Here is a 57,671-nt window from a genome sequence, read left to right as displayed (position 1 = left end):
GCGGCGGCCGGGATCGAGGGTTCCACCCGGGTGGCGTTGGAGCGGTGCGTGCGGGACTACCGCGGGCTGGTCCGGGGCGACTTCGACTACCACGCCCGCGCGGAGCGCTACACCCGTCCGGATCTGGTGGAGATCGACGACCGGGAGACGCTGTCCCGGTTCTTCGCCGCCTGACCGGCCGGGCGGGGCAGGCCGGGTGGGCCGGGCCCGGCGATTCAAGCCGGGCTGGTCGGCCCGGGCGGTCAAGCCGGGCGGTCAGGCCGGAACGGGGCCGCCCGGTCCTCCCGGGGCGGCCTCCGCCGAGCCCGGTTCGTCCTCCGTACCGCTCAGCGGCAGCGCTCTCAGGGCCAGCGCCCAGCCCAGCCGGGCCTCGCCGGACTCCGCCGAACGGCCGGTGAGTTCGGCGATCCGGCCGATCCGGTTGAGGACCGTGTTGCGGTGGCAGTAGAGCTGTTCGGCGGCGCGCGCCGCCGAACAGCCGTTGTCGAGCCAGACCCGGAGCGTGTCGAGCAGCGTGTCCCGTTCGGCCGCGGTGTCCAGTACGGAGCCCAGATAGGCGGTGACGAGGCGCTCGGCGATCTCGGGCCGCCCGACGAGCAGGACCTCCGGCAGCCGGTCGTCGAACGCCGCCGCCTCTCCGCTGCCGGCCGGCAGGGTGCGCAGGGCCTGCTCGGCCAGTCGCAGGGCCCGGCCCGACTGGGAGAGCCGGTCGAACTCCGGTGACACCCCGGCGGTCGCCGTGGTGCGGCGGCGCAGCAGGTCGAGCAGTACGCCGGACTCCCCGGCGGCGAGCCGCACGATTCCCGCGTACCGACCGGACCTCGGCCGCCAGAAGGACCAGATGCCGTGGTCGTCGAGGACGGGCGCCGGGTTGGGCGGCGCGGCCGGGTCCTGGGTGGCGACCACGATGACGTACCGGTCGTGGACGGGCACCCCGAGCGCGGCGGCCGCGGCCGAGGCGACGGCCGGGTCGTCCCCGCGCCCGTCGAGCAGGGCTTCGAAGAGGGCGACACGGCGGGTGTCCCGACGGCCCTGCATCTCCAGCTGGGTCAGCCGGTACGACTCCGCCATCACGAGCGAGTAGCGGTCGATGGTCTCCCACACGGCACCCGCGATGTCGAGCTCGGTGTCCGGGTCCGCCCCGTACGCCCGGCCGCCGTCACCGGTCCGGCCCGCCCCGTACGTCCCGTCGGCCCGGTCCGCCGTGTCGCGCCGGCCGGCCCGACCGGTCCTGGACGCCCGCAGATGCTCCGCCATCACCTGCCACATCACCCGGCCGCCGCGCCGGTACGCCTGGAGCACGGTGTCCAGCGGCACGTTCTGTTCCGCTCGTCGCCGCCCCGTCTCCCGGGCCGCGTGCTCGAAGTCGCCCGCGCTGGGCGGCAGTCCGCCGAAGTCCTCCAGCGCCCGCAGCAGATTGTCGCGGCAGATCTCCCACAGGTCGTCGTGGCTGACGGTGGTGCCGGAGGCGTAGGCGTCGCTGTGCGCGTGGATGTCCGCGACGACCCGCCGGGTCAGCTCGTCGATCTCCGGGACCATCGCGACCGCCAGCGCGTGCCGCAGCCCGCCGTCCTCCCCGCCGCGCTCTCCGCCGCTCCTCCGGTCGCCGCCGCGCTCGCCGGGGGGCTCGTTCCGGTTCCGCTGGTTCTCCGCCATGCCAGCAGGTTAGGCCCTTCCTTCGGACGGGCTTTGGACGGAACTTTAGGCGCATGCCTTGCGGCGTACGCACCCGAGGGGCCAATGCCCAGGCAGTCGGTGTGCATGGTGGGCATCTGCACATTGTGCCGGGGTGGGTCGACCGCCGATTCTGAGCTGCACCAGCCCTGTAAACACCATGTTTCCCGGAGCGTGTCATGTTTCTGAGCGTCGCCTCTGTCCTCGGTGAGTCGGCTCGCAGCCACCCCGACCGTGTCGCCGTCGTCGACGCGGACACGCGGCTCACCTACCGGGAACTGTGGGCGCGGGCGCTGCGCTGCGCGGGCGCGCTGCGGGCTTCCGGGGTGCGGCCGGGCGACCGGGTGGCGGTGCTGCTGCCGAACACGGCGGAGTTCCTGTACGCGTACTACGGGGCGCTGGCCGCCGGGGCGACGGTCGTTCCGGTGCACGGGCTGCTGGTGGCCGACGAGGTGGCGTACGTGCTGCGGCACAGCGGTTCGTCGGTGCTGGTCAGCGGTGGTCCGCTGTGGCCGGTCGCGAAGGAGGCGGCGGGTGTTGCGGGAGTGCGGGCCGTGTGCGGCGTGCCGGAGGACGGCGAGCCGCTGCCCGCTCCGGAGCCCGCGGCCCCGGACGGCACCGCGGTGATCCTCTACACCAGCGGGACCACCGGGCGGCCGAAGGGAGCTCTGCTCACCCATCTCAACATCGTGATGAACGCGTCCGTGGTCGCCCACGACCTGCTGGAGCTGGGCTTCGACGACGTCGTGCTGGGCTGTCTGCCGCTGTTCCACAGCTACGGGCAGACCTGTGCCATGAACGCGACGCTGAGGGCGGGTGCGACGCTCGTCCTGATGCCCCGATTCAGCGGGCCGGGCGCCCTGGAGCTGCTGGCCGCCGAGAACGTGAGCGTGTTCATGGGCGTGCCGACGATGTATCACGCGCTCGTCGAGGCGGCGGCGCAGGACTCGGCGGCGCTGGTCGGCGCGACGCGGGGGCTCACCCTGCGCGCGGCCGTCTCGGGCGGCGCCGCGCTCCCCGTCGCCGTGCTCGAACGCTTCGAGGCGACCTTCGCGACGCAGGTTCTGGAGGGGTACGGGCTGACCGAGACCTCCCCCGTCGCCACGTTCAACCAGCCCCGGACCGGCCGCCGCCCCGGCACGGTCGGTCACCCGGTGTGGGGCGTGGAGACGGGTGTCGCGGACGCGGCGGTGGAGGACGCCGTGGTGCTGCTGCCGGACGGCGAGGTCGGCGAGGTCGTGGTGCGCGGGCACAACGTCTTCGCGGGGTATCTCGACGATCCGGAGGCGACGGCCGCCGCCGTGGTCGACGGCTGGTTCCGCACCGGTGATCTCGGGGCGCGGGACGAGGACGGCTTCCTGCGGATCGTCGACCGGAAGAAGGACCTGGTCATCCGGGGCGGCTTCAACATCTACCCGCGTGAGGTCGAGGAGGTGCTCGTGCGCCACCCGGCGGTCGGCGAGGTCGCCGTGATCGGTGTGCCGGACGAGGAGCGCGGCGAGGAGATCTGCGCGGTCGTCGTGACGCGCGCGGAGGCCGGGGCGGTGACGGAGGAGGAGCTGATCGCCTGGGCCCGGGAGCGGCTCGGTCGGCACAAGTACCCCCGGATCGTGCGGTTCACCGACGCCCTGCCCCTGGGCCCGACGGGCAAGGTCCTCAAGCGGGCCCTGACCTCGCCCACTCCCTGAGCGCGCCCACACCCTGACCTCCCCGCCCCCTGACCGGGCCGGCCGGACACCGCCCCCGGGCCGGCCGGCCCCTGCCCCCGCCCCGAGGACCAGCCGGCCCCGGGGCGGGGGAACACTCCCTCGCCCCGCTCGCGGACATGTACGGCGTTGCTGAGCACCGGCGGCTCCGCGTTCCGGGAGTGCTGGGACGGCGGTTCGTACTGCCACGGATGGTCGGCCACGCCGAGCCGTGATCTGCTGGTGCACACGCTCGGCGTCACCCCGGCCGAACCCGGTTACGGCCGGGTGCGGGTGGCCCCGCGGCTCGGCACGCTGTCCGGCGCGCGGGGCAAGGTGCCGACCCCGCACGGCCCGGTACGGGTAGACGCGACCCCGGACCGGGTGCGCGTCACCTCACCGGTCCCGGTGGAGGTGCTGCACCCGGACGGCTCCCTCACCCACCACCCGTCCGGTTCGTCGGCCGTCGCGCTCGCCGGACCCGCACCACGGAAGGACTGAAGCCATGTCTGCCCTGCCCCCGTCCGTATCCGAGACGTCCCCGTCCGAGACGTCCCCGCTGGTCGGCACCGCCCACGGCACGGTGCGCGGCACGCGGCAAGGGGGCGTCGCCGTCTTCCGGGGCATCCCCTACGCGGCGCCGCCGGTCGGCGCCCGGCGTTTCGCGGCGCCCGAGCCGCCGGAGCCCTGGGAGGGGGTGCGCGACGCGATGGCGTTCGGGCCGACCGCGCCCAAGCGGCCGTACGCCCCGCCGCTGGACCGGCTGCTGCCCGACCCCGACGTGCCCGGGGACGACTGCCTCAACCTCAATGTGTGGACGCCGTCGCCGGACGCGGCCGGGCTGCCCGTGCTCGTCTGGATCCACGGCGGTTCGCTGCTGCACGGCTCCTCGACCGTGCCGCTGTACGACGGGGCGGCGTTCGCCCGTGACGGGGTGGTGTTCGTCTCCCTCAACTACCGGCTCGGCATCGAGGGGTTCGGGGTGTTCCCGGACGCGCCCGCCAACCGGGGGCTGCTCGACCAGATCGCGGCGCTGGCCTGGGTGCGGGACAACATCGCGGCGTTCGGCGGCGACCCGGACCTGGTCACGGTGTGCGGGGAGTCCGCGGGGGCCATCGGCATCGCCGCGCTGCTGGCCGCGCCGCGCGCGAAGGGGCTGTTCCGGCGTGCGGTGCTGCAGAGCGGGGCACCGAACGCGCTGCCGCTGGACGACGCCGCCCGGCGCACCACGGAGCTGATCGCCCGTCGGCTGGGCGTGGCGGCGGCGGCCGGGGCGCTGGCGGAGGCGGACCGGGAACGGCTGCTGGACGCACAGACCGAAGTGACCTCCGGCGGTTCGCCGCTGACCGGCGGGAACTCCTTCCAGATCGTGGTGGACGGCGATCTGCTGCCGCGCGACCCGCTGGAGGCACTGCTGGACGGCGCCTCGGCCGATGTCGATCTGCTGATGGGCGCGAACACCGAGGAGTACCGGCTCTGGTTCGTGCCGAGCGGGCTCACGGAGAAGCTGTCGAGGGTCGGGCTCCGGCTGGCCCTGCTGAAGTTCCGCGTGCCGAGGGAGACGGAGCGCGCGTACCGCGCCAACCGCCCGGACGCCGCTCCGGGTGAACTGCTCGGGGCGCTCGCCACGGACCTGCTGCTGCGCGTCCCGTTGAACCGGGTGGCGGACGCCCGTGCGGGCGCACCGGGGAGCACCCGTCTCTACGAGTTCGGCTGGCCGTCCCCCGTGCTGGGGCTCGGCGCCTGTCACGCGCTGGAGATCGGCTTCGTCTTCGACAACCTGGACAAGCCGGACGCGGTGGCCCTGACCGGCCCGGACGCGCCTCAGGAGCTGGCCGACGCGATGCATGCGGCGTGGGTGCGGTTCGCCGCCACCGGCGATCCGGGCTGGCCGGTGTGGGACGAGTCCCGACCGGTGATGGGCTTCGGCCCGGGGACTCCCGCGGTGGTGCGCGCCCCGCGCGACGACGAACTGCGCGGCTGGGCGCCGTACCGGCGCGGGAAGGGGTGACCGCGGCCGCCCCCGCGCCGGTGGCCGTGACCCTTCATCGGGGACCGGAGCCCCTCATCGGGGCATTCGCACGGAAAGGCCCCGGCCCGTGAGCGTCGTCACGGGCCGGGGCCCCCGGCGGATCAGCCCTTGTTCCGCGACGCCCAGAACTCGTCGAAGGTGAGCAGACCGTCGCCGTTGGCGTCGTGGTCGTTGATGATGGCCTGGGCCACCGTCTCGGTGACGTGGGGGTCGCCGAGCTGAGCCATCACGCTCTTGTACTCGGCGGCCGATATCAGCCCGTCGCCGTTCAGATCGAACCGCTCGAACGCCTTGCGCGCCGACTCGATGTCCGCCACAGTTCCGTCCTCCGTAATGCCTGACCAGTGCCTGACCAATGCCTGGTCAGTGCGTTCATGACGGGGGTCAGATTAACGGGCGCCACGACGGACCCTCGCGGCGGCCGGTCGCCACGCGCGGGCCGCCCGCCGCGGGACGTCCGCCCACCGCACGGGTCCCGACGGCTCGGACTCGACCTCGACGGCTCAGCTGCGCCACGGTCGGTAGTGCGGGTTGTCCACGCACTCGCTCATGATCTCGGTCTTGTTCTTCGGGTCGATCGGGCACGCCCCCACGATGAACGTCCGGTCGACGCCGCCCGGGAAGGCGACCTCCACCTGGTCCGCGTACTTGTGGGTGTCGCCGATCGTCTTGTTCACGTCGACGCCTCCGGGGGCGTCGATGTAGTAGTTGAACGCGGCCTTCCACCGCTTGTACAGGTCGTGGTCGTACGAGGTGGAGACGTACGGCGAGGGCTGGTTGACCAGGACGTACTTCTCCACGTCGTACTGGCCGTACGTGATGTCCCGGGCGTGGAAGCCCTCGGCGAAGATCGTCTCCGGGCCCCGCCCGTCCGCCCGGTAGAGCTGGCGGCAGTCGCCGCGCCAGGCGGGCCGCGGGGTGATCCGGCCGACGTCGACGGGGTCCGCGGCGGCGAAGAGGTGGTCGGTGACGACCGGGCAGTCACCGGGCTTGAGCGCGGCTGCCGCGGGGGCCGCCGAGGCGGAGGCGGCGACGGGAGCGGCCTCGGTGGCCGCGGCCGGGACGAGCGCGGCGGCGAGGGAGAGGGCGAGAACGGCGGCCCGGCGCCGCAGAAGAGAAGTGATCATCATGCGGATCACTGTCCCGGCAGAGCGGATACTGGCCGCGCACCATCATCCGATGGTGAGCGCGTCCGGCCGGGAGTTGACGCCTAACACCCCGACAAACCGGGATGTTCTGCACATTCAGAACATCCGTCCCATCCGAACCGCCCCACACGAACCGCCCCACACGAACCGCCCCACCCGCACCGTCCCCGCCTCACGACCTCGCCGCGCCACGACCTCACCGCCCCCACCGCCTCGCGACCTCGCGGTCCGTCAGCGGAAGACGCCGGTGTGGCCGAGCGAGTAACGTCCCGGCTGCGGGTAGACGGCGAGGCCGTGCGGGCCGCTGCCGACCGGGATCCGGGCGAGCTGTTTGCCGCTGTCGGTGTCGATGGCGTAGACCTCGGAGTTGTAACGGCCGCTCAGCCAGAGGACCTTGCCGTCGGCCGAGACCCCGCCCATGTCCGGGCTGCCGCCGTTGGGCAGCAGCCACTTCTTGGTCACCTTGCGCTGTGCGAAGTCGAAGACGGAGATGGTGCCCTCACCCCGGTTGGAGACATACATCTCCTTGGAGTCGCGGCTGACGTAGAGGCCGTGGGCGCCCTTGCCGGTGGACAGCAGCTTCGGGGTGGTGAACTTCCCGGCGTCCAGGACCCACACCCCGTTCGCGATCATGTCCGCGATGTAGAACGTGCCGCCGTCGGGCGACAGTTTCACGTCCTGCGGCATGGCTCCGTGCAGCGGGAGTTTCTGCTGCCCGACGACCTCCATCCGCGCCGTGTCGACCTTGAGGAGTTCGCCGGAGAACTCGCAGGAGACGATGAAGTACCGCCCGTCGGCGGAGTAGTCGGCGTGGTTGACCCCGGCGCAGCTGACCGGGACGGTCTTGACGGTCTTCATGGTGTGGGCGTCGCGGAAGACCAGCTCACGGTCCATGGAGGCCATGACCACGGCGTACTTGCCGTCGGGGGTGAAGTAGAGGTTGTACGGGTCGGAGACGGGCACCGTGGGGCCGACCTTGCCGGTGGCGGGGTCGATGGCGGTCAGGCTGTCGCCGAGGTCGTTGTTGACCCAGAGGGTCTTCATGTCCCAGGAGGGCACGACGTGCTGCGGCTGGCGGCCGACCTTGATGGTCCTGATGACCTTGTACGTGGCGGGGTCGATCACGGACACCGTGTCGGAGTTGGTGTTGGGGACGTACACCCGGGAGGGGAAGTTCCTGACGACCGGGGAGAGTTTCCCCGGCCGGTCGGCGGCGTAGACGTCCTGGGGATCGAGGACCGGCGGCATGCCGGGCAGTCCGGGCGGTGCGACGCGTGCGGCGTCGGTGCGCCGGGCCGCCTCGCTGCCGACGGCTTCGATGTTCCCCTTCTCGGCGGAGGATCCGCAGCCCGTGAGCACGGCGAGAAGGACGCCCCCGAGCAGGGCGGCGATGTGCTTGGTGTGGGGAAACATCAGGTCAGCAGCTCCGTGGTCGTCACCGCACGCAGTCCGCGGCGGTCGATTTCGGTGAGGAGGAGGGGCAGGGCGGCGACCGTGTCCGCGTAGCCGAGGTGCAGGCTCACCACCGAGCCGTTGCGGATCTCCCCGGCCACCTTGCGGGAGACGGCCGCGGCGCCGGGTGAGGTGAAGTCGAGGGAGTCCACGTCGTAGGAGAGGACGTGCGGATAGCCCGCCCGGGCGGCGAGCCGCTGGACGAGCGGGGTGGCGTACCGGGCGCGCGAGGGCCGGAACCAGGAGCCGATGGATCCGGTGAGCCGCCGCAGCCGCTCCGCACAGCCGGTGATCTCCGCGTACGCCTCGGTCTCGCCGAGCGCGCAGACGTCGACGTGGCGCCAGGTGTGATTGCCGAGGTCGTGGCCGCCGTCGAGGATGCGGCGGGCCATGTCGGGATGTTCGTCGAGCCAGCTGCCGACGGCGAGGACGGTGATCCGGGCGCGGGCCCGTTCGGCCTCGGCGAGGACGGTCCGGGCGAGGGCGGGATCGCCCTCGCCGTGGAAGGTGAGGGCGACGCGGGGGCGGTCGCGCGGACCGTGGTCGATCTGGGCCGGCCGCCCGGGAAAACGGTGCGGGGCGGGCGCCGGACGCGGGGACGGAGGACGGCCGCCCGGGGTGGCGGATTTCCCGGCGCCCGCCCCGGCGGTGGCGGGCCCGGTCGGCGTACCGGGGGCGTCACGACGGTCCGCGCAGCCGACCGCGAGGCCGACGAGTACGGCCCCCGCTCCCGCGCGCAGAGCGCTGCGGCGGTGCACCGGTCCGTCGGAAGCGTTCATGCGCAGACACGATAGGGGCGGAAGAGGCGGATGGTAGCGATACGGACATATGGGCGGCACGGATGAATCATTCGCCGAATCCCATAAATATTCACGCTTTTCCAGGCAAGTGACCCATCACACCTACGAATCATTAAAGAAATGACAAGGTATGCATGAAAATGCCCTGTTTGCACCTTTGGCGGCGAGGTCGCCCGTCTGCCATAGTCGGTGACACGACCCGCGCCGACCCGAGCTCGGTCGTCACGAGCGGCCGTGAACACACCCCCCATGTCACGGCCCCCACCACAGCGGCCCCCGAAGCGCCCCACGACGGCAGCCCGGGGGCTGCTGTGTTTCCGGCGCCGGAAAGCGGGAGCCCGGGGAGCGGATCACCCCCGGCTGCGACGCGACGGTCGGGCGGTGGTCAGCGGTCGGAGGTCCGCATCTCGAACCAGGTGGTCTTGCCCCGGGGCAGCAGATCCACCCCCCATCGGTCGGAGAGCTTGTCGACGAGGAAGAGCCCCCGCCCGCTGACGTCCGTCTCGCGCACGGGCATCAGGCACGGCAGCCCGCGCGAGGGGTCGCGCACCTCGATCCTGATCCAGCCGCGGCGGCGCAGCATCCGCAGGCCGAAGACCCGGGCGCCGGTGTGCCGCACCGCGTTGCCCACGAGCTCCGAGACGAGCAGTACGGCGTACTCGGCAATCTGCGGCGACAGTGCCCACTGCCGGAGCACCACGTGCGAGGTGAGCCGCCGCGCATGGGCCGCGGATTCCGGTCGTGAGGGCAGTCGCACCTCCCCCTCGGCCGGATCACCGAACAACTCCAGTGCCTTGTACGCCTGTTCTTCCTCGCCGGTCGTCGTCCAGCGTGCCGCCGTCGCACCTGTGCGCGGTCGCGGCTGTTCCACACCCTCCAGGCCCGCCATGCACACCATCATGGCCGCACGACGCGCGCCCGGGGGCCGTTCCGGAGGAATCACCACCTCGGAACGCAATAATCCGCGACATTCGTTCGGCATATGCCATTGGCAGAATGCTGTTCGGAACCATGGCTCTGACCTGCGAGGACAGCACCTCCGGGCGCATGTGCCCGCTCACGCCGATGGCCGGATCCCAAGAGCCCCTCAAGATCCGGCCGATCCGCCCGCACGGATGAACCGGCGTCCGCCCGTGCGTAACTGACGTTCTTTCAGAGAAAAACGGCCTTGCCCGGCCCCTCCTCCACGAAGCTGCGCATACCGCGTTCCCGGTCCTCGGTGGCGAACAGCCCGGCGAACCAGTTCCGTTCGATCGTGAGCCCGGTGTCGATGTCCGTCTCCAGCCCCGCGTCGATGGATTCCTTGGCGGCGCGCAGCGCGAGGGCCGGTCCCTTCGCGAGGGCGGCGGCCCAGGCGCGGGCCTGCTCGTACACCTCGGCGGCGGGCACCACACGGTCCACCAGGCCGATCGCCAGGGCCTCCTCCGCCTTCACGTGACGGCCGGTGAAGATCAGGTCCTTGGCCCGGGAGGGCCCGACCAGCCGGGCGAGCCGCTGGGTGCCGCCCGCGCCGGGGATCAGCCCGAGCAGGATCTCGGGCTGACCCAGCTTCGCGTTGTCGGCGGCGATCCTGAAGTCGGCGCACAGCGCCAGTTCGCAGCCGCCGCCGAGCGCGTAGCCGGTGACCGCCGCGACGACCGGCTTGGGGATCCGGGCCACCGCGGTGAACGCGTCCTGGAGCGCCTTGGACCGCACGACCATCGCCGTGTGGTCCATCGCCTGCATCTCCTTGATGTCCGCGCCCGCCGCGAACACCTTCTCGCCGCCGTAGATGACCACGGCGCGCACGTCGTCGCGCCGGGTCGCCTCCTCGGCGAGTTCGCGCAACCGGTCCTGGGTGGCCACGTCGAGGGCGTTCATGGGCGGTCGGTCCAGCCGGATGGTGCCGACGCCGTCGCTTGCTTCGAGGGTTACGGTCATGGGAGGAGGTTAACCGCCGCTAACGACGGCGGGCCCGGTGCCGTTGGTCACAGCACCGGGCCCGCCCGTGTTCCGTACTCCCCCGCCCCCGTCTTCCGCGCGACGGGAGTTACGAGGTCCACTCCGACCAGGACATGTTCCAGCCGTTGAGGCCGTTGTCCGGCTGGATCGTCCTGTCCTGGGAGTTCTTCACGATCACCACGTCGCCGATGAGCGAGTTGTCGAAGAACCAGGCCCCGGAGGTCTTCTTGCTCCAACCGCCGCGCACGTCCTGGAGGCCGACGCAGCCGTGGCTGGTGTTGGCGGAGCCGAAGACGCCGGAACCGCCCCAGTAATTGCCGTGGATGAAGGTGCCGGAGGTGGACAGCCGCATGGCGTGCGGGACGTCCTTGATGTCGTACTCGCCGCCGAAGCCGACGGTGTCACCGTTCATCCGGGTCACCTTGAGCTTCTCGCTGATGACCATCTGACCGTTGTACGTGGTGGTCGCCGGGGCGCCCGCCGAGATCGGGATGTCCTTGATCTGCCGGCCGTCGCGGACGACCTTCATCCGGTGCGACTTCGCGTCGACGGTGCTGATCTGGCTGCGGCCGACGGTGAAGGAGATCGTCCTGGTCTGCTTGCCGTAGACCCCCGGACGGCCCTCGACGCCGTCAAGACCGAGCTTCACGGTCACCTTGGTGCCGGCCGCCCAGTACTTCTCCGGGCGGAAGTCGAGGCGGTCGTTGCCGAACCAGTGGCCCTCGATCGGCACGGACGGCTCGGCCTTCACCTCGATGGCCTTCTCGACCGCCTCCGGGTCGGTGATGCCCCGGGTGAAGTGGATCGAGACGGGCATCCCGACACCGACCGTGGAGCCGTCCTCCGGGGTGTACTGCCCGATGAAGGTGTTCTGCGGGACCAGCGTGGTGAAGCTGGTGTCCTTCGCCGACTCACGACCCTTCGTGTCCTCGGCGACGGCATGCACCTTGTACTTGGTCGCGGCGGCCAGATGCCGGTCGGGCGTCCAGCTGGTGCCGTCGGCCGCGATCTTCCCCTCGACCTCGGCGCCCTTGGGGTCGGAGACCTTCACCGTGGTCAGCTTCCCCTGCGAGGCGGAGATCTTCAGCGCCCCGCTCGTGGCGACGGACTCGGCCCCGTCCTTCGGCGCGACGGTCACCACCGCCTGCGACGCGGTGGTGTCCTCGACCTTCGCCCCGTCCTTGCCGTCCCGGCCGGCGCCTCCGGTGTCGTCCCCGCCGCACGCCGTCACCAGCATCAGCAGCGCCCCCAGGGCCAGAGCCAGTGGTCCGGTGGCCCCGCGTCCTCGCCGTTCGCCGCCCGTCCCGGCCGATCTCCCCGATACCGGCTGCCCGTTCAATGTGTTCGTCTCCCCTCGCACGGCCCGGCCCCGCCAAGGCCCCGGGGGCCCATGGCCCCCTCCCCCGCGCGCTGCACATGCGCGCTCAGCGAAAGATAATCACACTGATTGCGACGAGAAGACCCCTCGGATGTCACCGTTCAGTCCCAACTCGTCCATCCGGACGTCTCCGAGGGACGGCACCGAACGAAACCGGACGTCTCCGAGGGACAGGACGGGGCCGGACGGGCACACGCCGGGGGCGGCGGGCGCACCCCGGGGGACGTGGGTGGGCCTCCGGGCTCGTGGACGTGCTTCCGGAGGCGACGGACGCACTGGCGGGGTCAGGGTCGGCGAAGAGCGGAGCCCGCCTTCCACTTCTTCCAGCTCAGGTTCCAGCCGCCGAGCCCGTCGTCCGGCGCGACCGGCCTGCCCCGGGAGTTGACGACCTCGATCACGTCACCGACGAGGGTCCGGTCGAAGAACCAGCCGGCCGGGGTGTCGCTCCCGCCGCCCGGCACGTCGCGGAGTCCGACGCAGCCCCGGCCGACGTTCGCCGAGCCGAAGGCCCCCTCGTCCGACCAGTGGTCGCCGTGCAGCAGGACGCCGGAGCCGGTGAGCCGCAGGGCGTGCGGGATCTCCCCGCCGTCGCCCCCGCCGCCGCAGTCGGCCGAGCGGCCGTCCGCGCGGATCGCGTCGAACATCTCGCCGACCACCATCCGGCCGCTGTACGTGTCCGCGCCCGGGCGTCCCGCCGTGATCGGGACAGTGGCGACGAGCTGGCCGTCGCGGCGGACCTCCATCGTGTGCGCGGCCACGTCGACCAGGGACGTCTGGGAGCGGCCCACCCGGAAGGCGACCGTCCTGTCCTGGCTCCCGTACACGCCGGGCGCGCCCGCCACGTCCCGCAGCCGCGCCGTGACGGTGACCTCGGTGCCCGGTGCCCAGTACGCGGCCGGACGGAGGTCGAGCCGGCCGGCGCCGAACCAGTGCCCCACCACCTCGACCTTCGGCACCGTGGTCACCTGGACGGCCCGTTCCACGGCGGCCCGGTCGACGACCGGCCGTCCGAAGGCGACGGAGACGATCGTTCCGGTGCCCACCGTGGCACGGTTCTCCGGGGTGACCCGGCCGGTGAAGCGGCGCTCGGGGACGGCCGTGGTGAAAGTGGTGCGCCGGACGACCTCGTGTCCGTCACCGTCCACGGCGACCGCGTCGACGCGGTAGGTGGCGGCGAGGCCGAGCCGTCCCTTCTCCCCCTCCACCGACGACATCCAGGAACGGCCGTCGCGCGCGATCCGGCCCGGCACGCGCTGCGGCTGCGCGTCCTCGATCCGGGTGACCCCGACCCTCTTCAGCCGCCCCTCCGGAACCCTCACCTCCACCCGGTCGTCCGGAGCGATGTCCCGTGCCCCGTCGCCGGGGGGTGACCAGGATCGCCTGCTCCGGGGAGCGGCGCCCGTCCCCGAAGGCGGCCGGGCCGCCGGTGCAGCCGCTCAGTACGGCGGCCAGTGCGGCCAGTGCGGTCAGCGCTCCCAGTGCTCCCAGTGCCCCCGGTACGGCGACATGTCCTGTCCGTGCCGGCACGGTGGCCGCGCGAGCCACCGACCTCTTCGCTGCGTGGTCCACGTCCCCCCAACGACACGTGCCGGTCAGGGGCAACGCGGGGGCGGGTGAACGGAACGGGCGGGCGTCAGCCGAGGATGCCCCGGTCGTAGCCGATCGCGACGGCGGCGGCCCGGTCCTTCGCCCCGAGCTTGGCGAAGACGTGGGTGAGGTGGGTCTTCACGGTGGCCTCGCTGATGAACAGTTCGGCGGCGATCGCGCGGTTCGAGGTGCCCTTGGCGACGAGTACGAGCACCTCGCGCTCGCGGGCCGACAACGGTTCGTTGCCCGCCGCGGACGGGGTGCGCACCCGTGAGACCAGACGGGAGGCGACGGCGGGCGAGAGGACCGTGCGGCCGTCGGCCGCGGCGCGGACGGCGTTGAACAGCTCCTCGCGGGGCGCGTCCTTGAGCAGGTAGCCGGTGGCGCCCGCTTCGATCGCGGGCAGAGTGTCGGAGTCGGTGTCGTACGTGGTGAGCACGAGCACCCGGGCCCGGGCGCCGCGCCGGGTGAGTTCGGCGATGGCGGCGACCCCGCCGCCGCCCGGCATCCGCAGGTCCATCAGCACGACGTCCGGATCGAGCCGGGCCACGAGGTCGACGCCCGCCACCCCGTCCGGGGCCTCCCCGAGGACCCGGAACCCGGGCGACGAGTCGAACATGCCGCGCAGACCGTCCCGTACGACGGGGTGGTCGTCGACGACGACGAGCGTGATGACGCGTGCGGGTTCCTCAGCCATGGCAGGGCAACCGTACTGGTCATCAGCCGTGCCGGACCAGGGGCACCCGGGCGCAGACGGCCGTGCCGCAGCCCGGTTCCGTCTCCACCTCGACGGTGCCCGCGATGCGTTCGGCGCGGGCCCGCATGCCGCTGAGCCCGAATCCGCCCGCGCCGCGGCGGCGCGGCGGCAGGGCGGCGGGGTCGAAGCCGCGGCCGTCGTCCCGTACGTCCAGGGCCAGTTCGTCACCCATGAAGGACAGGGTGATGCCGACGCGTGAGGCCTCGGCATGGCGGCCGGCGTTGGCGAGGGCCTCCTCGGCGATACGGAGCAGGGTGGCGGCTATCTCGTCGTGGACCGGCTCGGCGGTACCGGTGACGGTGAACTCGGCCCGCACCCCGTGACGGTCGCCCCAGCCGGTGACGGTCTTCTTCAACGCGCCCACGAGGTCGTCGTGCTCCAGCGCGGCGGGGACCAGATCATGGACCGAACGGCGCGCCTCGCCCAGGCTGTGCCGGGCGAGGGCGGCGGCGCGGTCGAGGTGCTGCCGGGCCAGGGCCGGATCGGTACCGGCGATCGAGGTGACCACCTGGAGCTGGGCGATGATACCGGTCAGGCCCTGCGCGAGCGTGTCGTGGATCTCGGCGGCGAGCCGGCGACGCTCGTCGGCGACCCCCGCCTCCCGGGCCTGGAGCAGGAGTTGGGCATGAAGCCCGGCGTTCTCCGCGAGGGCCTGTTCGAGGCGGGCGTTGGCGGACTCCAGTTCGGCGATGGTGTCGACCTGGGCGCGGGTCTGCTCGGCCTCCCGGTCGCCGATCTGGGCGAAGACCAGGGTGATGGCCGCGTGGAGGGCGAAGACGATGCCGAAGGCGATCCAGCCCATGAGGCCGGTCGGCGGGAGGCCGCTGCCGGACTGCGAGCCCGCCATGATGACGGCGGTGACCAGCAGCCCGGCGCGCATGGCCCGTCGCGGGAGCAGCCGGGCGGCGTCGAAGTAGCCGAGAACCGCGAAGATGGAGAAGAACGGGTTGCAGCAGGTCAGTGCGAAGGCGAGTGTCGTGCGGGCGACGAAGTAGAACTGCGCCACCCGCGACCGCGGGACGACCGTCGGCCCGTACCGTCCCCACCAGAGTTCCAGGACGAGCGCCACCGGGACCAGCGCCGCAGCGGCGTACACGTCCGAGCGGGACATGATGAGCTCGGCGGACACGACGGAGGCCGCCGTGGCCAGGCCGAGCAGACCGTACGGCCCGTACCGGAAGAACCGTTCCCACCACTGCGCGGCCGTCGTCACTCCGGTTGTGCCCGTCTCTGTCATGTCCCCCGTGTTCATGGGTGAAGTCTCCCCCGGAACCGGTCACTCCCACCGGAACAGGCGGGTCGCCAGCAGGGCCGCGAGCGCCGTCCACAGGGCGACCACGCCCAGATGGATCCAGCCGGGCCAGCCGCCGGACGCCGCCTGGTCCAGTGCCTGGGAGGCCGCGCCGAGCGGGGTGACCTGGACGATGTGGCGAAGGGTGTCGGGCATGGACTGCACCGGGATCCACACTCCGGCGCTGAACATCATCACCAGCGAGACGGCCGATCCGACGGCGGTGGACGCCTTGGCGGTGCGGGAGAGCGCGCAGACCAGCGCGCCGATGGCGAGCACGCCCGCGACCGCCAGGAGCAGGGCCAGCGCGTAGCCGAACGGTTGTTGCGGCAGCCGTACGTCGAAGGCCGTCCGGCCGACGGCCAGGACCAGGGCCCCGGAGCCCAGAGCGGCGGTTCCGTGCAACGCGAACTGCACGACGAGCAGGGCGGACGGCCGTACCGGGGTGGTCGACATGCGGCGCAGGATGCCGCGTTCGCGGTAACCGGTGAGGACCTGTGGCATGGTCTGCCCGGCCATGGTCATGGCGAGCAGCATGGCCACGGGGACGTAGAGGTCGATGACGCGACGGCCGCCGAGCGCGGCGTCGGGTTCGCGGAAGGACGGGATCAGGCCGAGGATCGTCATCAGTGCGGCGGGGAAGACGAGGATCCAGAACAGGCTGCCGGGTTCGCGGAGGAACAGCCGTGCCTCGGTCCGCAGGACGGCCGCCCACGGGGTCGGGATGCTCGGCTTCCCGGTGGGTTCGGCGGGGGCGTCGGCGTGCGTCGTGGTCATTTCAGGCCACCCGTTCTGTGAGGTCGAGGTAGGCGTCGTCCAGGGTCGCCTCGGAGACGCGGAGCTGATGTGCGGTGACACGGAGCCGGGCCAGCAGCGAGATCACCGCGTTGACGGTCTCGTCGGTGCCGTGGATGACGATCCGTCCGTCCTTCCGCTCCACGCCGGACGCTCCGGGCAGCGCGTCGAGTTCGATGTCGTCCAGGGGCCGGGACGGCGTGAAGGAGATGACCGTTCCGCCGTCGGCCCTGCGGATCAGCCCCGAGGGCGTGTCCAGGGCGACGACCTCGCCCTTGTCGATGACGGCGACGCGGTCGCAGAGCCGTCGGGCCTCCTCCATGAAGTGGGTGACGAGAAGGACCGTCACGCCGCTGTCGCGCACGTCCTCGATGAGCTTCCAGGTGTCCCGGCGGGCCCGCGGGTCCAGGCCGGTGGTCAGCTCGTCGAGCACCACGACCTGCGGGTTGCCGACCAGGGCGAGCGCGATGGACAGCCGCTGCTTCTGACCGCCGGACAGCTTGGTGTAGCGGGTGCCGTACGAGGTGTGCAGGCCGAGCCGTTCGGCCAGCGCCCGCCAGTCGGCGGGGGCCGGGTACAGGGCGCTGTACAGCTCCAGCGCCTCGGCGACGGTGATCTTCGGCTGGAGCTCGCTCTCCTGGAGCTGGGCACCGAGCAGCCGGGTCACCCGGTCGTGGTCGGCCACGGGGTCGAGACCGGCGACGCGGACCGTACCGGCGTCGGGGATCCGCAGCCCCTCGACGCATTCGACGGTGGTGGTCTTGCCCGCCCCGTTGGGCCCGAGGATGCCGAAGATCTCTCCCGCCTCGACGGAGAAGCTCACCCCGTCCACCGCGGGCCGCCCGCCGTACGCCTTGCGCAGGCCGTTGACTTCGATGATTGCCATGCCACGAGGATCGTGGCGGGCGCGGCACCGCACCATCGTCCATCGCGCTCGAAGGCGCATCGTCCGATCGGTTGACCGGGACGTACGACCCGTGGCCCGCGTCCGGCCCGGGTCACGGGCCCGGGGCCGGGTCACTGGCCGCCTCCCGGCCCCGGCCCCGGACGGCGCGTCACCGCCGGTCGGCCGAAAACCACATGAACGAGGACCGCGGCGAACCGTAGGCTCGGCTGTGATGCCCGAAAAACATGTAGGCCCCAAGGACCGGTCGACGGTGCGCTCCCTGCTGCGGCTGTGGCCCTACGTGAAACCGGTGCGGGGGCGCCTGTTCAGCGCCGCGGTGGTCGCCGTCGTGGCGTCCTGCGTGGGTCTGGTGATCCCTCTCGTACTGAAGTGGATGGTCGACGGGCCGGTGGCGGACCGGGACCCGGGCGGGGTCTGGCTCGGTGCGCTGTACCTGCTGTTGCTGGGCCTCGCCGAGGCCGTACTCTTCGGGCTGCGACGCTGGCTGGTGGCCCGTCCGATGGCCGGGGTCGAGGCGGCGATGCGGGCCGATCTGTACCGGCACCTCCAGCGGCTGCCGGTGGCGTTCCACGACCGTTGGCCGTCGGGGCAGTTGCTCTCGCGCGCGACCACGGACCTGATGCTGCTGCGCATGTTCCTGGCCTTCCCGCTGATCTTCCTGCTGGTCAACGGCACGACGATCCTGGTCGGTTTCGTCATTCTGCTGATGCAGCAGTGGACGCTGGGGCTGGTGCTGCTCACTCCGGTGGTACCGCTGGTCATCGTCTGCGCGCTCTTCGAGACGAAGTACTCGGCCGTGGCGCGCAGGGCCCAGGACCAGGTCGGCGATCTGACCACGGTGGTCGAGGAGAGCGTCCTGGGCATCCGCATCATCAAGGGCTTCGGCCGGCACCGCAGCCAGGCCCGCGCGTTCCGTGCGCTCTCCGAGCGGCTGCGGGAGACGGAACTGGGCAAGGCGCGGCTGCTCGCGGGCATCTGGGCCGTCATCACCACGGTTCCCGAGCTGGCCATCGGGGCGGCCCTGGTCCTCGGCACGATCCAGGTCGCCGACGGCGGTCTCTCGGCGGGCACCCTCGTCGCCTTCCTCTCCACGGCCCTCGCGCTGCGGTGGCCCATCGAGTCGATCGGCTTCCTGCTCGCGATGAGCCAGGAGTCGGCGACGGCGACGGAGCGGTACTTCGAGGTGATGGATGTGGCGGAGGAACGCGACGACCTGTCCGAACCGACCGGACCCGCCGAAGCGACCGGACCCACCGAACCGACCAGAACGGCCGGAGCGGCCGGAGCGACCAGAACGGCCGGAGCGGCCGACGAAGCCCGTACGACAGGCGCGGCGGACGGGGTTCCGGCGGACGGACCGACGGACGGACGGGAAGGCATGGTGTTCGAGGGAGTGGAGTTCCGCTACCCCGACGCCGATCCCCGCTCCGCGCCCGTGCTGTCCCGGATCGACCTCAGCATCCGTCCCGGCGAGACGATGGCCCTGGTCGGGGCCACCGGCTCCGGGAAGACGACGCTCACCGCCCTCGTGCCCCGCCTGTACGAGGCCACCGCGGGACGGATCACGCTCGACGGCCGGGACATCGCGGCCATGTCCCGGCAGGAACTGCGCGGGCTGGTGTCGGTGGCGTTCGAGGAGCCGACGCTGTTCTCCGCGACCGTCGGGGAGAACGTCCTGATGGGCGCCGACGGCGCCGGACAGGACGAGCTGCGCCGGGCGCTCGCGATCGCGCAGGCCGACTTCGTGCACGACCTGCCCGACGGCATCGGCACGCAGGTCGGCGAGCAGGGCCTCAGTCTCTCCGGCGGGCAGCGGCAGCGCCTCGCGCTGGCCCGCGCCGTGGTCGGCCGGCCGCGCTTCCTGGTGCTCGACGATCCGCTCTCCGCCCTGGATGTGCACACGGAGGCGCTGGTGGAGGCCGCGCTGCGGCAGGTGCTGGAGGAGACGACGGCGATCGTGGTCGCGCACCGCCCGTCCACGGTGATGCTCGCGGACCGGGTGGCGCTGCTCTCCGAGGGCCGGATCGTCGCGGTCGGCACCCACCAGGAGCTGCTGCGCGGCAACGCGGAGTATGCCCGGCTGATGTCGGGCGACGGCGACGACGCGGAGCAGGACTCCTTCCCCGACCCGTCCATCGACGGCCGCCTCGTGCCGGACGTCGCCGCCGAGAAGGGCCGCACCCGATGACCAGTACGACGACGACCGGCCCTGGCGGCCGGCCCGACACGCACGAGGAGCCCGGCGCCCCGTCCGACGACGTAGGCCCCGGCAGCGGCACCGGGGACCGGTTCGACCGGGACGATCTGCCCACTGCCCCGGGCGCCACCCGCGCGCTGCTGTTCTCGCTGCTCCGGGCGCACCGGGCCCGGGTACTGGTGGCGGCGCTGTTGCTGCTGGTCCAGCAGGCGGCGGTGCAGGCGGGCCCGCTGCTCGTCGCGTACGCCATCGACCGGGGCGTGCCCGCGTTCCGTGACGCGGACCACGGGCCGCTGATCGCGGTGGCCGTCGGGTACGCGCTGTGCTCGGCAGCGGCGGGAGGCATGCAGTACGCCTTCATCGCGGTCTCCGCGCGGATCAACCAGGACGTACTGCTCGATCTGCGCGGCCGGATCTTCCGTCACGCGCAGGCGCTGAGCGTGGACTTCCACGAGCGCTACACCTCGGGCCGGCTGATCTCCCGTTCCACCACGGACGTGGAGTCGCTGCGGGAGTTGCTCAGCGAGGGGCTGCAGGAACTCATCACCGTGATCCTGTCGTTCCTCTCCATCTCGCTGATGCTGCTCTGGCTGGACCCCGGCCTCGGCGCGGCGGCCGTGCTGTCCTTCGTCCCCCTGTATCTGCTGGTGCGCCTCTACCAGCGGCGGGCCGGGGTGCTCTACGCGGCGCGGTCGACGGCGATCGCCGCGGTCATCGTGAAGTTCGCCGAGTCGATGAACGGCATCCGCCCCGTCCAGGCGTTCCGCCGGGAGCGCGTCAACGACGCGCACTTCGAGAAGCTCAACCACGCGCACCGGTGGGCGAACGGCAGCGCCACGCTGGAGATGGCGCGCTACGTCGTCGGCTCCCGGCTGGTCGCCAACACGGCGGTCGCGGGCATCGTGCTGTGGGGCGCGTACCGGGTGGCGTCGGGCACCCTGGCGCTCGGGGTGCTGGCCGCGGCCGTGCTGTACCTGCGCCGGCTGTACGACCCGATCGACCGGCTGGGCATGTTCCTCAACTCCTACCAGTCGGCGGCGGCTTCGCTGGGCAAGATCGCGGGTCTGCTGGCCCAGACCCCCTCCGTTCCCGAGACCGCGGACCCGAAGGAGCTGCCCGCCCTCCCGGGTGAGCACCCCGGCCGTGAGGTCGTCTTCGACTCCGTGCGTTTCGCCTACCGCACGGGCGGCGAGGTACTGCCCCGCTTCGACCTGACGATCCCGGCCGGTCGGACCGTCGCCGTGGTCGGTTCGACGGGCGCGGGCAAATCGACGCTCGCCAAGCTGCTGGCCCGCTTCTACGACCCGTCGGAGGGCCGGGTGCTGCTCGACGGCACGGACCTGCGGGACCTGGCCGTGCCCGAGCTGCGGCGGGGCGTGGTGATGGTGACGCAGGAGGCGTTCCTGTTCTCCGGGACGGTCGCCGAGAACATCGCGATCGGCCGGCCGGACGCGACGCGCGAGGAGATCGAACAGGCGGCCCGTGCGATCGGCGCGCACGAGTTCATCGCCGGCCTGCCGGAGGGCTACGACACGGACGTACGCAAGCGGGGCGGCCGGATCTCGGCCGGCCAGCGCCAACTGGTCGCGTTCGCACGCGCGTTGCTGGCGAACCCGTCGGTACTGATCCTGGACGAGGCGACGAGTTCGCTGGACATCCCCGGTGAACGGGCGGTGCAGCGGGCCATGGACACGGTCCTGCACGGCCGTACGGCGGTGGTGATCGCCCACCGCCTGTCGACCGTGGAGATCGCGGACCGGGTACTGGTGATGGAGCACGGCCGCATCGTCGAGGACGGCACCCCGTCCGAACTCATCGGCGGCACGGGCAGGTTCGCGGGCCTGCACCGCGCGTGGCGGGAGAGCCTGACGTGAGGCCGATGCCCCGGACCCGGCCGACCGGCGGCTCGGGTCCGGGACGGCCGACGGCCCGGACCCGAGCGGAACACGGCGCCGGGACGGTGTGCGCCGCGGGTCAGCGCTCGCGGAATTCCCCGAGCTCGCCGACGAGCCGCCGACGGGCCGCATCCAGCTGTTCGGAGTACGAGGAATCGAAGACCGCCGGCAACTGCGTCTCCAGCGCCCCGCTGATCCTGAACAGAGCCGACCAGACCGCACGGTCGTCGACGAGCGCCGAGAAATCCTCCCGGTGCATGACGCGGCTCATCCAGTCGGACAGGACAAGTGCCTGGTCGTCCGTCAATTCGATGTTCACAGGGACCCTTCTTCGTTTCGTTGCCCTCACGTCGGCTGCCCGGTACTACAGCTTCCCGTCCCGCAGCAGATAGGTGAGCTGATCGCCCGAGGACCGCCATCCTCCGAGGTACTCTCCGACATTCGGGCCGTTCGCGGCGAACGATGCGTGCAGTCCGGTGTCGTCCACGTAGTGGACGGCGTCCCGCCCCCGGTACGTACCCTGGATGCGCCGCGTTCCCGGATTCTTCACGAACTGTCCGATGGCCCGGACGAAGGCCTCCCCGTTGGCCTTGTTGTACGGACCCTTCACGCCGAAGTCCTCCGCGTGCCTGATGCCCTGGTCGCTCGTCCGCATGTAGTGATGCGGAAGCTTGTCGGGCGACATCCAGTTCGAACCGCAGCCGGGCCCACTGTTGTGCACCAGTACGGGAGTGGCCCCCGCCAGCACGTAGTACGTGTGGAGATCGCCGACGGTGAGGTCGTGCGTGCGCCGCGGGCCCTTCTCGTCGGCCACGCCGGCGACCCGGAGGGGCACGCCCGTCGGGCTGCGCAGCTCGTCGCCTGGGCGGATGTCCTCCGCGTCGGCCCAGCGCCTGGCGCCGGTCAGCCAGAACGGGTGGTTGTCGGTGGCGGTGAGGGTGGCGCGACCCCGGTCGGTGACGACGGTGAGGCGTGTGAAGTCCTTGTCGTCCTCGGTGGTGATGGTGTCGGTGACCGGCCGTGCGGCGGTGAGTCCGGTCTCCGGATCGGTGGCGGTCACCCGATCGCCGACGCGGACCGCCTCGATGGAACGGGTGGTCCCGTCGGCGAGGAGGACCTGCGTGCCGGGCGGGAAGCTGTGGAGCTTGACGCAGTTCCCGCCGTCCCGTTCGCTCCGGACGCGGTCGAGGAGTTGCTTGACCTCGACGGTGGCGAGGGCGCGGGCGTCGACCAGGGTGCTGGCACGCAGCGGGATGCTGTAGCGGACCGTACGGCCGCCACTGGCGCGGGACTCGGCCAGGGCATCGGCCCGGTACTTCGCGGCGACCGAGGTGTAGACGGGGCCTGCGCCCGGGTTGGTGCAGGTGAGGGTGCCGGAGACGGAGTTGCCGCTGAGCGGGAACGTGCCGCGGCTGCTGGTACAGCGTCCCGCGGACCGGCCGCCGATGGTGAAGGTCGCGCTCATGACGGCGGTGACCTTGCCGTCGGTGACACGGCTCCTCGCCCCGGTGGTGACCTTTCCGGTGAACTTCTGGTGAGCGGTGCATCCCCCTGAACCGCAGTTCAGGTCCCCGGAGCCGTCGAGCGTGAAGTCGATGCCCTGGTCGCTCGCGTCCTTGAGCTGCTCGGCGTAGGCGACCAGGGTGTCGTACATCGCCTTGACGGCGTCACCGACGACCGGGGTCAGGTCCATCCCCTCGGAGCCGCCGTCCGCCAACGGTCCGGTGGTCACCCGGGGGACCTCGGTCGGCCGCTCCCCGTCCCGCCACTTGCCGATCGTCTCGGACAGGTCGTAGGGCTCCAGCCGCAGAACCCGGTACGGCTTGTTCCGGGTGACGAGGAGACGGCCGGCGGAGGTGTCGACCCCGAGGGCCGGTGTCCCGTCCACCGTGGTCGTCCGCCTCGGCGTCGAGGCGTCCGACCGCGGGGCGTCGGCCAGGACCTGGAGCGCATCCGACAGCTGGGCCGCCAGCTTCGACGGGGAGGGCCGCTGGTCGAGTATCTCGTCGAGGATGTCGGAGTTGCCGTAGAACCCGACCGTCCACGCACCCGGCGCCTTCGTTCCCGATGCGGAGTCCGCGTCGGGGACCGGATCCACCTTCCAGCGGGTGAAGTCCTTCCGGCCGATCCGCAGGACATCGCGGTCGTGCCGCTTGATGCCGGAGCTCGTGCTGCCGAACTGGTTCCCGGAGGCGGTGACGGTGATGTCCCGCTCGGTGATGCCGGCGATCGCCGTGTCCCGATAGCGCAGCCCGTCGGCGCCACCCAGGTCGTCGACCGCCTCCTCGAACGGCCGCAGGTCACGTCTCGCCACGGCCGGGGCGGATCCGGAGGAAGAGTCCACCCAGGTCAGCAGCCCGCCCACCAGCGCCAGGACCAGAGCCCCGACCCCGGCGAGGAGCAGCACGCGCCGCCTTCCGGACAGCGCACTGAAGCGCTCTCTCCAGGAGCGGCGCACCGGCGCCGGTGGGTGATCGGGCGGTGGTGGTACGAACGGGGCACCCGACGGCGGCTGTCCCGCGGCCCGCCACTGTCCTTCGGCGGGACCTGGCTCGGTCATGACTTCCCCTCATCCGTGTCGACGTCGCGCCACCGCTTCGGCGGAGCCATGGCGGCCGCGGTCCGGAGCGCCGGCCCGGCGGGAACGTGTCCCGTCCCGGGCCGACTCACCCCCCGCTTCCGCGCACCACCGACTCAACGCCCCTTCGAATCACCCGAGTTGGCGGAGTCCGGCGCGCACCACTCAGTGTGAGGGCCCAACTCCCGCAACTGGAAGCCTTTCTAGAAAAAAATCCAGAAGGAGTGTTCTACGCTGTCCGTGTCGAGACCCCAGGGCATCCGTCCCACGAGATCGAGGACGTCCGTTCGATGAGACCGAAGCAGCAACGCGGGGAGGCCACGGTCGAGCAGGTACTGGAGGCAGCGCTGCGGATATACGCCTCCGAGGGTGAGGCCGGTCTCACCGTCGGCGCGATCACCAAGGCCAGCGGGGTGAGTTCCGGCAGCGTCTACCACCACTTCGGCAACCTGCACGGCGTGATCGCCACGCTCGCGCTGCGGTCGGTGGGCCGCCTCCTGGACGCGCTGACCACCGCGCTGGAGCAGGCGGCCGACGCCCGCTCCGGCGTCCGGGCCGTCGTCCGGACCTACCTCGACTTCGCGCAGGCCCATCCGGAAGCGGCCCGGCTCATGCACTCCGTCACCGCGGACCACGAGCTCGTGACCCGCACCGGGCAGATCCGTGAGTCCCAGGAGGCCCGGCTGACGCCGATCGCCCTCTGGATCCACGCCCACACGAAGTCCGGCGAACTCGCCGATCTCCCCACCCCCGTGATCGAGGCCCTCGTCCTCGGCCCGGTCGTCGCCGTCGTCCGCCGCTGGCTCACCGTCGGCGACCTCGATCTGGCGGAGGCCGACCGCACCCTTCCCGACCAGATCTGGCGCGCCGTCAGCAGCGCCCGTACCGGCTCGCCCGACACGGGTCCTTCCTGACCGGCCGGAACAGGGCCGGGCGGAAGAGGAGCCGGGCGGAAGAGGACCCGGGCGGAGCGGAACCGGGCGGCCGTCCCGCCGGGCCGATCACCGCGATCCGGACGCCGCCCGCATGACGGCTACCGGCATCGGGCCACACGTTCCGCGGCCAGACACGTGCGGACCATCGTCACCCGTACCGTCGGGCCGCCTATACCGCACTTGATGACGTAGAAGAGGAAGAGATTGGTCGAGGTCACGGCCAGCGCGTACACGTAGACGTCGTGCAGTATCCCCAGGTACAGGAAGGTGCCGATGGTGAGCACGGCGGTGGCGTAGAACAGCGAGGTCGGCACCCACTGGGTGAGCGCGGCGAACCCGGTGATCTTGCCGTCGTCGCCCGGGACCGTACTGAGGCCGAGCCGGCGTGAGCGGGTGATGACGGCACGGATGTAGGCGAGGACCAGGAAGTTCGCCAGCCAGGTCAGACACTGTCCGATGGCCGAATTGAGGGGCCACCAGCGGGGTTCGACCAGGGTGACCGCCAGGACGAGCATGCAGGGCACGACGGCCATCACCCGCATGACCGCCTCGGTCGCCAGGGCCAGCCGGGTCAGCCCGCCCGCCCGCCATCCGATGGTGAGCGGGGTGAGGCCGGAGAACAGCGTCTGGTAGTACTTCGGTGCCGCGATGGCGTAGGAGAGCCCGACCATCCGGGCCGGGAGGTTGGCCCGCCAGTCCGGCAGCCGGTAGTCGTCGTGCCGCCACGAATCCACGATCGGGAGCCCGTCCGTGCCGCCGCCGACGTGCTGCACCAGTTCCACCAGCTTGTTGCCCCAGTCGAGGCCGAGATCGCGCAGCAGCCAGGTGATGACGGTGGCGTTCGTCACCGCCCAGATCAGCGCGGACACCATCGCCCAGAGGAGCAGCCAGTGGGCGAAGGGGCGGCGGTGCGCGTCGGGCCGGGCGCTCTGCCGCCGGTGCATCCGCCACAACCGCCATTCCCGGCCCGGGTCCCCGGACAGGGGGCGCAGCAGGCCGGGCAGCGCCCGCCAGCCGGTCTCGGTCCGCAGCTCGGACTCGCCGTTCTCGGCGGCCCGCACCGTCTCCAGTTCGGTGAGGAACGCGGTCTTCAACTCCTCGTAGGAGAAGGAGGGTTCCGTCCCCGTGCCGAAGACGATCAGTCGGCGTGCCGGGTCGGCGTCGATGAGGTCCTCGATGAAGCGGGCCAGTTGCACGGCGCGCATGTAGAAGATGTCCGGCACCACGTCGTCGGTGTCGGCGCGTCCGGTGCCGAACGTGATCAGCAGCCGGCCGAGCGAGTAGAGGTCGGCACGGGCGATCTCGCTGTCGCCCGCCCTGACCTCGGGGGCGATGTAGGAGGACTCGGCGCCGGGTGTGCCGGTGATGGTGTGGGTGTAGAGGTAGTTGCGCCCGAGGTCGACGAGCTGGAACGCGCCATCGGTGTCGGACACGATGATGTTGGAGGGCGAGAGGTCGGCGTGCACACCCTTGAGGCGGCCGTGCGCGGTGGCCTCCTGGGCGACGCGTTGCAGGTCCGCCAGCGCGTCGAGGAGCAGCACCCCGTTCTCCCGGAGCCGGTCGAGCCGGAGGCGGAGCGCCTGGCCCGCCGCCCCGGACGCATCCGGGTCGTCGCCCTCCCGGAGTAGTTCGGCGAGCGTCCTGCCCTCGATGAAGTCCATCAGGATCCAGCTGTCGAAGCTGGCCCAGACCCGCACCAGGTGCCGTGAGCCGGTGTCGGCGGTGCCGTACGTCTCGGCGTACTCGCGGGTGGCACGGGTCAGGGTCGGGATCCTGGTGAACGGGTACAGGATGAGCTTCAGGGCGAACTCCGGGCGGGTCCCGTGCACGGCCCCCGCCGCGGTGCCGCGCAGGATCAGCGAGGTGCTGCCGTGCCGGTGGAAGGCGAGCCGCCCGCGTATCGCGTCCCATTCGCGCTCGGCGGGCCCGGTGGCGGCGTCCGCGCGACGGCGTCCGGGGCGCGGCCTCGGGTGGTGGACCTCGGCGATGGTGTCGGCGACCGCCGCCTCGGTGACGAGTACGCCGCAGACGGCACCGCAGTCGTGGGTCAGCGCCCGTCCGCCACCGGGACCGCGGCCGGGAGGCGGCTGCGGGAGCGAGCGCTGGGCCTCGGACTCGGCCAGGCCGAGCAGGGTCAGCAGGTACAGACCGACGAACCCGAACAGTCCGGCGTGGCTCGCCCGGTGCCGTTCGCTCCGCTCACGGTGTCCGAGGCACCAGGCCGTCAGGACGGTGATGGTGTCCTGCCGTCCGCCGGGCCCGAACCGGTCGTCGAAGGAACGCTCGTCCAGCGGGATGTCCTGGAGCAGCAGCCGCCACGAGGCGAGGCGGCGGGTCCGCGCGCGGGCGGTCTCCGGTGTCCCGTCGGCGGGCAGTTGCAACAGGTCCCGCAACCGGGCCAGGTCCCGGTCACTATGACCCCTCAGCTCGCGCAGCGCCGCGACCAGCAGGTCCGGGGTCGGGCCTCGGTTCTCCATTCTCGGTGTCCACCACCATCAGTCTCGGCATGGTGCGGATGCCTCCGCGGCGGATCAGCTCGACGGACCGGCGCTCGGTGGCGCAGAAGGCGATCCCGTACGCCGCGCGGGCGCCGTCGAGGAGTCGGCGTTGGTTCAGCTCGTGGCGCTTGATCTCGGGCATCCAGGGCAGCGGCGCCAGATCGAGGACGTATGGCGCATCGGCCTCCGGGGCCGTACGCAGTCGGCGCAGCCGCTCCTGGTCCCGGCGCTTCTGCCGGATCGCCGCCAGGTAGCCGCGGCCGAGCCCGGTGCGCATGCGCTCCAGGTGCAGGCCGGTGAGGCGGTGCGCGAGGGTGAGTCCGCCGCCCGCCGCCCGCATGGGGCGGGTGCTGAGGGAGAGGACGTGTGTACAGCCGTCGTCGACCGCGAGCCGGAAGGGCAGGGCGGTGAGCACCCCACCGTCGACGGCGCGCCTCCCGTCCGGCATGGGGACCGTGCCGGGCAGAGCGACGGGCAGCCAGGCGGAGGCCCGCAACGTGTCCTTGAGGTCCCGACGGCCGACGAAGTCCCGCAGCACGACGGTCCGCAGGGCGTCGACGTCGGTGACCGGCACGGCCAGCGGGATCGGCGAGGCGATGACCGCCTCGTAGTCGAGGGGCTTGACCTGTTCCATGACGCGGTCGAAGGAGTACGACAGGTCGAGGATGGGCCTGCGCCGCAACATCCTTGAGAAGTCGACGAACTGTTTCGTCGTCAGGTCGTCGTAGTAGATCGAGAGCGGGTACCAGGTCTCCCCGGCCAGGAAGTAGGCCGCGTTGATGCCTCCGGAGGAGCAGCCGTAGACGACATCGAAGGCGTTCTTGTAGCCGTAGTCCTCAAGTTGGGACAGCATCGCCGCCGAGACGACTCCCCGCATGCCGCCGCCCTCCACGGCGAGCGCCACGCGCGCCCCGTCCTCGCGCCGCCCCGGCAGGCTCCCCGAAGCGCGCCGGGCGCGCAGGATCTCCAGGACGGGATGGTCCGGGTCCCAGTACCCGGCCCCGCTTCCGGCATCAGGCACCCGCATGGCACCACCCCCGCTGGAACATGCCCGGGTTCTCCCGCCGCGACACATCACGGGCGGGGCCGCACCCACCCTGCCGGACGACGATGCGAAAGACCGTGCGCACGGGCACCAGATCGCCGACCCGTACGCCGCGTCAGCGTACGGGTGCACGGAGTGGACTCGCGCGCTGACTTTCCGTAACGATTCCGGAATCGGGTGCGAGCGCCGGGACGACGTGAAGTCCCCTTTGCTCGAACGGAGTTACGGGCCAAGGGAAGGCAGGTACCAGTCGTGACGGACAGTGCGGAGGCGGGCAGTGCGGAGGCGAGTGGCACGGCCACAGACAGTACGACCGCAGGCATCACGAAGGCCGACAGTACGGCCACGGGCAGTAAGGCGGCAGGCAGTGCGGTCGCGGTCAGCGGGACCGGCGGCAGCGGCTTCACCAACGGCCAACTCGCTTGCGATGGCGAGCCGGAGGCATCGGACAGCCTCAAGGCGTTCGGCGCGGTCGTCAAGGCGTTCCGCAGGCGGGCGCGGCTGACGCAGGAGGAGTTCGCCCCGCAGGTCCGGTACTCGGTTCCCACGGTCGCCTCCATCGAGCAGGGCCGCCGGTTCCCCTCGCTCGAATTCGTGGAGCGGGCGGAGGAGGTCCTGGACGCGTTCGGGGCACTGCGGGGAGCAGCGCGGCATCTGTCCCGACGGCCGGGCATCGCGAATTGGTTCCGGCAATGGGCGGGCATCGAGGCGGACGCGGTGAGTCTGTACACGTACGAGTGCCGTGTGGTGCCGGGCCTGTTGCAGACGGAGGCGTACACGCGGGCGGTGTCGCTCAGTGTGCCGCCGCGACCGGACGAGGAGGAATTGAACGCGCGTGTCGCGGCACGACTGGACCGCCAAGAACTGCTGTCCACGCGCCGGAAGCCGCCGACGACGTTCAGTTTCATCGTGGAACAGGCGGTGCTGGAACGGCACACGGGCGGGGAGGACGTGACGCGCGAGCAGTACGACCACCTGCTGGACGTGATCGAGCGGCACTGGAACGTCGAGTTCCAACTGATGCCGCTGCGGCAGCCGGTGCACGCGGGGTTGGACGGGCCGATGCGACTGGCGGAGACCCCGGAACACCGGTGGTTCGGGTACTCGGAGGGGCAGGAGAACGGACGCTTCATCACTGACGTGAAGGAGATCAGCCGCCTCCACCGGCGATATGCTTCACTGCGCTCACAGGCCCTGACCCCCGAGGATTCCCTCAGCCTGTTGAAGCGAATGCGAGGAGCGCTATGAGCACGTCCGAACTGACCTGGTTCAAGAGCAGTTACAGCGGCTCGCAGGGCGACGACTGCGTCGAGGTGGCGATGTCCCGGGCCGCCTCGGAGCCGGCCACGGCCGTCCACGTACGGGACTCCAAGCTGGACCGGAGCCCCCGACTCACCGTCACCCCCGAGGCATGGTGCGACTTCCTGCCGTACGCGACGCACGGCTGAGCATTCCCTCCGTACGAACACGAGAAGCGCCACGCGCTCGTACCCCGGCTCCGCCACCGCACACCGCAGCGGTGGCGGAGCCGGCCGGGACGCCGACACCCTGCCGCTCCTCCCACCCTGGTCCCAGGCCCAGACCCGGCTCCGGCTCCGGCTCCGACCGAAGCCTTCGAAATCCGTTTCCGGGAGCGGTGATCGATCCGTAGGGTGCGCGCCGTGGACACCACCTACCAACGCCTCGTCGCCTCCGACTCCGACGCTCTGGCCGACTTCCTGATCAATGAGCCGTGGCCGTTCCACGGACCGACGGTGCTCGACCGCGCCACCATCCGCCAACGGGTCCGCGACGGCTTCTACGACGGTGACGACAGCCGCACCTTCTGGATCGGCGAAGGCGGTGAAAGAGTCGGTCTGATCCGGCTGTTCGACCTCGCCGATGTGCTCCACGGAGGCGCGCCGCTGTTCGACCTCAGGATCGGCGGAGCCCACCGGGGTCGGGGCCTGGGCGGACAGGCCCTGACCTGGCTGACGCACTACCTGTTCACCGAGTTCCCCGGCCTTCGGAGGATCGAGGGCACCACACGCCAGGACAACCGCGCGATGCGCCGCACGTTTCTGTCCAGCGGGTACGTGAAGGAAGCGCATCACCGCGAGGCCTGGCCCGGCGAGCAGGGGCGCGTCCACGATGCGGTCGGATACGCGATCCTGCGCCGCGACTGGCTCTCCGGCGTGACGACGCCGCCGGACTGGAACGACGAGTAGCCTGCGAGGGACCCGCCGAAGCGAATGCGAGGAGTGCTGTCTCCTGGCGGAGCTTCCTCTCCTACGCCACCCGGGACCGAGAACTCCACAACACGCACGCACGCCCCGCCCCGCCCCGCCCCGACGCGCATCGGGGCGGGGCGTCGCGTTTCGCCTCCCCCGCGCCCCCGCCCCCCGTACCGCGTCGGGGCTTGAAGTCGTCGCCACGCGGCTCCGGTCGGTGTACGGGCCCGGGGCCGCACCACCCACTCCCGCCAAGGCGATGAGTTTCAGCCACACCCCACACCATCTCAGCCACCACCAACGCCCGCCGCCTGAGCCGATGTTCGAATACGGCCGCCACAGAGCCGACACCATCCCGCACCGTGGATTCAGCCGGTGCGGGCCCCTCTACGCCACCCCGGTGTTGATCGGCGAAACGTCCGCTTAACGAACATGGTCTTTCCGGCAACGAACGAGATCCGGCCAAGTTGTTGACGCGCTCCTGACAGGAACACCCTCCGGCTGACACTCTTCACCCCGTTCTGCGCACTTCTCATTCGCCGGCCGGCTGACACCCACCGGCCGGTACCCCCCTTGCAGAAGGAGTTCGCGTGAGATCCACGCCCAGCCGTCGCGCCACCGCGACCGGTGCTCTGATAGCCGCAGCGGCGCTTCTCGCCGTCGGCGTCCAGGCCGGCACGGCCACCGCCACCCCCGGCAACACGACCGCGGCAGCGGCGACCGCCGGCGCCAAGTTCGGTGCACTGGCAAAGCAGCTCACTCCCTCCCAGCGTGCCGAGCTGATCCGCGAGGCCGACGCGACCAAGGCGGCCACGGCCAAGGAGCTCGGACTCGGCTCCCAGGAGAAGCTCGTCGTCAGGGACGTCATCCAGGACAACGACGGCACCACGCACACGCGTTACGAGCGCACCTTCGCGGGCCTCCCGGTGCTCGGCGGCGACCTGGTCGTCAAGGAGTCCAAGTCCGGCGCGACCCAGGGCGTCACCAAGGCGTCCAAGGTCACCAGCGGCCAGCTGAAGGCCGTGGACACGAAGGCCGACGTCGCGCCCGCCGTCGCCGAGAAGCAGGCGCTCGGGCTCGCCAAGGCCGACGGCTCCAAGAAGACCGAGGCCGACCGGGCACCCCGCAAGGTGGTCTGGATGGCGCAGGGCACGCCGCAGCTCGCCTACGAGACCGTCGTCGGCGGCCTCCAGGAGGACGGCACGCCGAACGAGCTGCACGTCATCACGGACGCCACCACCGGCGCGAAGCTGTACGAGTGGCAGGGTGTCGTCAACGGCGTCGGCAACACGCAGTTCAGCGGCCAGGTCACCCTGGGCACCTCGGGTTCGTACACGCTGACGGACGCGGGCCGCGGCAACCACAAGACGTACAACCTGAACCACGGCAGCTCCGGCACCGGGACGCTGTTCTCGAACACCACGGACGTCTGGGGCAACGGCACCCCGCAGAACGCCGAGACGGCCGGCGCCGACGCGCACTACGGCGCGGCGGAGACCTGGGACTACTACAAGAACGTCCACGGCCGCACCGGCATCCGGGGCGACGGCGTCGGCGCGTACTCCCGCGTGCACTACGGCAACAACTACGTCAACGCGTTCTGGCAGGACAGCTGCTTCTGCATGACGTACGGCGACGGCAGCGGCAACGCGAACCCGCTGACCGCCCTCGACGTGGCCGCGCACGAGATGTCGCACGGCGTCACCGCCAACACCGCGGGCCTGATCTACAGCGGCGAGTCCGGTGGCCTCAACGAGGCGACCAGCGACATCTTCGCCACCGCGGTCGAGTTCTACGCCAACAACGCGTCCGACAAGGGCGACTACCTCATCGGCGAGAAGATCGACATCAACGGCGACGGCACCCCGCTGCGCTACATGGACAAGCCGAGCAAGGACGGCGCGTCCAAGGACGCGTGGTACTCGGGCATCGGCAACATCGACGTCCACTACTCCTCGGGTCCGGCGAACCACTTCTTCTACCTGCTCTCCGAGGGCAGCGGAAAGAAGACCATCAACGGCGTCGACTACGACTCGCCGACCTCCGACGGTCTGCCGGTGACCGGCATCGGCATCAACAAGGCCGAGAAGATCTGGTTCAAGGCGCTCACCACCAAGTTCACCTCCACCACGAACTACGCGGCGGCCCGCACCGGCACCCTCGCCGCGGCCGGTGAGCTGTACGGCACGACCAGCGCCGAGTACAAGGCCGTCGCCGACGCCTGGGCCGCCATCAACGTCGGCTCGCGTCCCGGCGGCGGCGACCCCGAACCCGGCGGCAAGGTCTTCGAGAGCACCGCCAAGGTCGCCATCCCGGACCGCGGCGCGGCCATCACCACCTCGGTCAACGTCACCGGTGTCACGGGCAACGCCCCCAGCACCCTCAAGGTCGGCGTGGACATCACCCACACCTACCGCGGTGACCTGGTCATCGACCTCGTCGCCCCGGACGGCGGCACCTTCCGGCTGAAGAACGCCCAGCTCGGCGACTCCGCGGACAACGTCGTGGAGACCTACACGGTCAACGCCTCGTCCAAGGTCGCCAACGGCACCTGGAAGCTCAAGGTCCAGGACATGTACTCGGGCGACAAGGGCACCATCAACGGCTTCAAGCTGACCTTCTGAGACGGCTTCGGGCCGACTCTCCGAGACCCGGGCGACACCCTGTGACGCCCGGACAGCACCCGAACCACGTTCCGGACCTCGGTACGGAACGCCCGCCCGGGAGGAGCACCGCGCTTCTCCCGGGCGGTTCGGCGTCCGCGGGGGTACGAGACGGCCCCGGGCTCTCAGCGCATGAGCAGGCCCGCGCCGTCCGCCGCGGTCTCCGTCGGCAGCGCCACCAGCCCGAGCTCGGCGCCGGTCGCCAGCCGCGGATGCGCGGGCAGCACCCGCACCGTGTAGCCGTACGGACCGGTGCGGTCGAGCACCAGCGGCCCCTCGTAGAGCCAGCGGCCCTCCAGGTCCTGGCCGCCCGCGGGCTTCAGCGGGAGGACCTGGGCGTCCGAGATGCCGTCGGCGGCGTCCACCCGGCCGGCCACCGCCTGCACCTCCACGTCCTCCGGCTCCAGCTCCCCGAGGGTGACCCTGGCCCGCAGCGTCAGCGTCGAGCCCAGCTCGGCCGAGCCCTCCACCGTGTCCGGCACCTCGGCCGCCACATGGTCGACGGCGACCCGCGGCCAGGCGGTGCGGACCGCCGCCTTCCAGCCGGCGAGACGGCGGGCCGCGCCCCGGTCCATCGCCCCTTGCGCCAGCGCCGCGGGCGCGTACAGCCGCTCCACGTACTCCGCGACCATGCGCCCGGCGAGGACCTTGGGGCCGAGGTCGCGCAGCGTGCGCCGGACCATCTCGATCCAGCGGCCCGGTAGCCCCTCGTCGTCCCGGTCGTAGAAACGCGGCGCGATGCGGTCCTCGATCAGCTCGTAGAGCGCGCCCGCCTCCAGGTCGTCGCGGCGGTCCTCGTCCACGGCCAGACCGTCGGCGGTGGGGATCGCCCAGCCGAAGTCCGGCTCGTACCACTCGTCCCACCAGCCGTCGAGGACCGAGAGGTTGAGACAGCCGTTGAGCGCGGCCTTCATTCCGCTGGTGCCGCACGCCTCCAGAGGACGCAGCGGGTTGTTGAGCCAGATATCGCACCCCGGGTAGAGCTTCTGCGCCAGGGCCATGCCGTAGTCGGGTAGGAAGACGATGCGGTGGCGGACCCGGGGGTCGTCGGAGAACCGCACCAACTCCCGCACCAGCCGCTTGCCGCCGTCGTCGGCGGGATGTGCCTTGCCCGCGACGACGATCTGGACCGGGCGCTCCGGATGGGTCAGCAGTTCCCTGAGCCGGTCGCGGTCGCGCAGCATCAGGGTCAGCCGCTTGTACGAGGGCACGCGCCGGGCGAAGCCGATCGTGAGCACGTCCGGGTCCAGCACGCCGTCGATCCAGCCGAGTTCGGCCGGTTCCGCGCCCCGGTCGTGCCAGGAGACGCGGAGCCGTTCGCGTACCTCGGTGACCAGCTGGGCACGCAACTCACGTCGCAGCTCCCAGAGTTCGCCGTCGGGGATGTCGGTGGCACCGTCCCAGGGTCCGGCGGCGCCGTCCCATCGCCCGGGGGACCCGCCGCAGCGGCCGCACAGTCGCAGGATCTCGGGGGCGACCCAGGTGGGTGCGTGGACTCCGTTGGTCACCGAGGCGATCGGCACCTCCTCCGCGTCGAAGCCCGGCCACAGCCCGGCGAACATCTCTCGGCTGACCCGCCCGTGGAGGGTGGAGACGCCGTTGGCGCGCTGGGCGAGGCGCAGCCCCATCACCGCCATGTTGAAGACGCGCGGCTCGCCGCCGGGATAGGTCTCCGTGCCCAGGTCCAGGACGTGTTCGACGTCCACGCCCGGGAGTTCGCCCTCGTCGCCGAAGTGCCGGGCGACGAGTTCGCGGTCGAAGCGGTCGATCCCGGCCGGTACGGGCGTGTGGGTGGTGAAGACCGTTCCGGCCCGTACGAACTCCACCGCTGCGTCGAAGTCCAGCCCGGTGTCGGCGAGTTCACGGATGCGTTCGAGGCCGAGGAATCCGGCGTGCCCCTCGTTGGTGTGGAACACCTCGGGCGCCGGATGGCCGGTGAGGCGGCAGTACGTGCGCACCGCCCGTACCCCGCCGATGCCGAGCAGCATCTCCTGGAGCAGCCGGTGCTCGCTGCCGCCCCCGTACAGCCGGTCGGTCACCTCGCGTTCGCCGGGCGCGTTCTCCTCCACCTCGGAGTCCAGCATCAGCAGCGGTACGCGTCCGACCCGGGCCTGCCAGATGTGGGCGTGCAGCGAGCGGCCGCCGGGCAGCGCGAGCACCACCCGGCTGGGGGTTCCGTCGGCCTCGCGGAGCTGGGTGAGCGGCAGCTCGTCCGGGTCGAGCACGGGGTAGTGCTCCTGTTGCCAGCCGTCGCGGGACAGGCTCTGGCGGAAGTAGCCGTGCCGGTAGAGCAGACCGACGGCGACGAGCGGGACGCCCAGGTCGCTGGCGGCCTTGAGGTGGTCCCCGGCGAGGATGCCGAGCCCGCCGGAGTACTGGGGCAGGGCGGCGGTGACGCCGAACTCGGGCGAGAAGTAGGCGACGGCGGCCGGGAGTTCCACGCCCCGGCCGAGCTGTTCCTGGTACCACCTGGGCCCGTCCAGATAGTTCCGCAGATCCGCGGACACCTCGGCCAGCCGCTGCAGGAACTGTTCGTCCGCCGCCAGCTCGGCGAGCCGTGCGGCCGACACGGCGCCGAGCAGCCGCACGGGGTCGCACTCCGCCGTCCGCCGGATCTCCGGGTCGACGGCCTGGAAGAGTTCACGGGTCTCGGTGTGCCAGGACCAGCGCAGATTGTGGGCGAGGTCGCCGAGCGGTCGAAGGGGGTCGGGGAGGACGGGGCGCACGGTGAATCGACGAATGGCCTTCACACGTTCCACCTTTACAGGGGACATGCCGTTCCCGGCGGACGCACCACGGCGTGCGCGGCTCGGTCACCCTGCGGGATTCCCGGCCGCCCACGGAAATCCTCGGCGATGCGCCGACATGTCCTTCGGGCCCGAATGGACGAATACGGCCCCGACACCTTCCGCACCCCGTGAATTCCGCCCGAATGCACTACGAAACCGGTGCGTCGCAGGCCGTTTCGCGCGCGCTCGGCACTTCCACACCCGGCCGTTCGAGTGCCATTTGAGTGAATGCGAAAGAAGCGGCCACGCCCACACACCGTCAGCCGCCGACCGAGCGGCCGGAAGCGGCTAGAAAGGACGGACCCCCGTCGGTCGCGGTGGGCGCATTCGGCCCACCGCGACACCGGCGCGCCCTGCTCGGCCCGAGCCCTGTCCCCAGAGGTTTCCATGATCGGTCGCATTCCCGTTCTCGACGTCGGCCCCCTCGTCGACTGCGGCAGAAGGCCAGCCAAGGCGGTCACCGGCGAGACCTTCCAGGTCACCGCGACCGTCTTCGGGGAGGGCCACGGTGCCGTCGCCGCCAATGTGGTCCTGCTGGACCCGAACGGGCGGACCGGGCCCTGGACGCCGATGCGTGAACTCGCCCCCGGCACCGACCGATGGGGCGCCGACGTCACCCCGGACGCCGAGGGGCGCTGGACGTACGCGGTCGAGGCGTGGAGCGATCCGGTCACCACCTGGCGGCACGAGGCCGGCATCAAGATCCCGGCGGGGATCGACACCGCGCTCGTCCTGGCGGAGGGCGCCGAGCTGCACGAGCGGGCCGCCATGGGCGTGCCCAAGCGGGACGGGCGCGAGGCCGTGCTGGCCGCGGCCGACGCGCTGCGCGACGCGTCCCGCCCGGCCGCCGCCCGGCTGGCCGCGGCGCTGGCCCCCGAGGTACGGGCCGCGCTCGACCGCCATCCGCTGCGCGAACTGGTCACCGGGTCGGCCCCGCTGCCGCTGCTGGTCGAGCGCCGAAGGGCCTTGTTCGGCTCGTGGTACGAACTGTTCCCCCGCTCGGAGGGCGCCACCGTCGAGCCGGCCGGACGGTCCGGGCGGTCGGGACGGGCCGGACCGCCCCGGGACACGACGGCCGCGCCGCAGCGGATCGTCAGCGGCACCTTCCGTACCGCCGCCGAGCGGCTGCCCGCGGTCGCCGCCATGGGATTCGACGTGGTCTACCTTCCGCCCGTCCACCCCATCGGCACCACTCATCGCAAGGGCCCCAACAACTCCCTCTCCGCCGCACCGCACGACGTCGGCGTGCCGTGGGCGATCGGATCGGCCGAGGGCGGTCACGACGCCGTCCACCCGGATCTCGGCACCCTCGACGACTTCGACCATTTCGTCGGGACGGCGCGCAAGCTGCGCATGGAGATCGCGCTGGACTTCGCGCTCCAGTGCTCCCCCGACCACCCCTGGGTCCAGGAGCACCCCGACTGGTTCCGGCATCGCGCCGACGGTTCGATCGCCTACGCCGAGAATCCGCCGAAGAAATACCAGGACATCTATCCGATCGCCTTCGACAAGGACATGCGCGGCCTGGTCGAGGAAACGGTTCGCATTCTCCGTTTCTGGATGGACCGCGGAGTGCGGATCTTCCGGGTCGACAATCCTCACACCAAACCGGTGGTCTTCTGGGAGACGGTGATCGCCGAAATCAACGGGACCGATCCGGATGTGATCTTCCTGGCCGAGGCATTCACCCGTCCCGCGATGATGCGGACGCTGGCCGCCGTCGGTTTCCAGCAGTCCTACACGTATTTCACCTGGCGCGACAGCAAGAAGGAGATCACCGAGTACATCACGGAACTGGCGGGCGAGACCGCCCCGTTCATGCGGCCCAATTTCTTCGTGAACACCCCGGACATCCTGCCGGGCCATCTCCAGGGCGGGGGCCGCCCGGCCTTCGAGGCACGGGCCGTGCTCGCCGCGACGCTGGCGCCTTCCTGGGGCGTGTACGCGGGCTACGAGCTGTGCGAGAACACGCCGGTACGTCCGGGCAGCGAGGAATACCTCGACTCGGAGAAGTACCAGATCCGGATCAGGGACTGGGAGGGGGCGGCGCGCGAGGGCCGCACGCTGGCCCCGCTCATCACCCGTCTCAACCGCATCAGGCGGTGTCACCCGGCTCTCCAGCAATTGCGCGATGTGCACTTCCACGCCGTCGACAACGACGCGTTGATCGCGTACAGCAAGCGCTCGGGGCGGGACACCGTACTGGTGGTCGTCAACCTCGACCCGCACCACACCCAGGAGGCCACGGTCTCGTTGGACATGTCGCGACTCGGCCTCGACCGGCACGAGAGCGTGCCGGTGTGCGACGAGCTCACCGGCGACACCTATCACTGGGGCAGGACCTTCTATGTGCGCCTGGAGCCGGGCGTCACGCCCGCGCACATCGTGGTCCTGCGACCGTCCCCGTCTACCGGAGGGTCACCCACACCATGATCGTCAATGAGCCCGTCCCCGACACGTTCGAGGACACCCCCGCCAAGGACCGCGATCCCGACTGGTTCAAGCGTGCCGTCTTCTACGAGGTACTGGTCCGTTCCTTCCAGGACTCCAACGGCGACGGCATCGGCGACCTCAAGGGCATCACCGCCAAGCTGGACTACCTCCAGTGGCTGGGCGTCGACTGCCTCTGGCTGCCACCGTTCTTCAAGTCACCGCTGCGCGACGGCGGTTATGACGTCTCCGACTACACCGCCGTGCTGCCGGAGTTCGGCGACCTGGCCGACTTCGTCGAGTTCGTCGACGCCGCGCACCAGCGCGGCATGCGCGTGATCATCGACTTCGTCGTGAACCACACGAGCGATCAGCACGAGTGGTTCCAGCAGTCCCGCAGCGACCCGAAGGGGCCGTACGGCGACTACTACATCTGGGCCGACGACGACAAGCAGTTCCCGGACGCCCGGATCATCTTCGTCGACACGGAGACGTCCAACTGGACGTTCGACCCGGTGCGCAAGCAGTACTACTGGCACCGGTTCTTCTCCCACCAGCCCGACCTCAACTACGAGAACCCGGCGGTGCAGGAGGAGATCCTGGCCGCGCTGCGCTTCTGGCTGGACCTCGGCATCGACGGGTTCCGGCTGGACGCCGTGCCGTACCTCTTCCAGCGCGAGGGCACCAACTGCGAGAACCTTCCGGAGACGCACGACTTCCTCAAGCGGGTGCGCGAGGAGATCGACACGCACTACCCGGACACCGTGCTGCTCGCCGAGGCCAATCAGTGGCCGGAGGACGTCGTCGACTACTTCGGCGACTACCAGCGCGGCGGGGACGAGTGCCACATGGCGTTCCACTTCCCCGTGATGCCGAGGATCTTCATGGCGGTCCGGCGGGAGAGCCGCTATCCGGTCTCCGAAGTCCTGGCGAAGACCCCAGCAATCCCGAGCAACTGCCAGTGGGGCATCTTCCTGCGCAACCACGACGAGCTCACCCTCGAAATGGTCACGGACGAGGAACGTGACTACATGTACGCGGAGTACGCCAAGGATCCGCGGATGCGCGCCAACATCGGCATCCGGCGGCGCCTGGCGCCCCTGCTCGACAACGACCGCAACCAGATCGAACTGTTCACCGCGCTGCTGCTGTCCCTGCCGGGCTCCCCGATCCTCTACTACGGGGACGAGATCGGGATGGGCGACAACATCTGGCTGGGCGACCGCGACGCGGTGCGCACCCCGATGCAGTGGACGCCCGACCGCAACGCGGGCTTCTCCTCCAGCGATCCCGGGCGGCTCTACCTCCCCACGATCATGGACCCGGTCTACGGCTACCAGGTCACCAACGTCGAGGCGTCGATGGCCTCCCCGTCGTCGCTGCTGCATTGGACCCGGCGGATGATCGAGATCCGCAAGCAGAACCCCGCCTTCGGGCTCGGCTCGTTCAACGAACTGCCGTCGTCGAACCCGGCGGTGCTCGCCTTCACCCGCGAGCGCGGGGACGACCTGGTGCTGTGCGTGAACAACTTCTCGCGGTTCGCGCAGCCCACGGAGCTCGATCTGCGCTCGTACGACGGGCGCCATCCGGTCGAGCTGATCGGCGGGGTGCGCTTCCCTGCCATCGGCTCGCTGCCCTATCTGCTGACGCTGGCGGGGCACGGGTTCTACTGGTTCCGGCTGCGGAAGGACGTGCCCTCCAGCTGACGGCTCGTCATTTCGCAGCAACCGAACGCGGGGCGGTGACCGCCGCCCCGCACGGGGAACGCCCTTCTCCCCCTCTCACTCCTCTCGCCCATTCGCCGCGTCGAACGCTTCCGGGCCCTTCTTCGAGCCGAGTCCGTACGGACCATCCTGACCCGAAACGTCCCGCACAGTCGGACAGCCAATGCCGCAATCCGGAACACTCTTCGCATCCTGTGGTGTACCCGGGGAAAGGACGCGTTGCCATGTCGGAGGCTGCATCCATCCGGGTCGCCCAGGCCGACAGCACAGCTCTGCTTCCGTCTCTCGTCCCCCTGTTGCACGAATGGCTGCCCCGGCAGCGGTGGTTCGCGGGCAAGGGACAGCCGATCACCGGTTTCTCGCTGGTGTCGGCGACCGAGATGCTGCCGGTGGACGCCCCTTCCGTGACCGCAGGATCCGGGGCCGGGCTGCTCCATCTGCTGGTGCGGGCCCATCAGCCGGCGGCGCCCGCGCGATGGCCCGCCGACTGCTACCAACTGCTGCTCGGAGTACGGGCCGCGCTGCCTCCCCCGCTGGCGCCCGCGCTCATCGGCCGTCCGGCGAACGGACCGCTCGCGGGCCGCGCGGTCTACGAGGGGCTGCACGATCCCCGCCTCGCCGCGCTCCTGCTGGAGCGGCTGCGCACCCCCGGCGCGCTGGGTGCCCTGCGCTTCGGCCGGGGCGGCGCCCCCGTCGCCGCCGGACCGGCGCCCCGCGTGCTGGACACCGAGCAGTCCAACACCTCGCTCGTCTACGGCGACGCCTACATCCTCAAGATCTTCCGCCGGGTGTTCCCGGGCACCAACCCCGACCTGGAACTGCCGCTGGCGCTCGCCCGCGAGGGGTGCGGCCGGGTGCCCGCCCCCGTCGCCTGGTTCGAGTCCATCGCGCCGGAACCGCTCACCCTCGGTGTTCTCCAGCCGTACCTGCGCGACGCGGAGGACGGCTGGCAGCTCGCCCTGCGCGCCCTCGCCCGGGGCCACGACTTCACCGAAGAGGCGCACGCTCTCGGCCGGGCCACCGCGGAGGTGCACACCGCGCTGGCCGCCGCGCTGCCCACGCCCGTCCTGCGCCCCGCCCAGACCGCGCACCTGGCGGCCGGGATGGTGCGCAGGCTGGATGCCGCGGCGCGGGCGGTGCCCGCGCTCGTGCCGTATGTGCCCGGTCTGCGCGCGGCGTTCGACGCGGTGGCCTTGCTCGGCGACCGGGGCCACGACCGGGCGGCCCAGCGGATCCACGGCGATCTCCATCTCGGCCAGACCCTGCGCGCGGCCGACGGTTTCTGGTCGCTGATCGACTTCGAGGGCGAGCCGGCCAGGCCGCTGGCCGAGCGCCGCCGCCCGCAGCCACCGGTGCGCGACGTCGCCGGCATGCTCCGCTCCTTCGACTACGCGGCCCGTTCGCACCGCCCGTGGAACGCCGAGTGGGCGGCGCGCTGCCGGACCGCGTACTGCGAGGGCTACGCCGAGGCCGCGGGCGTCGACCCGCGCAGCGAACCGGAGCTGCTGCGCGCCCACGAGACCGACAAGGCGGTGTACGAGGTGCTGTACGAGGCACGGCACCGGCCCGACTGGCTGCCGGTCCCGATGGCGGCGATCCACCGTCTGGCCGCCGTCTCCGACTGACGGGCCGTCTGCCCGGCGGCTGCCCGGCATCCGGCCGACACCTGTCCTCCCTGTTCGCTCTCCCCCACCACCCCGCGAAGGAGGCCGTCCCCGTGACCGCCCATAAGCCGTCCCGCAGCACGCCCGTCGACGAAGCGCCCGCCACCCTCCCGGCCGCCACCGCCGCCGCCACCGCACCGATCGCCGCTCCGGTCGCCGACGCACCGTCCGCCGCGGCGGAACCGATGACCACGGCCCCCCTGACCGCGGCGCCGGCCACGACCGCCCCCGTCTCATCCGTCGCGCCCGTCACATCCTCCTCGGCCGCCGCCCCGGCCCGGCCGAGGAGGCCCGCCGCCGCCCAGCGGGACGGGGCGGGACGGGCCGTCGGGCGGGCCGCACCCGCGCGTGCGCGCGTGGAGGGCTCCGGCGGCCAGGGGGTCCGCGAGGCGAGCCCCCTCGACGACGGCGACCGGGCCCGGCTGCTCGCCGGGGAGCACCACGACCCGCACGCCCTGCTCGGCGCCCATCCGGTGCGCGGCGGGGTGGTCTTCCGGGCGCTGCGCCCGTTCGCGCAGTCCGTGACCGTACTCGCCAAGGGGCTGCGGGTGCGGCTCCACGACGACGGGGACGGACTCTTCTCCGGGCTGCTGCCGATGCCGTCGCTGCCCGAGTACCGATTGCAGGTGGCCTACGAGGACACCGAGACCGAGGTGCACGACCCGTACCGCTTCCTGCCCGCGCTCGGTGAACTCGATCTGCATCTGATCGGCGAGGGGCGGCACGAGGAACTGTGGACCGCGCTCGGCGCACACCCCATGGAGCACCAGGGCGTGGCCGGGACCCGGTTCACCGTCTGGGCGCCCGACGCGCGCGGGGTGCGGGTGGTCGGGGACTTCAACTTCTGGGACGGCACCGGGTTCCCGATGCGCTCGCTGGGCGCCAGCGGGGTGTGGGAGCTGTTCCTGCCCGGGATCGGCGAGGGCACCCTGTACAAGTTCGACATCTGCCGCCCCGACGGTTCGCACACCACGCGCGCCGACCCGATGGCGCGCCGCACCGAGGTGCCGCCCGCCACCGCGTCGGTCGTGACGGCCGCGCACCACGAGTGGCGGGACCAGGAGTGGATGGCGCACCGCGGCGACGTGCCGCTGCACGAGGCGCCGCTCTCCGTCTACGAGGTACATCTGCCGTCCTGGCGGCCGGGTCTGACGTATCGGCAACTTGCCGAGCAGCTCCCCGGGTATGTGTGCGATCTGGGCTTCACGCACGTGGAGCTGATGCCGGTCGCCGAGCATCCCTTCGGCGGGTCCTGGGGCTATCAGGTCACGGGTTTCTACGCGCCGACGTCCCGCCTGGGCACGCCGGACGACTTCCGTCACCTCGTCGACGCGCTGCACCGGGCCGGGATCGGGGTGATCGTGGACTGGGTGCCCGCGCACTTCCCGCGCGACGACTGGGCACTCGCCGAGTTCGACGGCCGCCCGCTGTACGAGCACTCCGACCCGGCGCGGGCCGCGCATCCGGACTGGGGGACGCTGGAGTTCGACTACGGGCGCAAGGAGGTGCGCAACTTCCTGGTCGCGAACGCCACTTACTGGTGCGAGGAGTTCCACGTCGACGGGCTGCGCGTCGACGCGGTCGCCTCGATGCTCTACCTCGACTACTCGCGCGAGGACGGACAGTGGTCCCCCAACGAGCACGGGGGCAGGGAGAATCCGGACGCCGTCGCCTTCCTCCAGGAGATGAACGCCACCGTCTACCGCCGCAACCCCGGCGTCGTCACCATCGCCGAGGAGTCCACCGCCTGGGACGGCGTCACCCGGGCCACCCACCACGTCGGGCACGGCGGTTACGGCGGGCTGGGCTTCGGGCTGAAGTGGAACATGGGCTGGATGCACGACTCCCTCCAGTACATGACGAAGGAGCCGGTGCACCGCAAGTACCACCACGACGAGATGACCTTCTCGATGGTGTACGCGTACAGCGAGAACTACGTGCTGCCGATCTCGCACGACGAGGTGGTGCACGGCAAGCAGGCGCTGGTGAGCAAGATGCCCGGCGACTGGTGGCAACGGCGCGCCAACCACCGCGCCTACCTCGGCTTCATGTGGGCCCATCCGGGCAAGCAACTCCTCTTCATGGGGCAGGAGTTCGCGCAGGGTGCGGAATGGTCGCAGGAGCACGGCCCGGAGTGGTGGCTGCTCGACCCGACGTACGCGTCGGCGGGCGACCACCGCGGCGTGCGCGACCTGGTCGCCGATCTGAACGCGGTGTACCGCGCCACGCCCGCGCTCTGGCAGTGCGACACCGTGCCGGAGGGCTTCTCCTGGGTGGACGGCGGAGCGGCCGAGGACAACGTCTTCGCCTTCCTGCGCCACGACAGGCACGGTGCGCCGCTGCTCGCCGTCAGCAACTTCTCCCCGGTGGTGCGGCACGACTACCGCATCGGCGTCCCGGACGTGCTCGGCGGCCGGGTGGCCTGGGCGGAGGTGCTCAACACGGACGCGGCGCGGTACGGCGGCGGCGGCGTGTGTCGCTCCGGTCCGCTGAAGGCCGAGCCGGTGGCCGCGCACGGCCGGCCCGGCAGCCTGCTGCTGACGCTGCCGCCGCTGGCCACGGTCTGGTTCCGGCCGGCGTGAGGACGGAGGCGGGGCGCGCGACCCGGCACACGGTCGCGCGCCCGTCGCTCACGCCGTCTCGTACGCGAGCACGTCGTCCAGTTCCTGGAGCAGCTTGCGCTTGGGCCGGGCGCCCACCATCGACTTCACCGGCTCGCCGGAGCGGAACACGAGCAGCGTCGGTGCCGACAGGACCGCGTAGCGGGTGCCGACGCCCGGGTTGTGGTCGATGTCGATCTGCACGACCTTGAGGCGCCCGGCCCGCTCGGCGGCGACGGCGGCGAGCACCGGGGCCAGCCGGCGACAGGGGCCGCACCAGTCGGCGGTGAACTCGACCAGTACGGGGAGGTCGGCCGCCAGGACCTCCGTGTCGAAGGTGGCGTCGGTGACCTCGGTCACGCCCTCAGCATGGATCATCTGTCATCCTCCCAGTTCACAACGTGGTTCCGGTCCGCCGGGGAGTTCCGCCTCGGCCTCCAGCTCGGCCCGCGCGAGCTGCGCGCCCACCTGGTCGCGCACCGCCCGGAGCTGTTCGATGAGCGCGTCGAGCTCGCCGAGCTTGCGCCGGTAGACGGCGAGCGAGGCGGGGCAGGCGTCACCGGCCGGATGACCGGCGCGCAGACACTCGACGAACGGGCGGGTCTCCTCCAGCTCGAACCCGAAGTCCTGGAGGGTTCGGATCTGCTCGACGAGGCGCAGGTCGTCCTCGTCGTACGCGCGGTACCCGTTCTCGGCGCGGCGCGCGGGCAGCAGCCCCCGTGACTCGTAGTACCGCAGGGTCCGTGTGGTCGTCCCGGCCCGCTCGGCCAGCTCCCCTATGCGCATGTCTTCGACCGTAGACGTTGACGCGGACGTCAAGGCAAGAGGAGACGCGGACGCCGGGGCAGATGCGAAGGGCCGCCGCGGGTGATCCCGCGGCGGCCTGTACGGTGACCGCTCGGCGCACCACCCGGTGTGCGGCCGGTGTGCCGGCGTGTGTCCGGTGTGCGTGTCGGAGCCGGTGGTCCGGCGCCTACGCCTTGGTCATGGCGGGTTCCTGGTCACCGGCGCGCGGCTCCGGGATCTCCGCGCCCTCGTCCTCCTGGCTCAGCATCCGCTCGTTCCACGGGAGCGCGCCGGAGAGGACCTGGTCCACCCGCTCCTTGTCGATCTCCTTGGTCCAGGTGCCGACGAGGACGGTGGCCACCGCGTTCCCGGCGAAGTTCGTCAGGGCGCGGGCCTCGCTCATGAAGCGGTCGATGCCGACGATGAGCCCGACACCGTCGACCAGTTCGGGCCGGTGCGACTGGAGGCCGCCCGCGAGGGTGGCCAGGCCCGCGCCGGTGACCCCGGCCGCGCCCTTCGAGGCGACGATCATGAAGAGCAGCAGGGAGACCTGCTCACCGAAGCTCAGCGGGTCGCCCAGCGCGTTGGCGATGAAGAGCGAGGACATCGTGAGGTAGATCGCGGTGCCGTCGAGGTTGAAGGAGTACCCCGTCGGCACGGTGATGCCGACGACCGGCTTGCTGACGCCCAGGTGCTCCATCTTCGCGATGAGCCGCGGCAGCGCGGATTCGGAGGAGGAGGTGGAGAGGATCAGCAGGAACTCACGGCCCAGGTACTTCAGCAGCGCGATCAGATTGACCCCGGCGACCAGCCGCAGGATCGTGCCGAGCACCACGAAGACGAAGAGCGCGCAGGTGACGTAGAAGCCGATCATGATGACGGCGAGGGACTTCAGCGCGTCGACGCCGGTCTCTCCGACCACGGCCGCCATCGCGCCGAACGCGCCGACCGGGGCCGCCCACATGATCATGGCGAGGATGCGGAAGACCAGGCGCTGGATGTGGCCGATGCCGCGCAGCACCGGCTCGCCCGCCGTTCCCATGGCCTGGAGCGCGAAGCCCGCGAGCAGGGCGACCAGCAGGGTCTGGAGCACCTGGCCCTCGGTGAACGCGGACACGATCGTGGTGGGGATGATGCCGAGCAGGAAGTCCGCGGTCGACTCGCTCGCGCCCGCCGCCTGCTTCTCACCGGCGGCGCGTGCCGCCTCGGTGAGGTGGAGGCCCTGGCCGGGCTCCAGCAGGTTGCCGACGAGCAGACCGATGGCGAGCGCCACCGTCGACATCACCAGGAAGTAGCCGAGGGCGAGTCCGCCGACCGCGCCGACCTTGGCGGCCTTGCGCACCGATCCGACGCCCAGCACGATCGTGCAGAAGATGATGGGCGAGATCATCATCTTGATGAGGTTCACGAAGCCGGTGCCGATCGGCTTGAGCTCGACGGCGAAGTCCGGGGCCACGAAGCCCACCAGAATGCCGAGGGCCACGGCGGCGATCACGGCCAGATACAGATAGTGCGTACGGTCCCGCTTGGCGGCTGCCACTCCCACGGGGGTTCTCCTCGGCTCGTCCGGGTCACTCCCCCGTCCCTGGGGGCGCAAGGGCTGTCCGGCAGATCGGGGCCGGAAAAACCCTTGGTGAATATCTCGCTCCGTGTGAGGGCGGTCACTGTTACGTGCATTTCGTTCATATGTTTCCGGCCAGGCAGACTGGGGGCATGCGTCTGCCCCGTACCCGTCCGCGAAGTCTGGCCGGGCAACTGTTCGCCATGCAGGTGGTGCTGGTCGCGGCGGTGGTGGCGGGGTGCGCGTTCTTCGCGTACGCCTCCGGCCGGAAACAGGCGGAGGAGACCGCGACCCGGCAGGTGAGGACAGCGGCGCTGGCGATCGCCGGCTCCCCGTCCGTGCGGGAGGCGATCCGCGCCCCGGACCCGTCCGCCGCGCTCCAGCCGTACGCGGAGAAGGTCCGCAGGGACACCGGGATCGCGTTCGTCACCATCATGTCCCCGGAGCGGATCCGCTGGACGCACCCGGACACCGACCGGATCGGGAAGGAGTTCCTCGGCCACACCTCGCGGGCGCTGCGCGGCGAGACGTTCACCGAGACGTACACCGGCACCCTCGGTCCCTCGATCCGGGTCGTCACCCCGATCCGGGACGGCGGCAGAATCACCGGCCTGGTCAGCGCGGGCATCACGGTCGACCGGGTCTCCTCGCAGGTACAGGCGCAGCTGAGGGCGCTGGGGCTGGCCGCGGGCGGGGCGCTGGTGCTCGGCGGTCTCGGCACGTACGTGATCAACGCCCGGCTCCGTCGGCACACGCACGGCATGAACGCGGCCGAGCTGAGCCGGCTGCACGACTACCACCAGGCCACGCTCCGCGCGGTGCGCGAGGGGCTGCTGATGCTCGACGGGCGGCGCAGGATCGCGCTGATCAACGACGCGGGCCGGGAGCTGCTGGGGCTGGGACCGGACGCCCTCGGGCGCCGGGTCGCCGATCTGAGGCTTCCGGCGCCACTGACCGGGGCGCTGCTCGCCTCCGAGGAGCGGGTCGACGAGCTGCATCTGACAACGGACCGGGTGATCGTGGTCAACACCCGCCCGGTGGTGGGCGGGGAGCAGCGCGGCACGGTCGTGACCCTGCGTGATCACACCGAACTCCAGGCACTGTCAGGGGAGTTGGACTCCGAGCGGGGGTTCACCCAGGCGCTGCGCTCGCAGGCCCACGAGGCGGCGAACCGGCTGCACACCGTGGTCTCGCTGATCGAACTGGGGCGGACCGACGAGGCGGTCGGTTTCGCCACCGCCGAACTGGAGCTGGCCCAGACCCTCACCGACCGGGTCGTCGCCGCGGTCGGCGAACCGGTGCTGGCGGCGCTGCTGTTGGGCAAGGCGGCACAGGCCAACGAGCGGGGTGTGGAGCTGGTGCTCGCGGAGGACAGTCTGATCGACGACGGCGCCCTGCCCGCGACGCTGCCGGACCGGGACCTGGTGACGATCCTCGGCAACCTGATCGACAACGCGGTGGACGCGGCGTCGGAGGCGGCGGCCGACCACGACCCGCAGGACGCGCCCCGTCCGACCGCATCCCCGGCCGCCCCCGACGCGCGCCAGTCGACGGCCGCCCCCGTCGTGCCCGGCGCGCCCCGCTCGGTCGTCGCCCCGGTCGTGCCCGGCCCCCGTGACGGGGACCCGGGACGGCCCGCGGGCGGTACGGTCCCCGGGCGGGCCGGGCAGTGCGGCCGGGCCACGGTCACCGTGACCGCTCTCGCAGGGGAGGACGAGTTGCTGCTGAAGGTCGCCGACACCGGCGCGGGGATCGATCCGGCCGACGCCGCCGAGGTGTTCGACCGTGGCTGGTCCACGCACGGCACGGGCCGGGGCATCGGGCTGGCCCTCGTACGGCAGGCGGTGGGCCGCAACGGCGGGACGGTGGAACTGGACCACGGTCCCGGGGGCGGCGCCCGGTTCACGGTCCGCTTGCCGCTGACGACCGGCGACCGCACGGAACACACCGCCGGGGGGGTCGTCCCGTGATCCGGGTACTGGTCGTCGAGGACGACCCCGTCGCCGCCGACGCCCATCGGCTGTACGTGGGCCGCGTCCCCGGGTTCGAGGTGGCCGCGGTCGCGCACTCGCGCGCGGAGGCGGTACGGGCACTGGACCGCACACCGGTCGATCTGCTCCTCCTCGACCTGTACCTGCCCGACGGGCACGGCCTGCACCTGCTGCGTTCGCTGCGCGCGGCCGGGCACTCGGCCGACGTCATCGCGGTGACCTCGGCACGTGATCTGTCGGTGGTCCGGGAAGGGGTGTCGCTCGGTGTCGTCCAGTACGTGCTGAAGCCGTTCACCTTCGCCACGCTGCGCGACCGGCTCGTCCGCTACGCCGAGTTCCGCGCGGCGGCCGGTGAGGCGAGCGGTCAGGACGAGGTGGACCGGGCGCTCGGAGTGCTGCGCGCCCCACAGCCGAACCGGCTGCCGAAGGGGCTCAGCGCCCCGACACTGGAGGCCGTCACCCGCGTCCTGCGGGCCTCGGACGGCGTGACGGCGGCAGCGACCGGGACCGAGCTGGGCATCTCGCGGATCACCGCGCGCCGGTACCTGGAACACCTGGTGACGACGGGGCGCGCGGTGCGCAAGCCGCAGTACGGTCAGGTCGGACGCCCGGAACTGCACTACCGGTGGGTGACCCGGGACCACTGACCTGTGGCGACGGCGGCCCGGCCCCGACCGGCCGGCGTACGAGCGAGCACGGGACTCCGAACCCGCGTCAGGGGAACGGGCCCCGCACGAGCACAGGACGCCGAACTCCTACGGGCACGGCTCGCGCGGGCACGGCCCCGTACCGGCATAGGACCTTCCTACGAGCCGTGATATCGGCGGAACACACCGTGGTCGGACGGCGGGGACGCTCCTACGGTGAAGCCGTGCGCCCCTCCCACTCCTCCGGCTCTCCCTCGTCCTTCGGCTCCCGACCTCCTTTCGACGCCTGCGCCGCACGCCGCCTCCGTGAGGCCCTGGGGATGCTGCCCGGCCACGTCGCGTACGGCCTCGCGGCCCAGTACGGGCTCCGGATCAGCACCGCGACGGTGCTCGCCTGGGAGCGCGGGCACGCCGTCCCCACCGGGCACGAACTCACCGCACTGGCCGGGGTGTTGTGGTGCTCACCGGGCGAGTTGCTGACCGCGGCGCGCACCCTGCGGGAACACCGGACGGCCCGGCGGCTGACCGTGGAGGAACTGGCCGGTCAGGTGGGGCTGGCCCCCGCCGCGTATCTGCGGATGGAGGAGTCGGGGCGCTGGCGGGGCAACGAGCGCCAGTCGGCGGCGCTCGCCGAGGCGCTGGGGCTGACGGCCGCCGGACTGGTGACGGTGTCCGGGCGGGACGAGGAGCTGGCGGAGCTGCTGCGCGCCGCGGTCACGACGCGACGGCAGGCGCCCGTCCGGGCGGTGGCGAAGCTGGTACGGCTGGAGCGGGGGCTCCTCCAGGACGTGCTGGACCAGCTCCACGCCGACTACCGGGCGCCGACGCCATCGGCGCCGGGCCGGACCGGCGCGGTCGGGGAGCCGCCCCGGGAGCCCTCCGGGGCGACGGACGACGCGGAGCGGGCGTTCCTGGCGGGGATCGTGGAACGGTTCTGGCGGACTGCGGGCATGCGGGACAAAGGCGTCTGAACCACCCGCGTCACGTCCGTACGCCGCCGCCACGTCCGTACGCCGCCGCCACGTCCCGATCAGCGGGGGAGGAGAGAAGGCCGGCGGCCCCGACCTTCCACGGGGGATGGTCAGGGCCGTCGGGAAGCCCGCGACCTCGCCCCGCCCAGGCCCGCGACCGCTCGTCGGCGGAGGCCGGGCCGGGCCGGGCCGGGCCGGGGCAGGCAGCAGGCGGAAGGATCAGAAGACCGACTCGGCCTCGTCCATCCGGTTCTTGGGGACCGTCTTGAGCTGGGTGATGGCGTCCGCCAGCGGAACCATCACGATGCCGTTGCCGCGCAGCGCCGTCATCCGGCCGAAGTCGCCCCGGTGCGCGGCCTCCACCGCGTGCCAGCCGAAGCGGGTGGCGAGCACCCGGTCGTACGCGGTCGGCGTACCGCCGCGCTGCACATGGCCGAGGATGACCGGCCGGGCCTCCTTGCCGAGCCGGGTCTCCAGCTCGATGGCCAGCCGGTTGCCGATGCCCTGGAAGCGTTCGTGACCGTACTGGTCGATCTCGCCCTTGGCGTACGGCATGGAGCCCTCGGCCGGGTGCGCGCCCTCGGCGACGCAGATGACCGCGAACTTCTTGCCGCGCGCGAACCGCGCCTCGACCATCTTGACCAGATCATCGACCTCGAAGCGGCGCTCGGGCAGGCAGATGCCGTGCGCGCCGCCCGCCATCCCGGACTCCAGCGCGATCCAGCCGGCGTGCCGCCCCATCACCTCGACGACCATGACCCGCTGGTGCGACTCGGCGGTGGTCTTCAGACGGTCTATGGCGTCGGTCGCGACACCCACCGCCGTGTCGAAGCCGAAGGTGCGGTCGGTGGCGGAGATGTCGTTGTCGATGGTCTTGGGGACGCCGACGACCGGCATCCCGGCGTCCGCCAGCATCCGCGCGGCGGTGAGGGTACCTTCGCCTCCGATCGGGATGAGGGCGTCCATGCCGTAACGGCGACTCAGCTCCGCGCAGTTCTCCGCGGCCTCGCGCAGCCGCGCGCGCTCCAGGCGGGCCGATCCGAGTATGGTGCCGCCACGCGCGAGGATGCCGCTGACGGCGTTGAGGTCGAGAGGTCGGTAGTGGCCGTCGAGGAGCCCCTTGAACCCGTCCTCGAAGCCGATGACCTCGTCTCCGTGCCCCACCACGGCGCGGTGCACGACCGACCGGATCACTGCGTTCAGACCCGGACAGTCGCCGCCTGCCGTGAGAACTCCGATGCGCATCGTCCTGTGTCTCCTGCCTCGCTGGTGCCGTGCGTTCCGGGGGCGAGGACAAGATCCCCCGAACCGTGAAACATGACGATTGTCCCACGTGGTCTGGACCTCATGGTCTCGCCCGTTCCGGTGACGCCCGCCCGGGTGGCCCGTCGAATGCGGGGATGAATCACCGGCGCGCCGGTGGGGGCGCGTGCGCCGCGGACGCGGGGAGCACGCCCGGCGGGCGACGTCTCGCACGCCCGGCGTATCGTCAACATGGCGATACGTCCCAAACCGCAAATATGGACGGGAGAGCACGCGTGGCGCGCAGCGTGTACGTGACCGGGATCGACCGGGGCGACGGCCGACAGGTCGTCGATCTGGGAGTCATGGAGCTCCTGACGCGTCAGGTGGACCGGGTCGGGGTGTTCCGGCCGCTTGTCCACGACGGTCCCGACCGGCTGTTCGAGCTGCTGCGGGCCCGCTACCGGCTGCTCCAGGAACCCGCGTCGGTCTACGGGATGGACTACGAGGAGGCGTCCGCGCTCCAGGCCGAGCAGGGTACCGACGAACTGGTCTCCCGGCTCGTCGAGCGCTTCCACCAGGTGGCCCAGGCGTACGAGGTGGTCCTGGTCCTCGGCACCGACTTCGCCGACACCCAGCTCCCCGACGAGCTCGCGCTCAACGCCCGCCTCGCCAACGAGTTCGGCGCCTCGGTGATAGCGGTGGTCGGCGGCAGGGGCCAGAACGCGCAGTCCGTGCGCGCGGAGGCACGCAACGCGTACCGGGCGTACGCGGGGCTCGGCTGCGACGTCGTCTCGGTGATCGTGAACCGGGTGGCGGCCGGGGACCGCGACGCCCTCGCGGAGCGGCTGGCGTCACAGCTGCCCGTTCCCTGTTCGGTGCTGCCCGACGACGCGGCGCTCTCCGCGCCGACCGTCGCCCAGATCACCGCGGCGCTCGGCGGCACGGTGCTGCTCGGCGACGGCTCCGGGCTGGCCAGGGACGCGCTGGACTTCGTCTTCGGCGGCGCGATGCTGCCGAACCTGCTGAAGGCGCTGACGCCGGGCTGCCTGGTGGTCACGCCCGGGGACCGGGCGGACCTGGTGGTCGGCTCGCTGGCCGCGCACAGCGCCGGGACCCCGCCCATCGCCGGTGTGCTGCTCACCCTGGACGAACATCCCGGCCCGGAGATCCTGACCCTGGCCGAGCGCCTCGCGCCGGGCACGCCGGTGGTCTCCGTGGCGGGCGGCTCCTTCCCCACCGCCTATGAACTCTTCGCCATGGAAGGCAAGTTGAACGCCGCAACGCCCCGCAAGGCGGAGACGGCCCTGGGCCTCTTCGAGCGCCATGTGGACACCGGCGCCCTGCTGGAGCGGATCTCGGTGGCCCGCAGCGGGCGGATCACCCCGATGATGTTCGAGCACGAGCTGCTGGAGCAGGCGCGCGCAGACCGGCGCCGGGTGGTCCTGCCGGAGGGCACCGAGGAACGGGTGCTGCGCGCCGCCGACGTCCTGCTGCGCCGCGACATCTGCGACCTCACGCTCCTCGGCGAGCCCGACGTCATCCGGAAGAAGGCCGCGGACCTGGGCATCGATCTCGCCGGCACGCAGATCACCGACCCGCAGACCTCCGAGCTGCGTCAGCCGTTCGCCGAACGGTACGCGCGGCTGCGCGCGCACCGCGGCGTCACGACCGAGCTGGCGTACGACGTGGTCGCGGACGCCAACTATTTCGGCACGCTGATGGTCGAGCAGGGCTTCGCGGACGGCATGGTCTCCGGTTCCGTGCACTCCACCGCGGCGACGATCCGCCCCGCGTTCGAGATCATCAAGACCCGGTCCGTGGACGCCGGCGACCAGGCGGGCGGGCCCGTCCCCTCGATCGTCTCCTCCGTCTTCTTCATGTGCCTGGCCGACAGGGTCCTGGTGTACGGCGACTGCGCGGTCAACCCGGACCCGGACGCGCGGCAGCTCGCGGACATCGCGGTGCAGTCGGCCGCCACCGCCGCCCGCTTCGGCGTGGAGCCGCGGATCGCGATGCTGTCGTACTCGACCGGCACCTCCGGCTCGGGCGCCGACGTCGACAAGGTGCGCGAGGCGACCGCCCTGGTCCGGGCGAGCCGGCCGGACCTGCTGATCGAGGGGCCCATCCAGTACGACGCCGCGGTGGACCCGGGTGTCGCCGCGACGAAGCTGCCCGGTTCCGAGGTGGCGGGGCGGGCGACGGTGCTGATCTTCCCGGACCTGAACACCGGCAACAACACCTACAAGGCCGTGCAGCGCTCGGCGGGCGCGGTCGCGGTCGGACCGGTGCTCCAGGGTCTGCGCAAGCCCGTCAACGACCTGTCCCGCGGCGCGCTCGTCCAGGACATCGTCAACACCGTGGCCATCACCGCGATCCAGGCTCAGGGCGGCGAGGTGCGGACCGCATGACCACCCCGACCCCGACGATCCCGGAGGGCTCCCCGACCATGGCGCCGCATCGCGTACTCGTCCTCAACTCCGGCTCCTCGTCGGTCAAGTACCAGCTCCTGGACATGAGCGACCACTCCCGGCTGGCGGCCGGGCTGGTCGAGCGCATCGGCGAGGAGACGTCCAGGCTGGTGCACACCCCGCTGGCGGGAGGCATCGGCGAAAGGCGCGAGCGCACCGGCCCGATACCCGACCACGAGGCCGCGCTGAAGGCGGCGGCCGACGAGCTGGCGGCCGACGGGCTGGGCCTGGACTCCCCCGAGCTGGCGGCGATCGGCCACCGGGTGGTGCACGGCGGCCTGCGGTTCACCGAGCCGGTGGTGGTCGACGACGAGGTGCTGGAGGAGATCGAGCGCCTGGTCCCGGTGGCCCCGCTGCACAACCCGGCGAACCTCCTCGGCATCCGTACCGCCCAGGCACTGCGCCCGGACCTGCCGCAGGTGGCGGTGTTCGACACGGCGTTCCACACGACGATGCCGGAGTGCGCGGCGCGGTACGCGATCGACGTGGAGACCGCCGACGCGCACCGCATCCGGCGCTACGGCTTCCACGGCACCTCGCACGCGTACGTCTCCCGCAAGGCCGCCGAGCTGCTGGGACGCGTCCCCGAGGACGTCAATGTCATCGTGCTGCACCTGGGCAACGGCGCCTCCGCGTCGGCGGTGGCGGGCGGCCGGTGCGTGGAGACGTCGATGGGCCTGACCCCGCTGGAGGGGCTGGTGATGGGCACGCGTTCCGGCGACATCGATCCGGCCGTCACCTTCCACCTCCAGCGGGTGGCGGGGATGTCCGCGGACGAGATCGACGACCTGCTCAACAAGCGGAGCGGTCTGGTCGGGCTGTGCGGCGACAACGACATGCGGGAGATCCGGCGCCGGGTCGACGAGGGCGACGAGCGGGCGGCGCTGGCCTTCGACATCTACGTGCACCGGCTGAAGAAGTACATCGGCGCCTATTCGGCGGTCCTCGGGCGGGTGGACGCGGTGGTGTTCACGGCGGGGGTCGGGGAGAACTCCGCACCGGTGCGGGAGGCTGCGATCGCCGGCCTGGAGGGGTTCGGCCTGGCGGTGGACGCGGATCTGAACGCCGTGCGGTCCGGTGCGCCGCGGCTGATCTCGCCGGACCACGCGCGGGTGGCGGTCGCGGTGGTGCCGACGGACGAGGAACTGGAGATAGCCGTCCAGACCTTCGCGCTCGTCGGACAGAACGACAACTGAGCACCCCCGCGCCCCTTTGTACCTTCCACCAGACGGAATATTCCGTTGCTAAACAAACCGATAGGATCCGCCTCATGCGCCGTTCCAAAATCGTCTGTACGCTCGGCCCCGCCGTCGACTCGCACGAGCAGCTCGTCGCGTTGATCGAGGCCGGCATGAGCGTGGCCCGTTTCAACTTCAGCCACGGCAGCCACGAGGAGCACCAGGGGCGTTACGACCTGGTCCGCCGGGCCGCCGCCGAGACCGGCCGCGCCGTGGGTGTGCTCGCCGACCTCCAGGGCCCGAAGATCCGCCTGGGGAAGTTCGCCGAGGGACCCGTCGAGCTGGTCCGCGGGGACGATTTCACCATCACCGCGGAGGACGTGCCCGGTGACAAGTCGATCTGCGGCACGACGTACAAGGGCCTGCCCGGCGACGTCGCCAAGGGCGACCCGATCCTGATCAACGACGGCAACGTCGAACTGAAGGTCGTCGCGGTCGAGGGCCCCCGGGTCCGGACGATCGTCATCGAGGGCGGTGTCATCTCCGACCACAAGGGCATCAACCTGCCCGGCGCGGCGGTCAACGTCCCGGCGCTGTCCGAGAAGGACGTCGAGGACCTGCGGTTCGCGCTGCGGATGGGCTGCGACCTGGTGGCGCTCTCCTTCGTGCGGGACGCCGACGACATCAAGGACGTCCACAAGGTGATGGACGAGGTGGGCCGCCGGGTCCCCGTCATCGCCAAGGTGGAGAAGCCGCAGGCGGTCGAGCACATGCAGGAGGTCGTCATGGCCTTCGACGGTGTGATGGTGGCCCGCGGCGACCTGGCCGTGGAGTATCCGCTGGAGAAGGTCCCGATGGTGCAGAAGCGCCTGGTGGAGCTCTGCCGTCGGAACGCCAAGCCGGTGATCGTGGCGACCCAGATGATGGAGTCGATGATCACCAACTCGCGGCCGACCCGCGCCGAGGCGTCCGATGTCGCCAACGCGATCCTCGACGGTGCGGACGCGGTCATGCTCTCCGCCGAGTCCAGCGTCGGCGCGTACCCGATCGAGACGGTCAAGACGATGTCGAAGATCGTCGTCGCCGCCGAGAACGAGCTGCTTTCCAAGGGCCTCCAGCCACTGGTCCCGGGCAAGAAGCCGCGCACCCAGGGCGGTTCGGTGGCCCGCGCCGCCTGCGAGATCGCGGACTTCCTGAACGGCAAGGCGCTGGTCGCGTTCACCAAGTCCGGTGACACGGCCCGCCGCCTCTCCCGCTACCGCGCGGCCCAGCCCATCCTGGCCTTCACCACGGACGAGGCCACCCGCAACCAGCTCGCCCTGAGCTGGGGCGTCGAGGCCCACGTCGTCCCGCACGTGGACAACACGGACGCGATGGTCGACCTGGTCGACGCGGAGCTGCTGAAGCTGAGCCGCTACAACGCGGGCGACACCATGATCATCACGGCCGGCTCGCCCCCCGGCATCCCCGGCACCACGAACATGGTGCGCGTGCACCACGTGGGCGGCGGGGCGCGGGACTGACGCCCGATGGACCGGTCCACGGAGTTCGTGTTCGGCGTCCCGTGGGTCATGAGCTTCTTCCACCAGGACTGGAGGCTGGGCGCCTCCACGGAGGCGGAGGCCGTGGCCGGTCGGTTCGTGGAGGAGCCGGACGCGGTGCTCCCGGTGCGCCGTGACGCCCTGCTCCTCCACGGCGGGCTTCCCCACGACCGGATCACCGTGTTGCGGGAGGCGTGCGCGGACATCGAGCGCCTCTTGGACGCCTGAGGGCTGTCCTCGAACCGCCGCCCGAGGTTCGGTGGTCGGCACACCCGTACGACATGGCCGCGGGCCGTGCCCTCCTCGCGTGAGGGGGCACGGCCCGCGGTGCTGCGCGCGCGTCCCGAACGTGCCGACGACGGCCAGTGCTGTGGCCGGAAAGGTTTGCCGGGAAGCTCGCGGCGTCCGGTGCGGTGCATCGCAAGGCGAAGGATCGCCCTCGTACGGGACGTACTCGGGTGATGCGACAACGCGGCGAGGTGCCGTGCCGAAGGGTCCGTGAGAACGGTCTGGTTCACCGGGAGCCCGACGACCTGGTCGGGGCCCGGGGCCGGGAGTGCTGTTCGGCGAGGTGATCCAGGTGCTGACCGGCTCGCTGATCACCCCCG

General features: G+C 71.6%; 43 protein-coding genes and 1 pseudogene (1 of these 44 running past the window's edge). 22 read left to right on the top strand and 22 right to left on the bottom strand.

What is annotated here, in order from left to right:
* Window positions 1-174, top strand: partial view of a terpene synthase family protein gene (locus AMK22_RS13100; RefSeq protein ID WP_424862040.1) — the 3' portion only. The gene continues 834 nt to the left of window position 1, outside the view; 174 of the gene's 1,008 nt are visible here — the last part of the coding sequence; its start codon lies beyond the left edge, outside the window; it ends in the stop codon at window positions 172-174.
* A gap of 81 nt (window positions 175-255) precedes the next feature.
* Here the strand turns inward: AMK22_RS13100 and AMK22_RS13095 are convergent, their stop codons facing one another.
* Complete coding sequence (locus AMK22_RS13095) at window positions 256-1,656, bottom strand: PucR family transcriptional regulator (protein WP_242433961.1); 1,401 nt, start codon at window positions 1,654-1,656, stop codon at window positions 256-258.
* Window positions 1,657-1,853: 197 nt separating this feature from the next.
* On the opposite strand from AMK22_RS13095, the gene AMK22_RS13090 reads away from it, so the two are divergent.
* The 3 genes from AMK22_RS13090 to AMK22_RS13080 all read left to right on the top strand — a co-directional run bounded on the left by AMK22_RS13090 (window position 1,854) and on the right by AMK22_RS13080 (window position 5,370).
* On the top strand, window positions 1,854-3,362 hold the full coding sequence (locus tag AMK22_RS13090; RefSeq protein ID WP_073784593.1) for a long-chain-fatty-acid--CoA ligase: 1,509 nt from the start codon (window positions 1,854-1,856) through the stop codon (window positions 3,360-3,362).
* Window positions 3,363-3,509: 147 nt separating this feature from the next.
* Window positions 3,510-3,860, top strand: coding sequence for an alpha-L-rhamnosidase C-terminal domain-containing protein (locus AMK22_RS13085; RefSeq protein WP_073784591.1), 351 nt, complete (start codon window positions 3,510-3,512; stop codon window positions 3,858-3,860).
* A 4-nt stretch (window positions 3,861-3,864) separates the two neighbouring features.
* Window positions 3,865-5,370, top strand: a complete 1,506-nt coding sequence (locus AMK22_RS13080; protein WP_073784589.1) for a carboxylesterase/lipase family protein — start codon at window positions 3,865-3,867, stop codon at window positions 5,368-5,370.
* A 122-nt stretch (window positions 5,371-5,492) separates the two neighbouring features.
* Here AMK22_RS13080 and AMK22_RS13075 read toward each other — a convergent pair whose 3' ends face one another.
* From AMK22_RS13075 to AMK22_RS13020, 12 genes and pseudogenes are all read right to left on the bottom strand, one after another.
* The gene (locus AMK22_RS13075; RefSeq protein WP_073784587.1) at window positions 5,493-5,708 is read right to left on the bottom strand and encodes an EF-hand domain-containing protein; all 216 of its coding nucleotides are present in this window, start codon (window positions 5,706-5,708) and stop codon (window positions 5,493-5,495) included.
* Window positions 5,709-5,894: 186 nt separating this feature from the next.
* Window positions 5,895-6,518: an ADP-ribosyltransferase gene (locus AMK22_RS13070; protein ID WP_073784935.1), complete on the bottom strand. Its 624-nt coding sequence runs from the start codon at window positions 6,516-6,518 to the stop codon at window positions 5,895-5,897.
* A 252-nt stretch (window positions 6,519-6,770) separates the two neighbouring features.
* Window positions 6,771-7,952: a YncE family protein gene (locus tag AMK22_RS13065; protein WP_073784585.1), complete on the bottom strand. Its 1,182-nt coding sequence runs from the start codon at window positions 7,950-7,952 to the stop codon at window positions 6,771-6,773.
* Complete coding sequence (locus AMK22_RS13060; RefSeq protein WP_073784584.1) at window positions 7,952-8,770, bottom strand: polysaccharide deacetylase family protein; 819 nt, start codon at window positions 8,768-8,770, stop codon at window positions 7,952-7,954. The genes AMK22_RS13065 and AMK22_RS13060 overlap by 1 nt, the downstream gene beginning before the upstream one ends.
* 406 nt (window positions 8,771-9,176) lie before the next feature.
* Window positions 9,177-9,692 carry an ATP-binding protein gene (locus AMK22_RS13055; RefSeq protein WP_073784582.1) on the bottom strand — a complete coding sequence of 172 codons (516 nt, stop codon included), beginning with the start codon at window positions 9,690-9,692 and terminating at the stop codon, window positions 9,177-9,179.
* Between the two features lie 251 nt (window positions 9,693-9,943).
* Window positions 9,944-10,711: an enoyl-CoA hydratase/isomerase family protein gene (locus AMK22_RS13050; protein ID WP_073784580.1), complete on the bottom strand. Its 768-nt coding sequence runs from the start codon at window positions 10,709-10,711 to the stop codon at window positions 9,944-9,946.
* Window positions 10,712-10,820: 109 nt separating this feature from the next.
* Window positions 10,821-12,071 (bottom strand): L,D-transpeptidase, encoded by a 1,251-nt coding sequence (locus AMK22_RS13045; RefSeq protein ID WP_073784578.1) that lies wholly within the window; start codon window positions 12,069-12,071, stop codon window positions 10,821-10,823.
* 323 nt (window positions 12,072-12,394) lie between these two features.
* A pseudogene (locus tag AMK22_RS13040) lies at window positions 12,395-13,598 on the bottom strand (Ig-like domain-containing protein).
* Between the two features lie 145 nt (window positions 13,599-13,743).
* Window positions 13,744-14,394, bottom strand: coding sequence for a response regulator (locus AMK22_RS13035; RefSeq protein ID WP_073784576.1), 651 nt, complete (start codon window positions 14,392-14,394; stop codon window positions 13,744-13,746).
* A gap of 22 nt (window positions 14,395-14,416) precedes the next feature.
* On the bottom strand, window positions 14,417-15,706 hold the full coding sequence (locus tag AMK22_RS13030; RefSeq protein WP_242433960.1) for a sensor histidine kinase: 1,290 nt from the start codon (window positions 15,704-15,706) through the stop codon (window positions 14,417-14,419).
* Window positions 15,707-15,730: 24 nt separating this feature from the next.
* On the bottom strand, window positions 15,731-16,522 hold the full coding sequence (locus tag AMK22_RS13025; protein WP_073784574.1) for an ABC transporter permease: 792 nt from the start codon (window positions 16,520-16,522) through the stop codon (window positions 15,731-15,733).
* Between the two features lies 1 nt (window position 16,523).
* A complete protein-coding gene (locus AMK22_RS13020; protein WP_073784572.1) occupies window positions 16,524-17,426 on the bottom strand; it encodes an ABC transporter ATP-binding protein in 903 nt (300 codons plus the stop codon).
* Between the two features lie 232 nt (window positions 17,427-17,658).
* Here AMK22_RS13020 and AMK22_RS37475 point away from each other — a divergent pair, with 232 nt between their 5' ends.
* Window positions 17,659-19,635, top strand: coding sequence for an ABC transporter ATP-binding protein (locus tag AMK22_RS37475; RefSeq protein WP_079186125.1), 1,977 nt, complete (start codon window positions 17,659-17,661; stop codon window positions 19,633-19,635).
* A complete protein-coding gene (locus AMK22_RS13005) occupies window positions 19,632-21,518 on the top strand; it encodes an ABC transporter ATP-binding protein (protein WP_073784570.1) in 1,887 nt (628 codons plus the stop codon). The genes AMK22_RS37475 and AMK22_RS13005 overlap by 4 nt, the downstream gene beginning before the upstream one ends.
* Before the next feature lie 100 nt (window positions 21,519-21,618).
* Here AMK22_RS13005 and AMK22_RS13000 read toward each other — a convergent pair whose 3' ends face one another.
* Both AMK22_RS13000 and AMK22_RS12995 read right to left on the bottom strand, forming a co-directional pair.
* Window positions 21,619-21,858, bottom strand: a complete 240-nt coding sequence (locus tag AMK22_RS13000) for a hypothetical protein (RefSeq protein WP_073784568.1) — start codon at window positions 21,856-21,858, stop codon at window positions 21,619-21,621.
* Window positions 21,859-21,903: 45 nt separating this feature from the next.
* Window positions 21,904-24,099 carry a polymorphic toxin-type HINT domain-containing protein gene (locus AMK22_RS12995; protein WP_079186124.1) on the bottom strand — a complete coding sequence of 732 codons (2,196 nt, stop codon included), beginning with the start codon at window positions 24,097-24,099 and terminating at the stop codon, window positions 21,904-21,906.
* Between the two features lie 308 nt (window positions 24,100-24,407).
* On the opposite strand from AMK22_RS12995, the gene AMK22_RS12990 reads away from it, so the two are divergent.
* The gene (locus tag AMK22_RS12990) at window positions 24,408-25,031 is read left to right on the top strand and encodes a TetR/AcrR family transcriptional regulator (protein WP_073784931.1); all 624 of its coding nucleotides are present in this window, start codon (window positions 24,408-24,410) and stop codon (window positions 25,029-25,031) included.
* Window positions 25,032-25,150: 119 nt separating this feature from the next.
* On the opposite strand, the gene AMK22_RS12985 is transcribed toward AMK22_RS12990, so the two are convergent.
* A complete protein-coding gene (locus tag AMK22_RS12985) occupies window positions 25,151-27,529 on the bottom strand; it encodes a hypothetical protein (RefSeq protein WP_073784541.1) in 2,379 nt (792 codons plus the stop codon).
* Entirely contained in the window at window positions 27,465-28,577 is a 1,113-nt protein-coding gene (locus AMK22_RS12980) for a patatin-like phospholipase family protein (RefSeq protein WP_073784539.1), read from the bottom strand. The genes AMK22_RS12985 and AMK22_RS12980 overlap by 65 nt, the downstream gene beginning before the upstream one ends.
* A gap of 339 nt (window positions 28,578-28,916) precedes the next feature.
* Here AMK22_RS12980 and AMK22_RS12975 point away from each other — a divergent pair, with 339 nt between their 5' ends.
* The 4 genes from AMK22_RS12975 to AMK22_RS12960 all read left to right on the top strand — a co-directional run bounded on the left by AMK22_RS12975 (window position 28,917) and on the right by AMK22_RS12960 (window position 33,429).
* Window positions 28,917-29,843, top strand: a complete 927-nt coding sequence (locus AMK22_RS12975) for a helix-turn-helix domain-containing protein (RefSeq protein WP_073784929.1) — start codon at window positions 28,917-28,919, stop codon at window positions 29,841-29,843.
* Window positions 29,840-30,043 (top strand): DUF397 domain-containing protein, encoded by a 204-nt coding sequence (locus AMK22_RS12970; protein ID WP_073784537.1) that lies wholly within the window; start codon window positions 29,840-29,842, stop codon window positions 30,041-30,043. The genes AMK22_RS12975 and AMK22_RS12970 overlap by 4 nt, the downstream gene beginning before the upstream one ends.
* Window positions 30,044-30,256: 213 nt before the next feature.
* Window positions 30,257-30,802 (top strand): GNAT family N-acetyltransferase, encoded by a 546-nt coding sequence (locus AMK22_RS12965; RefSeq protein WP_073784927.1) that lies wholly within the window; start codon window positions 30,257-30,259, stop codon window positions 30,800-30,802.
* A gap of 593 nt (window positions 30,803-31,395) precedes the next feature.
* Window positions 31,396-33,429 (top strand): M4 family metallopeptidase, encoded by a 2,034-nt coding sequence (locus AMK22_RS12960; RefSeq protein WP_073784535.1) that lies wholly within the window; start codon window positions 31,396-31,398, stop codon window positions 33,427-33,429.
* A 164-nt stretch (window positions 33,430-33,593) separates the two neighbouring features.
* On the opposite strand, the gene glgP is transcribed toward AMK22_RS12960, so the two are convergent.
* Complete coding sequence (gene glgP / locus AMK22_RS12955) at window positions 33,594-36,218, bottom strand: alpha-glucan family phosphorylase (protein ID WP_199883207.1); 2,625 nt, start codon at window positions 36,216-36,218, stop codon at window positions 33,594-33,596.
* 426 nt (window positions 36,219-36,644) lie between these two features.
* On the opposite strand from glgP, the gene AMK22_RS12950 reads away from it, so the two are divergent.
* The 4 genes from AMK22_RS12950 to glgB all read left to right on the top strand — a co-directional run bounded on the left by AMK22_RS12950 (window position 36,645) and on the right by glgB (window position 44,657).
* Window positions 36,645-38,690 (top strand): alpha-1,4-glucan--maltose-1-phosphate maltosyltransferase, encoded by a 2,046-nt coding sequence (locus AMK22_RS12950; RefSeq protein WP_073784533.1) that lies wholly within the window; start codon window positions 36,645-36,647, stop codon window positions 38,688-38,690.
* Window positions 38,687-40,393 (top strand): maltose alpha-D-glucosyltransferase, encoded by a 1,707-nt coding sequence (gene treS, locus AMK22_RS12945; RefSeq protein WP_073784531.1) that lies wholly within the window; start codon window positions 38,687-38,689, stop codon window positions 40,391-40,393. The genes AMK22_RS12950 and treS overlap by 4 nt, the downstream gene beginning before the upstream one ends.
* Window positions 40,394-40,635: 242 nt before the next feature.
* On the top strand, window positions 40,636-42,036 hold the full coding sequence (locus tag AMK22_RS12940) for a maltokinase N-terminal cap-like domain-containing protein (RefSeq protein ID WP_073784529.1): 1,401 nt from the start codon (window positions 40,636-40,638) through the stop codon (window positions 42,034-42,036).
* A gap of 92 nt (window positions 42,037-42,128) precedes the next feature.
* A complete protein-coding gene (gene glgB, locus AMK22_RS12935) occupies window positions 42,129-44,657 on the top strand; it encodes a 1,4-alpha-glucan branching enzyme (RefSeq protein WP_073784527.1) in 2,529 nt (842 codons plus the stop codon).
* A 48-nt stretch (window positions 44,658-44,705) separates the two neighbouring features.
* On the opposite strand, the gene trxA is transcribed toward glgB, so the two are convergent.
* The 3 genes from trxA to AMK22_RS12920 all read right to left on the bottom strand — a co-directional run bounded on the left by trxA (window position 44,706) and on the right by AMK22_RS12920 (window position 47,007).
* Window positions 44,706-45,053, bottom strand: coding sequence for a thioredoxin (trxA, locus tag AMK22_RS12930; RefSeq protein ID WP_073784525.1), 348 nt, complete (start codon window positions 45,051-45,053; stop codon window positions 44,706-44,708).
* Between the two features lie 3 nt (window positions 45,054-45,056).
* A complete protein-coding gene (locus AMK22_RS12925; protein WP_073784523.1) occupies window positions 45,057-45,461 on the bottom strand; it encodes a MerR family transcriptional regulator in 405 nt (134 codons plus the stop codon).
* A 187-nt stretch (window positions 45,462-45,648) separates the two neighbouring features.
* Window positions 45,649-47,007, bottom strand: coding sequence for a cation:dicarboxylate symporter family transporter (locus AMK22_RS12920; protein WP_073784521.1), 1,359 nt, complete (start codon window positions 47,005-47,007; stop codon window positions 45,649-45,651).
* Window positions 47,008-47,174: 167 nt separating this feature from the next.
* Here AMK22_RS12920 and AMK22_RS12915 point away from each other — a divergent pair, with 167 nt between their 5' ends.
* The 3 genes from AMK22_RS12915 (at window position 47,175) to AMK22_RS12905 (ending at window position 50,631) form a co-directional block, all read left to right on the top strand.
* Window positions 47,175-48,992: a sensor histidine kinase gene (locus tag AMK22_RS12915; protein WP_073784519.1), complete on the top strand. Its 1,818-nt coding sequence runs from the start codon at window positions 47,175-47,177 to the stop codon at window positions 48,990-48,992.
* Window positions 48,989-49,660 (top strand): response regulator, encoded by a 672-nt coding sequence (locus tag AMK22_RS12910; RefSeq protein ID WP_073784517.1) that lies wholly within the window; start codon window positions 48,989-48,991, stop codon window positions 49,658-49,660. Before AMK22_RS12915 ends, AMK22_RS12910 begins: the two co-directional genes overlap by 4 nt.
* A 320-nt stretch (window positions 49,661-49,980) precedes the next feature.
* Window positions 49,981-50,631 (top strand): helix-turn-helix domain-containing protein, encoded by a 651-nt coding sequence (locus tag AMK22_RS12905; RefSeq protein ID WP_073784515.1) that lies wholly within the window; start codon window positions 49,981-49,983, stop codon window positions 50,629-50,631.
* Between the two features lie 219 nt (window positions 50,632-50,850).
* Here the strand turns inward: AMK22_RS12905 and AMK22_RS12900 are convergent, their stop codons facing one another.
* Window positions 50,851-51,876 carry an ATP-dependent 6-phosphofructokinase gene (locus tag AMK22_RS12900; RefSeq protein ID WP_073784513.1) on the bottom strand — a complete coding sequence of 342 codons (1,026 nt, stop codon included), beginning with the start codon at window positions 51,874-51,876 and terminating at the stop codon, window positions 50,851-50,853.
* Window positions 51,877-52,169: 293 nt separating this feature from the next.
* Between AMK22_RS12900 and pta the strand changes: the two genes are divergently transcribed.
* The 4 genes from pta to AMK22_RS12880 all read left to right on the top strand — a co-directional run bounded on the left by pta (window position 52,170) and on the right by AMK22_RS12880 (window position 57,291).
* Entirely contained in the window at window positions 52,170-54,284 is a 2,115-nt protein-coding gene (gene pta / locus AMK22_RS12895; protein WP_073784511.1) for a phosphate acetyltransferase, read from the top strand.
* A gap of 38 nt (window positions 54,285-54,322) precedes the next feature.
* The gene (locus AMK22_RS12890; RefSeq protein ID WP_073784923.1) at window positions 54,323-55,540 is read left to right on the top strand and encodes an acetate kinase; all 1,218 of its coding nucleotides are present in this window, start codon (window positions 54,323-54,325) and stop codon (window positions 55,538-55,540) included.
* A 74-nt stretch (window positions 55,541-55,614) separates the two neighbouring features.
* Window positions 55,615-57,045: a pyruvate kinase gene (gene pyk, locus AMK22_RS12885; RefSeq protein WP_073784509.1), complete on the top strand. Its 1,431-nt coding sequence runs from the start codon at window positions 55,615-55,617 to the stop codon at window positions 57,043-57,045.
* A gap of 6 nt (window positions 57,046-57,051) precedes the next feature.
* A complete protein-coding gene (locus AMK22_RS12880; RefSeq protein ID WP_073784507.1) occupies window positions 57,052-57,291 on the top strand; it encodes a hypothetical protein in 240 nt (79 codons plus the stop codon).
* The last annotated feature ends 380 nt before the right edge of the window (window positions 57,292-57,671 follow it).

It is taken from the genome of Streptomyces sp. CB01580, assembly GCF_001905795.1.
Classification (GTDB): Bacteria; Actinomycetota; Actinomycetes; order Streptomycetales; family Streptomycetaceae; genus Streptomyces.
This window is presented reverse-complemented; position numbering and strand designations above follow the sequence as displayed.

Bases quoted from the DNA above. Each gene is read 5' to 3' on its own strand.
- AMK22_RS13095 (WP_242433961.1), bottom strand. From the start codon at position 1,656: ATGGCGGAGAACCAGCGGAACCGGAACGAGCCCCCCGGCGAGCGCGGC.
- AMK22_RS13090 (WP_073784593.1), top strand. From the start codon at position 1,854: ATGTTTCTGAGCGTCGCCTCTGTCCTCGGTGAGTCGGCTCGCAGCCAC.
- AMK22_RS13080 (WP_073784589.1), top strand. From the start codon at position 3,865: ATGTCTGCCCTGCCCCCGTCCGTATCCGAGACGTCCCCGTCCGAGACG.
- AMK22_RS13070 (WP_073784935.1), bottom strand. From the start codon at position 6,518: ATGATCACTTCTCTTCTGCGGCGCCGGGCCGCCGTTCTCGCCCTCTCC.
- AMK22_RS13065 (WP_073784585.1), bottom strand. From the start codon at position 7,952: ATGTTTCCCCACACCAAGCACATCGCCGCCCTGCTCGGGGGCGTCCTT.
- AMK22_RS13060 (WP_073784584.1), bottom strand. From the start codon at position 8,770: ATGAACGCTTCCGACGGACCGGTGCACCGCCGCAGCGCTCTGCGCGCG.
- AMK22_RS13055 (WP_073784582.1), bottom strand. From the start codon at position 9,692: ATGATGGTGTGCATGGCGGGCCTGGAGGGTGTGGAACAGCCGCGACCG.
- AMK22_RS13050 (WP_073784580.1), bottom strand. From the start codon at position 10,711: ATGACCGTAACCCTCGAAGCAAGCGACGGCGTCGGCACCATCCGGCTG.
- AMK22_RS13035 (WP_073784576.1), bottom strand. From the start codon at position 14,394: ATGGCTGAGGAACCCGCACGCGTCATCACGCTCGTCGTCGTCGACGAC.
- AMK22_RS13030 (WP_242433960.1), bottom strand. From the start codon at position 15,706: ATGAACACGGGGGACATGACAGAGACGGGCACAACCGGAGTGACGACG.
- AMK22_RS13025 (WP_073784574.1), bottom strand. From the start codon at position 16,522: ATGACCACGACGCACGCCGACGCCCCCGCCGAACCCACCGGGAAGCCG.
- AMK22_RS13020 (WP_073784572.1), bottom strand. From the start codon at position 17,426: ATGGCAATCATCGAAGTCAACGGCCTGCGCAAGGCGTACGGCGGGCGG.
- AMK22_RS37475 (WP_079186125.1), top strand. From the start codon at position 17,659: ATGCCCGAAAAACATGTAGGCCCCAAGGACCGGTCGACGGTGCGCTCC.
- AMK22_RS13005 (WP_073784570.1), top strand. From the start codon at position 19,632: ATGACCAGTACGACGACGACCGGCCCTGGCGGCCGGCCCGACACGCAC.
- AMK22_RS12995 (WP_079186124.1), bottom strand. From the start codon at position 24,099: ATGACCGAGCCAGGTCCCGCCGAAGGACAGTGGCGGGCCGCGGGACAG.
- AMK22_RS12990 (WP_073784931.1), top strand. From the start codon at position 24,408: ATGAGACCGAAGCAGCAACGCGGGGAGGCCACGGTCGAGCAGGTACTG.
- AMK22_RS12985 (WP_073784541.1), bottom strand. From the start codon at position 27,529: ATGGAGAACCGAGGCCCGACCCCGGACCTGCTGGTCGCGGCGCTGCGC.
- AMK22_RS12980 (WP_073784539.1), bottom strand. From the start codon at position 28,577: ATGCGGGTGCCTGATGCCGGAAGCGGGGCCGGGTACTGGGACCCGGAC.
- AMK22_RS12970 (WP_073784537.1), top strand. From the start codon at position 29,840: ATGAGCACGTCCGAACTGACCTGGTTCAAGAGCAGTTACAGCGGCTCG.
- AMK22_RS12950 (WP_073784533.1), top strand. From the start codon at position 36,645: ATGATCGGTCGCATTCCCGTTCTCGACGTCGGCCCCCTCGTCGACTGC.
- treS (WP_073784531.1), top strand. From the start codon at position 38,687: ATGATCGTCAATGAGCCCGTCCCCGACACGTTCGAGGACACCCCCGCC.
- AMK22_RS12940 (WP_073784529.1), top strand. From the start codon at position 40,636: ATGTCGGAGGCTGCATCCATCCGGGTCGCCCAGGCCGACAGCACAGCT.
- trxA (WP_073784525.1), bottom strand. From the start codon at position 45,053: ATGATCCATGCTGAGGGCGTGACCGAGGTCACCGACGCCACCTTCGAC.
- AMK22_RS12925 (WP_073784523.1), bottom strand. From the start codon at position 45,461: ATGCGCATAGGGGAGCTGGCCGAGCGGGCCGGGACGACCACACGGACC.
- AMK22_RS12915 (WP_073784519.1), top strand. From the start codon at position 47,175: ATGCGTCTGCCCCGTACCCGTCCGCGAAGTCTGGCCGGGCAACTGTTC.
- AMK22_RS12905 (WP_073784515.1), top strand. From the start codon at position 49,981: ATGCTGCCCGGCCACGTCGCGTACGGCCTCGCGGCCCAGTACGGGCTC.
- AMK22_RS12900 (WP_073784513.1), bottom strand. From the start codon at position 51,876: ATGCGCATCGGAGTTCTCACGGCAGGCGGCGACTGTCCGGGTCTGAAC.
- AMK22_RS12890 (WP_073784923.1), top strand. From the start codon at position 54,323: ATGGCGCCGCATCGCGTACTCGTCCTCAACTCCGGCTCCTCGTCGGTC.
- pyk (WP_073784509.1), top strand. From the start codon at position 55,615: ATGCGCCGTTCCAAAATCGTCTGTACGCTCGGCCCCGCCGTCGACTCG.
- AMK22_RS12880 (WP_073784507.1), top strand. From the start codon at position 57,052: ATGGACCGGTCCACGGAGTTCGTGTTCGGCGTCCCGTGGGTCATGAGC.